Here is a 57,671-nt window from a genome sequence, read left to right on the forward strand (position 1 = left end):
ATTTCGCGTATCTGCGCTTCCTGCTGCAATTTCGTCTCGGGCGTGATCGGCAGGTAGTGATAGGGCAAATCGTGCCATGCTGCCAACGGCTCCAGATCAGGATGGTTGGAAATCACCGCTTTGATATCCAGCGGAAGCTGGCCCGTCCGATAACGGTAGAGCAGATCATTCAAGCAGTGATCGGCCTTGGAGACCATAATCACGGCGCCTGTGCGTTTGCCCGGCGCCGTCAGCTCAAACTGCATATCGAATTCGCCTGCCCGCGCTGTAAAATCGGCGTGGAAGCGCTCTTCATGGAAGTCGTCTCGCTCTGGACGAAACTCGGCACGAATGAAAAAGCGTCCGCCAAGCCGGTCATCGAAAGAGTTGAGTTCAGTGATATAGCACTGCTGCTCTTTTAAAAAGCGCGTGACAACGTCCACCGTTCCCAAACGGCTTGGGCATTGGGCGGCAAGTATCCAGGTATCACTCATTCGGCTCATAATGCATGTATCTCTGTTAGCGGCAGAAGATAGCGGCCGAAACAGCGTTTCGGCCTGCCTGCTTATTGTTCTACGTTCACGCCATACTCTGCTGCTGCATCCAGTAGCCAGCGGTAGCAGTAGTCGGCAAAACTGCGCCGCACGACTAACTCCCAACGCTCCTCACTGGGCCGACGAAGGATGGTCGTGGCCTTGGCGAAAACGGTAGTAACGCCTTTGCCCACGGGAAAATGGCGGGGATGAACGTCGTAGATCACCGCTTTCATCAACAGCTCGCGGGCCGCCTCTCCGGTAATCTCTAACACCGTCTGCCCACCGCTGACATCGCTGATGGCGTAATGGGAATCCCCCAAACGCTCCCGCAACTGCGTCTCTAGCGGGAACTCCTCACCGCCAGGCACAATCACCAGCCACTCGTCAGGAGAAAGCCACTGAATGGACCGCTCGCCGCTGGCATCCTGCACTAGCGCCTGGGGCTTGCCAGGCAGACTAATCCCCAGCACATCGCGCACCGCCTCATCGAGAACGATGGCACCGCCTCGTAAGATCAGATGCCCAAGCATTGCCCGCTCGCGTAGCTGAACCCGACTTGAACTACCAGTACGAGGAGCACCGCTATGACGATAGCTAAAGGCTAACGGAGACTCTACCGGGATAGCGGTATCAGTACGGGTATCGAAAGTGGCCGCATTAGACATTTTGGCGCTCTCCCTTGGGATCATAAAAAATGGTGCTGACAATTTCGGCTTCGTGAACTTGGCCGTCTGCCATGGGCAGATAGACGGTTTCGCCCATTTTCTTGAGGCCGCCCTTAACCACCGCTAAGGCAAATCCAGAGTCCAGAATTGGGCTGTAGTAGCTTGAGGTCACATGCCCTGCCATGGGCATTGGGATCGCATGCTTGGGATCAAACACAATCTGGGCGCCCTCTTCCAGCACCACCGTAGGGTCCTTCGGTTTGAGACCCACCAGCTGCTTGCGGTTTTCGCGCTTGGTATCCGTTCGCGTCAGGGCTCGCTTACCAATCCATGAGAAAGGCTTGTCGTAACCTACGCACCACTGCATGCCCAGGTCTTCCGGCGTTACCGAGCCGTCGGTTTCCTGGCCGACGATAATAAAGCCTTTTTCAGCACGCAGGACGTGCATGGTCTCTGTGCCATAAGGCGTCAAGCCATACTTCTCGCCATGCTTGAACAGGGTCTGCCACACGTGCATGGCGTAGTTGGCTTGGACGTTAATCTCAAAGGTCAACTCACCGGTAAAGGAGATCCGATAAACACGCGCAGGCACCCCGGCCACTTTTCCAGCACGCCACTCCATAAACTTAAAGCTATCGCGGTCGAGATCGATATCCGTCATCTCAGCCAGCAGCTTGCGTGCTTCGGGGCCAGTGATCGTCATGGTGGCCCAGTGGTCAGTCACTGAAGAGAAGTAGACATCCAGTTCTGGCCACTCGGTCTGATGCCATAACTCCAACCATTCCAATATCGCTGCTGCACCACCGGTGGTGGTGGTCATCAAAAAGTGATTTTCAGCAAGACAGCTGGTTACACCGTCATCAGTGACCATGCCATCATCTTTGCACATCAAGCCATAACGGCACTTACCAACTGCCAACTTCTCCCACTTGTTGGTATAGACACGCGCCAGGAATTCACGCGCATCCGGCCCTTGAATGTCGATCTTGCCAAGCGTCGAAGCATCGAGAATACCCACTTTCTCGCGCACCGCTAAACACTCCCGGGCGACCGCTTCGTGCATGGTCTCGGTCTTGCCATTCACCTTCTGTGGGTAGTACCAGGGACGCTTCCACTGACCGACATCCTCAAACTCGGCGCCGCGCTCAACGTGCCACTGATGAAGAGCGGTATAGCGCTCGGGATCGAACAGATCACGGCAGTGGCGACCCACAATGGCGCCAAAGGTCACCGGCGTATAATTTGGCCGAAATACCGTGGTGCCCACCTCGGGGATGGAGCGATTCAGGCAGCGAGCTGCAATGGCCATACCGTTAATATTGCCCAACTTGCCTTGGTCGGTACCGAACCCCATCGCGGTATAGCGCTTAATATGCTCGATAGACTCAAAGCCTTCCCGGGTAGCCAGTTCGATGCCCGCCGCAGTGACGTCGTTCTGCAGGTCAACGAATTGCTTCGGCCCGCGCAGCGTGGGTTTCTCATGGGGAACCTGGAAAAGTGCCACCGCAGGCCCCTGCTGGAGACGTTCAACGCTAGGCAGGTTAACCGGCTGAGCCGCGTGGCCTGTGGCTGCCGCTGCTTTAATACCAGCCTCAACCCCCTCAGCAAGTACGTCTCCCAACGCATAGGTGCCATTAGCGCCACCGCAGGCATGAACGCCTTTCACTAGCCCTGGCACAAAGCCGAGAATATCGTCACGCCAAGTAGGCCGCGCGCCGGTATGGGAAGCCAAGTGGATAACCGGACTATAGCCACCTGAGCTAGCAATAGTGTCGCAGGCCAATTCCTGGACTGGGCCACTGACTCGGTAAGCGCCAATATCGATCTTGGCCACCCGAGCGGCAGTGACTCGGTTGCTGCCTTTCGCCTCGATAACGGCACTGCCGGTGATGATCTTGATACCTTGGGCGCGGGCGGCATCGACCCAATCCCCTGCAGGCGCTTCGCGGGCGTCAACAACCGCCACCACCTCGCAGCCTGCTTCCTTCCAGTCTAAGGCGGCGCGATAGCCATCATCGTTGCTGGTAGAGAGCACCAGTTGGCGACCTGGCACGACACCATAGCGTCGAATGTAGGTAGAAACAGCGCTTGCCAGTAGGTTGCCTGGAACGTCATTTCCCGCATACACCAATGGCCGCTCGTGAGCGCCTGTGGCTAAGATCACCTGACCAGCGCGAACTCGATGCATGCGGGAACGTACCGGGCGGCGGCCATTGACGACAGGCGCCGTTTCGCCCAGATGCTCAGTACGCCGCTCGTGCAGTGTCACAAAATTGTGATCGTGATAACCGTTAGCCGTGGTGCGTGGCAGCAGTGTGACGTTCTCACATCCGGCTAGCTCTTCAAGCACTCGAGCAACCCACTGGTCTGCCGACTTGCCATCCAGAGTTTCGCGGCTACCCAACAGTGAGCCGCCCATCTCTTCTTGCTCATCGGCAACGATCACCCGCGCACCGCCACGGGCAGCAGCCAATGCTGCAGACAAGCCGGCAGCGCCAGCGCCAACGACCAGCACATCGCAGTGTTGATGAAGGTGGTCATAGCTGTCTGGATCGGCTTCCATAGGGCTGCGGCCCAGGCCTGCCGCCTTACGAATATACTTTTCGTAGGTCAGCCACATCGACGCCGGTGCCATAAACGTCTTGTAGTAGAAGCCCGGCGGCATAAATTGCCCACCTAACTTGCCTATCAAGCCCATCAAGTCGCGCTGTACATTAGGCCAACCGTTGGTGCTACAGGCGGCTAATCCATCAAACAGTGCTTGCTGGGTAGCGCGAACATTGGGCACCTGTGCCGCTTCGGTACTGCCTAATTGAACAATGCCATTGGGTTCTTCAGCGCCTGCGGCGACGATGCCTCTGGGGCGCGAGTACTTAAAGCTGCGGTTAACGATATCCACACCGTTAGCCAGCAGCGCCGAAGCCAGGGTGTCTCCAGGATGCCCTTGGTAACGCTGACCGTTAAAGGTAAAGCTCAACGTGCGAGAGCGATCGATTCGGCCGCCTGCCTTTAGGCGGAACACTTGTTGCTTAGACTGACTCATGCCCGCACTCCTTCCTGATGGCTTACCGCTGCCGCCTCGCGAGGCTGCTTTTGGCTGTCGGCAGTTATCGTCGGCTGCTCGCCCATTTTGTAGGTCTCGAGAATCTCGTAGCTCACCGTATGACGCGTCACGTTGAAGAACTTGCGGCAACCTACCGCATGCACCCACATTTCGTGATGCACCCCTCTGGGGTTGTTGCGGAAGAAAAGGTAGTTCCCCCACTCTTCATCGCTACACGCCTCGGGCTCTTTGGGTCGCTCAATATGCGCCTGGCCTTTGGGGTGAAACTCCTCTTCCTCACGGTGTTCGCCGCAGTAGGGGCAATAGATATAAAACATGACGAATACTCCTCTCGTATGAACCCTAGTGGGCCACGCCGGCGGCGCCGTGCTCATCAATCAGCGCACCGCTATGGAAGCGGAACATGGAGAACGGCTCAGCAATGGGGTGCATCTCACCCTTAGCCAAGCTGGCAGCGAACACGTGACCCGATCCTGGAGTAGCTTTGAAGCCACCCGTGCCCCAACCACAGTTGAAGAACAACCCCTTCACCGGTGTTTTAGAGATAATCGGACAGGCATCCGGACAGGTATCGACAATACCGCCCCACTGACGATTCATACGCACCCTAGAGAAGATCGGGAACATCTCGACGATCGCCTGAAGGGTGTGTTCCACGGTAGGATAGCTACCGCGCTGACCATAGCCGTTATAGCCGTCAATGCCAGCGCCGATGACTAGGTCGCCTTTATCAGACTGACTGATATAGCCATGTACGTGATTAGACATCACCACGGTATCGAGAATCGGTTTGATCGGCTCGGAGACCAGGGCTTGTAGCGGGTGAGATTCCAAAGGCAACTGAAAGCCGCCCATATTGGCCAACACACCAGAATTACCGGCGGTCACACAGCCCACTGTCTTGGCTTCGATATCGCCACGGTTGGTGTGCACACCGTAGATCCTACCGTCACGGATTTTGAAGCCGGTAACTTCGGTCTGCTGGAGGATGTCCACCCCGTGAGCATCAGCACCGCGCGCATAGCCCCAGGCCACAGCATCATGCCGCGCTACCCCAGCACGCGGCTGCCAGGAAGCGCCCATCACTGGATAGCGAGCATTCTTGGAACAATCCATGATTGGCACCAGCGCCTGCACACCCTTGGTGTCCAGCACTTCGCCATCAATGCCGTTTAGGCGATTCGCGTTAACCCGGCGCTGGATATCGCGCATATCTTGCAGGGTATGCCCCAGGTTGAGCACCCCTCGCTGGGAGAACATGACGTTGTAGTTAAGGTCTTGGGAAAGCCCTTCCCACAGCTTCATGGCATGTTCGTAAAGGGCAGCCGATTCGTCCCATAAGTAGTTCGAACGCACGATGGTCGTATTACGGGCGGTATTACCACCGCCCAACCAGCCTTTCTCGATCACCGCGACATTCTTGACACCGAACTCTTTGGCCAAGTAATAAGCCGTGGCCAAACCGTGGCCACCACCACCGACGATGATCACATCGTACTGCTTCTTAGGCGTGGGATTGCGCCATTGGCGCTCCCAGTTTTCATGGTGGCTCAGCGCGTGCTTGACCAGGCCGAAGCCGGAATAGCGTTGCATAGTGGTCTCCTTAGTTCAGCCGCGCCGGGCCTTGCCGGCAAGCCGATTCAAGCAATAGATTCGACGGCTTCAGCGACAGCTTCAGCATAGACAGGGTGCCGGGCACACACGTCACTCACTTTAGCCAGCACCTCGGCCTCGATGGCAGCGGTATCACTCCCAGCAGCTAATACGTCTAGGATGTCGCAAATCCAGCCAGCTAGTTCGCCACACTCTTGGGCATTGAAGCCACGCGTGGTAACCGCGGGGGTACCAATACGTAGACCCGATGTCACGAAGGGGCTCTGCGGGTCGTTGGGCACCGTGTTCTTATTAACGGTGATATGCGCGCGGCCCAATGCGGCATCCGCATCCTTACCCGTGACGCCCTGCTGGATAAGCGAGACTAAGAAAAGATGATCTTCGGTACCACCCGACACGACATCATAGCCGCGCTCCATGAATACGTTGGCCATGGCTTGGGCGTTGTCAATCACCTGCTGCTGGTAACGCACAAACTCCTGGCTCATGGCTTCCTTGAACGCCACCGCTTTCGCCGCGATAACATGCATCAATGGGCCACCTTGCTGGCCTGGGAAGACCGCACCATTAAGCTTTTTGTAGAGCGCCTCGTCGCCATCCGCAGACAGAATCAGGCCACCACGGGGGCCACGCAGCGTTTTGTGGGTAGTAGTAGTGACGACGTGGGCATGAGGCAGCGGGCTCGGATAAAGGTTAGCTGCCACTAAACCTGCAACGTGGGCCATGTCGACCATTAAGTAAGCACCCACTTCATCAGCGATAGTGCGGAAACGACGCCAATCCACCACGCGAGAGTAGGCAGAGAAACCGGCAATGATCATTTTCGGCTGATGCTCACGGGCCAAACGCTCAACTTCTTCGTAATCGATCTCACCGGTTTCCGGCTTGAGGCCATACTGAACAGCGTTGTAGTGTTTGCCCGAGAAGTTAGGGGCGGCGCCGTGGGTTAAATGGCCGCCGTGGGCAAGGCTCATACCTAGAATAGTATCGCCAGGTTTGACCAGCGCCATAAACACAGCGGCATTGGCCTGAGCGCCGGAATGCGGCTGCACATTGGCATAATTGGCACTAAATAAGTTGCAGGCACGTTCAATGGCTAAGGCCTCAACCTTGTCGACGAATTCACAACCACCGTAGTAGCGACGGCCTGGATAGCCTTCCGCATACTTGTTAGTCAGTTGGGTACCCTGCGCTTCCATGACAAGTTGACTGGTGTAATTTTCGGAGGCGATCAGCTCAATATGCGCTTCTTGGCGTACCGTTTCTTCAGCAATTGCTTCTGCAAGCAAACTGTCGTAACTGGCCAAACGTGCTTTGGGGGAAAAATTACTTTGAAGCATTATCGCCTCCTGATGAGTGACTTTTTTATTAAGTGCTGGACGTTCTCTTTAACGCTGACAAGCCCAGGTTTCTATCAACCAGAGTTTCTATCAACCAAGGTTCCTATCAACGTTTTCTTACCGCGATACTATCGTTGGTTTCCTAGCCCAAGATACTTGTTGACGTCACCACTCGATGCATTTGCGACATCGACATCAATTAGCCAGGCTGTGCAGATAGATCGTCATTGATTACCCATAAAAAAGCGCCCTAAACGGCAAAAGCCATAAAGGGCGCTTTACTGAAGTATTAAAAAATGACTGCGTTAAAAATCGACGACGAGGTCCCCTTTAGGACGACTGCAGCAAGATAGAATGTATCCTTCTGCGACATCCTCATCCGTAATGCCCCCGTTATGCTCCATATCTACCTCCCCCGATTTGAGCTCTACGCGGCAAGTACCGCATATCCCCATACCACATGCTTTGGGGATATGCAGACCCAACTTCGCCGCTGCTGCATGCACTGTTTCGCCAGGCTGAATACGCACACTTTTGCCGGTCGATGCGAACTCAATGCTGTGCAAGTCATTGCTATCAACATTTTCAGCATCGACTTCTGCTTGCTCGGCCAGCTCACGCACATCATCACGAACGTCGATAGGCGTGGCGCCAAACGACTCTTCGTGATAATGGCTCATATCAAAGTTATGGTGCTGCAAAATACGCTTGATGGCGTTCATATAGGGAGTTGGGCCGCAACAAAAGATCTCCCTCTCCATAAAGTCCGGCACCATTAATTCGAATAACGGCTCGGTGAGATAACCCCGGTAGCCAGCCCACGCCTCTCCAATATCCTCTTTACTCTCACAGATAATATGCAGTTTGAATTCGGGGATACGCGAAAACATATGCACCAATTCACGATGATAAATGACATCGCGGGGAGCTCGAGCACTATGTATAAATTCAACATCCACAGCGGCATTAGTATCAAAAAGCCAACGTGTCATGGACATTAAAGGGGTAATGCCAACACCACCAGAGAGGAACAACACTTTCTCGGCGGGAAAATCGATCGAGTTAAAGTTACCGACCGGCCCATGCACCACCAGCTCGTCGCCTATTTTTAAATTGGCATGCAGCCAATTGGAAACCTTGCCTCCCGGCACCTGCTTAACAGTGATCGAAAAGCTGTAAGGAATAGAGGGTGAGCTTGAGATTGTATAGGAGCGCATGATCGGCTGATTATCGATCTCAAGCTCAAGGGTCACAAACTGGCCAGGCTTGAAGAAGAACAGTACGGGTTGCTCCGCCATAAAACAGAACGTGCGTACATCTTGGGTTTCTTGGATCACCTTAACGCAACGTACCTGGTGGCGGCCGTTAGTCCAGGTTTGGGTCGTGACCGGGTTAAAGAAATTAGTTGTCATTATCGCCTCTGCCTGACCAGCCTTCATCGCTATGCATTACCGAACCATATTCGCTATAGCCCAGCACCGTTGATGTGCATTTTGGGGACGCTCCTCTTAGCCGACTTACCTGACAACGACGCGTACTTACCTCGTGCCACTCTTTATTGCTTAGAAAGCTCTTCTTTAGTCGCCGTTACGCCACCTGATGTCGCGGGCAGATAACTGGTAGGGGTTAGCCTGCAACACAATCAGACACTGACATCAGGCCCCATTCGAATAAAACGCCAGGTTACGCAACAGAACAACAAGATAAACAATCTTGACTAACGGCCGCCACGCAGCCCTTGAGGGGAAAGCGGAGGTTTACGAGGATACTGGTATGGAAAAAAGTGTTTCTAATATGATGGACGACCCACTCGCTGCGGCTCGTGAGTCAACGGCCCATATGCTGCAGGAAAGGGCGCGTACCTTTTCTCTTCCGCAACCGTTTTATAACGATGCCCGACTGTTTGCTCTTGATATGCAAGAGATTTTCGAAAAAGAGTGGTTGTTCGCAGGCATGACATGCGAGATCCCCACCAAGGGTAACTTCATCACCTTGGATATTGGCGACAACCCCATCGTTATTGTGCGCGGTAGTGAAGGCGTTATTCATGCGTTTCACAATGTGTGCCGCCATCGCGGTTCGCGTCTGTGCGTAAAAGATAAGGGCAAGGTAGCAAAACTCGTCTGCCCGTATCATCAGTGGACATACGAGCTTGATGGCCGATTGCTGTTTGCCGGTAGCGACATGGGCACTGCCTTCGACCTCAACCAGTTTGGCCTCAAGCCGGTCAACGTCCAAACAGCTGGCGGCTTCATCTTTATCAACCTAAGCGATGAGCCACCTGCCATTGACGATTTTCTGACAACGCTTGAGCATTATCTCGAGCCGTACCAGATGGACAACGTCAAGGTTGCCACCGAATCCAGCATCGTCGAGCAAGCCAACTGGAAACTCGTGATCGAAAACAACCGCGAGTGCTACCACTGTAACGGCGCCCACCCTGAACTGCTTAATTCGTTGCAGGAGTTTGATGATACCGACGACCCCCGCGCAACACCCGCTTATAAAGCGCTGGTGGCACGTAAACAAGCAGATTGGGATGCCGAACAGGTGCCCTACCAGTTGAAGCGGTTTGGTAAACGCAACCGCCTGACGCGTACGCCACTGCTGGATGGCATTGTCTCCATGACAATGGATGGTAAGCCCGGCAGCAAGAAACTGATGGGACGTTTATCAAGCCCCGATATGGGCTCACTGCGCATCCTTCATCTGCCCAACTCATGGAACCATTTCATGGGCGATCACGCAGTGGTATTTCGCGTGTTGCCAATCGGTCCGCAGCAAACCGTGGTAACTACCAAATGGCTTGTACACAAGGATGCCGTGGAAGGTGTCGACTACGACCCCGAACAGCTTCGCCGAGTATGGGATGCCACCAACGACCAGGATCGCCAGCTCGCCGAAGAGAACCAGCGCGGCATCAACTCAAAGGCTTATCAGCCTGGGCCTTATTCTGAAACCTATGAGTTCGGTGTTATCGACTTTGTCAATTGGTACGCCGCCCGTATGCTTGAGAATCTAGGCCACGAGGCTCCCGCGTTACAGTTAGCGCAAGGCTGACGTTTGCAGAGTGATTTCCCCATCCATCTGGCCCGCTTATGCGGGCCAGACTTGTTTAGCGGCGCGCATAGAGACATTGATCGTCACCTTCACCAGAACTCAGCCGAGAGCGCTAACCACGTGTACACATAAAAGACACATGTGTACACTGTATCGCAACACTCCTAAAGGTTAGCCCCATGCCCTCCCCCAATACGTCCGCCACCAAGGGCTCCCAAGACGTCTGGCTTGATGCGGCGTTTGAGACGCTACTGGAATCAGGCATCGATAGCGTCCGCATTCTGCCCCTGGCCAAGCGCCTAAAGCTTTCTCGGACCAGCTTCTACTGGTTCTTTAAGGACCGTGAGTCGCTGCTGGAAGCACTGATCGCACGCTGGCGTGAAAAGAACACCCAGGGACTGGTGCATCAGACCGAAGCTTATGCCGAGAATATCGTCGAGGCGATGCTTAATGTCTTCGACTGCTGGTTAGATCCTAACTTATTCGACTCCCCGCTAGAATTCGCCATGCGCAGTTGGGCACTGCAGTCGGCGCCGGTGGTGAGTGAAATCGAGACTGCCGATGCCACACGCATTGAAGCCCTGACACGCATGTTCCAGCGCTACGGTTATGATTCATTGGCGGCCAACGTTCGTGCCCGCACGATCTACCTAACCCAGATCGGCTATATCTCGATGAAGACGCAGGAGCCGATCAAAGTACGTATGCAGCGCATCCCCGCCTATGTCGCAATATTCACCGGCCAGTCTCCTGACTCAAGGGAGCTGCAACGCTTCCATGCCCGCCATGGGTACATAGAAGAGTAGTCGGCCGATACGATAAGCGACGGGTTTATGTCAGTTACCGCCCCGCCAACGTACACCAATGAACATTAAATTGACAGATATGAACATCGGCACCTAACTTTGTTAAATACACAACAAAATAGAGTGCTACCCATGGCTAACGATCCGCTGTTGCAGCCCTTCCAACTCAAACACCTGACCCTAAAAAACAGGCTTATGATGACAGCTCATGAGCCCGCTTATCCTGAGGATGGGATGCCCAAAGCACTCTACCGTGCCTACCACGTCGAACGGGCCAAGGCAGGTCTTGGCCTGACCATGACGGCAGGATCCGCGGCGGTAGCAAAAGACAGCCCGCCGGTGTTCAACAATATTCTCGCCTATAAGGATGAAGTCGTACCTTGGATGCGTGAGCTGACCGATGCCTGCCACGAGCACGGTACCGCGGTAATGATCCAACTGACTCACTTGGGCCGACGTACCCGTTGGGACAAAGGTGACTGGTTGCCAGCGGTGTCGCCTTCTCATCGCCGCGAGGCGTCCCACCGCGCCTTTCCCAAACAGGTCGAGGACTGGGATATCGAACGTTTGATCCGTGACTACGCCGATGCTGCCGAACGCATGCACGCTGCCGGTCTCGATGGCATCGAGCTGCAGGCCTACGGCCACTTGATGGATCAGTTTTGGTCGCCACTGACCAATAGCTTAGAGGAACCTTATGGTGGGGATCTCGATAACCGACTGCGTTTCACCTTTGACGTGCTGCGCGCCATTCGCCAGCGAGTTGGCGAGGCGTTCATCGTCGGCGTTCGCTATACCGGCGACGAAATGCTATCGGGTGGACTGACATCCAGTGATGGGCTGGAGATCTCACGACGCTTAAAGAGTAGCGGCCTGATAGACTTCCTCAACGTGGTTCGCGGCCACATCGACACCGACGCGGGGCTCACCGACGTGATTCCCATCCAAGGCATGCCCAGCGCCCCGCACCTGGATTTTGCCGGAGAAATACGCCGTGAGACCGATTTCCCCACCTTTCATGGAGCCAAGATTCAGGATGTCGCCACTGCCCGTTACGCCATTGCCTCCGGCAAGGTCGACATCATCGGCATGACCCGTGCCCACATGGCCGACCCGCACATCGTGCGCAAAATCGTAGAGGGGCGAGAGGAAGAGATCCGCCCCTGCGTTGGCGCCAACTACTGCCTTGACCGCATCTATCAAGGCGGTGCCGCCTACTGCATCCATAACGCGGCCACCGGGCGTGAAACCAGCATGCCCCACACCATTCCCAAGGCGGTACAGCAACGGCGAGTCGTCATTATCGGCGCAGGTCCAGCGGGATTAGAAGCTGCTCGTGTTGCCGGCGAGCGTGGCCATTCGGTGGTGATATTAGAAGCTGCCAGCGATGCTGGAGGGCAGATACGGCTCACGGCGCAGAGTGAGCGACGTCGCGAGATGCTGGGCATCATCGATTGGCGTCTGTCGCGCTGCGAGGCACTCGGTGTCGAGATCCGCTACAACGTCTGGGCCGAAGCCGAGGACGTGCTCGCCGAAAAACCTGATGTGGTGATCGTGGCCACCGGCGGCTACCCCATGGAAGACCAACCCACCGTCGGCCACGACTTAGTGATCAACACCTGGGACATTCTTTCCGGGCACGTGCCGCCGGGCAAGCGGGTATTACTGTTCGACGATGCAGGCGACCATGCCGCCTTGCAGGCGGCAGAGATCATTGCCGCCACGGGAGCAGAGCTTGAGATTATGACGCCGGACCGCACCTTCTCCGCAGAGATCATGGCCATGAACCTGGTGCCCTACATGCGTTCCCTACAGCGCGCCAACGTCATATTCACACCGACTTACCGGTTGAAGTCTGTGCAGCGCGACGGCAACCAACTGCTCGCCGAAATCACCAGCGATTATGTTGTTCACGGCCAGCAGGATAGGGAGCATGCACGGCGCATCGACCAAGTGGTGGTCAACTACGGCATTACACCGATGGCCGAACTCTATTTTGAGCTAAAACCGCACTCCAGCAACCGCGGCGAGGTGAATTACGATGACCTAATCGTGGGCGCCCCCCAGAGCATAACGCGCAATCCGGATGGCAGCTTCCAACTGTTCCGTATCGGTGATGCCGTCGAGTCCCGTAATACTCACGCGGCCATCTACGACGCGCTTAGGTTGGTCAAAGACCTTTAGTTTTCGCATCAAACCGGTGCGGTAAAAACGCTGTTTGGGCTTAGTCTGGAGAGAGCCCCCGCAGACGCTCACTGCGACGGCGTAGCAGCTCAAGCGTAGTGAGTAGCAGCATCGAGAGCAGCACCAGCAGGGTTGCCACAGCGAGGATCGTTGGGCTGATCTGCTCGCGAATGCCCGACCACATTTGAATCGGCATGGTACGTTGCTCGGGCCCGGCGATGAACAGCACCACCACCACCTCGTCGAAGGACGTAATGAAAGCAAACAACGCCCCCGACACCACCCCCGGCGTGACCAGTGGCAGCACCACCTTAAAGAAGGTCCGTGTCGGGTTAGCCCCAAGGCTATGCGCCGCGCGGATCAGCGTGGTGTCGAAGCTCGATAGCGTCGCCGTCACAGTGATGACCACGAAGGGAATGCCGAGCGCCGTGTGGGCCAGGATTACGCCTACGTAGGTCTGGGCGAGATTGACCTTGGAAAAGAAGAAGAACATCGCCGCCGCAGAGATGATCAACGGCACGATCATCGGCGAGATCAACAGCGCCATAATCGCGCCACGCGCAGGCATATGCCGACTCGACAACCCTAACGCCGCCACCGTCCCTAGCACTGTGGCTAGCAGCGTGGACGCAATACCGATGATAAAGCTGTTCTTGATGGCATTGAGCCACTCGCTCGATGTAAAGAAGTCCTGATACCAGCGCAACGAATAACCGGCTGGGTCGAAAGTCAGCATTTCCTTACTGAAGGTGAAGTAGGGCTGCGCGTTGAATGACAGCGGTATGATCACCAATAGCGGCCCGATCAGGAATAGGAACACTAGGCCACAGATAGCCAGAAAGATGTAATGCCAAATGCGCTCGCCACGGGTGGCGTAGGAAGGAATAGCCATCGTTTACCCCAGCTTGACCTTGTCGACGCCGATCAGACGATTGAACACCAGGTAACAGATAATCACCACGAACAGCAGGATGGAGGCAATCGCAGCCGCCAGCCCCCAGTTGAGCGATGTCTGCATATGGTAGGCGATGTAATTAGTGATGAAGCGACCCGACTGCCCACCCACCAACGCCGGTGTGATGTAGTAGCCAATCGATAGTATGAATACCAAGATGCCACCAGCGGCAATGCCTGGGATCGTCAGCGGAAAATAGACCCGACGGAAACTGAGAAACGGCTTGCCGCCCAACGAGCGGGCGGCGCGCATGTAGCTGGGTGGAATGGTCTTCATCACCGAGTAAAGCGGTAGAATCATAAAAGGCAGCAGAATATGCGTCATGGCGATGATCGTGCCCATCTTGTTGTGGATCATCTGCCACCGCGCCTCATCGGCGATCACGCCGAGGGCTACCATCACGTCATTGAGCACCCCCTGTGACTGCAGGATGGCAATCCAGGTGGTGGTGCGCACCAGCAGCGAGGTCCAGAACGGTAGCAGTACCAGGATCATCAGCAGATTGGAGTGACGCGTCGGCAGGTTCGCCAGCAGAAAGGCCACCGGAAAACCGAGCGCTAGCGTCAGGCCCGTGATGACAGCGCTCATCCATAGCGTTCGCCAAAACAGGGTGGCGTGGATCTGCATATGTTCCGGCACTTTGGCGATCTCGCCGTCCGCGTTCAACTGACGGTCGACCGCTGCCAGATAATACGAAATGGTGTAGGGCGACGCCTCACGCTGGATCAGCTTCCAGGTATCGAGTTCTCCCCAGGTATCGTTGACCTCGATCAGAGACTCGCGATACGGCGGTTCCAGCCTACCAACACGTCGCGCCGTGCGGCTAATGGTCGAACGCATACCCGACTTTTCATAATTCAGTCGGCTGGACAACAGCCCCAGGTTGCGTTCCTGCTGACCGACGCGAAGGTCCTCAGCCAAGGCGGCAAAGGCGGCTTCATCGGGTAATGACTCCCCATTCCAGCCTTCCAGCGCTGAAACGGTTCGTGATAGATGGGTGGACACTTCAGGGTTATCGACACTGCGCCACAGCATTTCGAACAAGGGCATCAGAAAGGCGATAAACAAGAATGCCAGTAGCGGCGCAACCAGCAGCAGCGCCTTGATTTTCGAGCGTCGCACAGTGCGACGCAGGCTAACCTTGAGCGGCACGCCATCGGCCGTTGTCAGAGGAGCTGCAAGCGGTTCGGACACGTAGATCTCTCCGTCAGGCAAGAAAAGCGATCAGCAACGATCGGCTATCGGTATGCCGCCGCCCGATTGTCGACGGACGGCGGCAGCGCCTTACTGGGATAGCCAGGCGTTAAAGCGCTGGGTCAGCTCATCGTTGTAGTCAGCCCAAAACAGGTCATCTTTTTGCAGTGCCGTTGCGAAGTTCGGTTCGTGGGTTGGCATGTGCGGCGTCATATCGATACCGGTTTTGGCATGGGTGGACACCAGCTCAGAGGAAGAAAGACGTGCCGGGCCATAGGAAATGTACTGAGCCTGATCGGCGAGTCGCTGGGTATCGGTGGCGAAATGGAGATAATCCTTCACCTTGTCGAGCTTGCCGGTGGGCACAACCCAGCCATCCAGCTCGAACACCTGCGCATCCCAAATGATCTCGAAGGGTTGGTCTTCAGTGACCATGGCATTGAAGATCCGACCATTGTAGGCGGAGGCAAAGGCGACTTCCTGATCGGCCAACAGCTGAGGCGGCTGGGCGCCCTCTTCCCACCAGATGACTTCATCCTTGATGGTATCCAGCTTGTCGAAGGCACGCTGCACGCCTTCTTCGGTCTCAAGCATGGCGTAGACCTCATCACGCTCGACACCATCGGCGATCAAGGCCCATTCCATATTGTTAATCGGCTTGCGCAGCAGAGCCCGCTTGCCGGGGTAATTTTCCAGGTCGAAGACATCCTCGATGGTGCTGGGCTGAGCGTCCTCTGGGAACATCTCGCTATTGAAGGCGACAATATTGGAATAGACGATGGACGCCACAAAGCAGTCCCCCAAGCCCCCCTCGACGAAGTCCTCACTTGGCGGCGTGCCATCCGGGGCGTCGGCCAGCAGCTCATCGTGGTCGAGAGGCTCGATAAGCCCTTCATCACAAGCGATCATGGCATCGGCGGGGAGCATGTCGACTAAATCCCAGGTCACGTTGCCAGCCTGAGATTGAGCACGCAGACCGGCCAAAGCGTTACCACTGCGGTCGATATTGACAATCTCGTCACCCGTCTTCTCTATCCACGGCTTATCGTAAGCCTCGTGCTGGCTCATGCTGTAAGCACCGCCCCAAGAAACAATATTCAGCGTCTGCTGAGCATGGGCACTAACCGCTACGGCAAGTGCCGACATCCCCACGGCAGCGATACTTGTCTTAACAACGCGATTGCTGATTTTCATAGAGATTCTCCGTTTGCTGTTGTCATCGCCGCCGGCACCATCAGGTACCGAGAAACGGCGCACTTGACTGCCGTCCGGCTCATGCATCCAACGCGCGGCAATCGGCACTCGACCAACCAACCTGAATTTGCTGGCCGGGGCGCATCACCCCACACCCTTGGGCATTGGGCGTTTTCAAAATAAAGTCCTCGTTACCGCACACCGACACCCGCGTGCGTAGATGGTCGCCAAGGTAGATAACCTCCTGCACCGTGGCAGTGAACTGGTTGTCGAACTGCGCGCCGTCGGTATCATCCGGCAGGATGCTGACCCGCTCGGGTCTCAGTGATAGCGTCGTACGCGAGCCTACGTCGCCCGATGCCACCGCTTTGGCAATCACCATGTCGCCGCTATCCAGGCGCACCTTGCAGTCACTACCGAGGTGCTCGATAACGTCACCCACCAAGCGGTTGTTCTCGCCGATGAAATACGCCACAAAGGCATTTTCCGGCCGTTCGTAGAGTTCGTCCGGAGAGGCTAACTGCTGCACAATGCCATCGTTGAAGACCGCAATGCGGTCAGACATGGTCAGTGCTTCGGTCTGGTCGTGGGTGACGTAAATCATGGTTACCCCAAGACGGGCGTGAATGCGCTTGATCTCGTACTGCATCTCTTCGCGAAGATTCTTGTCCAGCGCGCCCAGCGGTTCGTCCATCAGCACCAGATCAGGCTCAAAGACCAGCGCACGAGCCAATGCCACCCGTTGCTGCTGGCCGCCAGAGAGCTGCGCCGGGCGGCGATCACCAAACTCTTCCAGGCGTACCATGGCCAGTGCTTTAGCCACTTTCTCCTTGATCTCCGCTTTGCTGAGATGGCGCACCTCAAGCGGGAAAGCAAGATTCTCGGCCACCGTCATGTGCGGGAATAACGCATAGTTCTGGAAGACCATGCCAATGCCACGCTTGTGCGGCGGCAAGCCACTAATTGGCTCGTCGTTCAGCAGAATCTCACCATGGGTGGGGGTTTCGAAGCCTGCCATCATCATCAGACAGGTGGTTTTTCCAGAGCCCGAAGGGCCCAGCAGGGTGACGAATTCGCCCTTGCGGATATCAAGATTGAAGTCCTTGACGACCAGTTCAACACCGTCATAACTCTTTTGGACATTGACGAAGCGAGCAAAACTAGACGGCGCTTCTGCCGTTGCCTTCGTCGTGCCCCCAGCGTCTGCAAGGGTCTCATTCATGCACATTCCCCGGTAAAAGTCCCGTTGCGCCAAGGTAAGTGCTCGATTCAACACATACCTCCACACATCCCCGGGCCCCTATTGGTTTATATTTTTTTCCTAATACTTATTAATGACCATAAGGTGAGTTTGTAGCGCATTACAATTTCCGGGGAGGACAATTAGCGTTGAATATCAACCTAACATAGGCATAGCAAAGTCAACTATGGGAGATATCTTTTGGCATCGAGACACAGCAATGCCCATGGAGGATTCCCCCATGGACAGGAGCGGCGCTATCGGTTAGTTCATATTCAAGCGGCAAGAGGCAAGCGGCATACTTAAACGTACAATGGCATCGTTGCGTTCATCTTCGCACCATTCTTCGCACTATGTATTGCTCTTCGCACTATGTATTGCTTGCCTGTCAGTTTCTGTCCATCTGCAGCTCTTTTACGACAATATCACCATCAATCACGATGGGTTCATCATCAAGAAACAATGAGCAATTACGCATCGGGATATCCAAGTGGCAGGCGGTATCATTTGTGCCACCTAGCTCGCTGTTCGGGCCGGTGGAGAACATCACGTTGCCATAAAAGCTGCGCGGCTCCATCCCCATGCCACCCGGGAACTCCCCCGGCACCATGCGGTGCCATTTGGCGTTCGGGTTCATGCCCCAGCCTACGTGGCTCATGCCCATGCCGCGCGGATCGTTAAAGCTATCCATATAGGATTTCACTAGCTCCGCATCGAGCCCACCACGTATGTCGGTAATCCAGCCCTTTTCAATGGTGTAGGTAATGGGCTCTCTGACATATATGTTCTGAGGTAGCAGAATATCGCCCGGCGCCACCACAATGGTGCCATCAACGCCATCGTCATCCCCTCCGGTAAACACAAAGCCAGAGGGCCAGTGATCCCAACGCCCCGGTTCGTCGGTACAGGCATATTCAGCAACCGTCTCATAAGTATTCAGTTGGTAGGTGACATCAGTGCCATGGCGCGAGGTGATGCGCATCACTTTGGCTTTTTCCAGCAGCGCGGCGGCCAGTTCAACCTTTTCCCTTAGTTCCTTGGTGGGCAACATTCTGGCCAGTAATTCTGGCGGTTCAACCGCCGTCAATATACGCGTACCCGCGGCTTGGATCGCCATTTGCTCGGGAGAGAACAGCAGGAAAATACAATCGATCAACATGTCGCAGTTTTTCAGCGCTTCCACCGCATCGGGCATGCTAGCAAGCCCCGTTGTTCCCACGGCCCAGCCACCGGTAGGTAACGGCGCGGGTAACCGCATGTGGTACATATTGGCGCCTAAACGCTGTCCCGCCGCCATAAAGGCATCCGCATAATCAAGGCGTTCGCTACCCTGGGTCAGTACGACGAGTTTTTCGCCTTCATGTACGCCGGACATTTTTAGCTGATGGAGGCAAATTTCGGCAAAGCTTGCGTGATCCATACATACTCCTAACTCCCCAGGCGAAAGCACAGCTATAGCATACCGGGGAGTGTTAGCTGAGAGCGCTCGTGCTCACCTTTGGGCACACCAAGCGCTCTGTGGTGTTATCGGTTCAAAGCTGAACGTCAATTAGGCAGCCGCTTCTTTCGTCGCTTGATCGGTGGTAGTACGGCGCTTTTTACTCAGCTCTTCCGCGATGGCGGTAAAGAAGGCGTCCGAAGAGGCTTGATGAGGTTTGGTCATAAGGCTAACGCCAACAAACAGCACACTAGCGACCACAATGCCCCAAACGCCAGCGGGTAGGCCCAACAGCGAATTGCCAGTGGCATACATCAACAGCACAAAGGCGCTGGTGCCCACTACGCTTACCAGTGCACCGACACCAGTACCGCGCTTCCAATAGAAGGCACCGATAAGTGCTGGCACCATCGCTACCAGACCCGAGGAAGCGGCCACCGACAGCACTGCAATAAGGTCAAGCTGCAGCTCGGCAAAGGCCAGCGCCATCAGTGCGATCACTGGCACCACGAACTTGCCCACCAGCAGTTGGCGCTTTTCACTGACGTTCGGTTTGACGTTGGCATAGACGTCGCGGGAAACCATAGAGGCCAAGGTCAGCATGATCGAATCAATGGTGGAGACGGCAGCAGCCATGATGCCGATCATCACAATCACCCCTAATACTGGCGGTACAAACTCCGAGGCCAGCAGCGTAGGCGTGGCTAAATCTGCACTTGCAAGACTTGGGAATGCGGCTAAAGCAGAGAAGCCCCAAAGCACAGAGACCATGGTGTAGATAAAACCAAATACCAGGAAGCCAATCAGCATGTGGCGCATGGAGCGCAGCGAGGAAGGCATAAACAGGCGTTGACTGACCTGCGGGTTGGAAATGCTAAAGAAGAACCAGGGAATAGTAAGCCCCAGGAAAGTGACAAAGCTGAACAAGCCAGGGCCGGGCACCGTCAGCGACTGTGGATGTTCCGTTGCCAGCGTATCGAATAGTGCGCCGAAACCACCCAAGCCCTGGATTACCAGGAAGGCCACTAGGGTTGAAGCGACAATCATCATGATGGCCTGGAGCGAGTCGGTCCACATCACCGAACGAATGCCCGCGATATAGGAGAAGAAGATGGCGATGACAGTGGCCAGCACCACCCCAGTCGTAAAGGTAATCGCGCCATCAGTAATACCCTGCAATAGGTAACCGACACCCGCGAGCTGAACGGCCGAGTAGGGAATCAGGAAGATACAACTGGCAATCGAGACAGCCATGGCCACATGTTTGCTGTTGTAGCGGTGGCCCAACATTTCGCTGGGGGTGACAAAGCCAAACTTCTTGCCCACCGCCCAGAATTTTGGCCCGAAGATAGCCACAAGCGATACACCGGCAAAATAGATGATTTCAAAACCGAGCGCTCCCACGCCGCCGGCATAGGTAAGACCTGCCAAGCCCACCATCATAAAAGCACTGTAGGTAGTGGCACTGTAACTCAGCGCCGAGACAAAGCCGTTCATTTGTCGGTTACCCAGGAAGTATCCCGACATACTTTCGGAAGGGCCTTGGCGAGACATGATCGCAATGCCAATAGCGATCAATAAATAGATGGCAATCGACCACCAGATGAGTGACTCAGTCATTGCTGTGCTCCTCAAAATCTTTAGTGATAAACACATTCAGCGCAATGATGATCAGCCCTGCCAACATCCAAAACAGGAAGCTGCCGTACCAGAACGCGACCCCGCTTAGGAGGGTGTAAGGCACTAGGTAGCTCAGCAGGACAACTGCCCATACTAGCCATATCCATTTACTGCGTTTCATAATCCACCTCGTTTTATTACGTCAGGGAGTAGAGTGAGTGTTGTTGTAGTGAGGCTGGCGTAACTCTGTGATACGTTGTTTTACTTGTTGCCAAGGTGCTTTCTCTGGAGCAAAGCGCGCTCGGAGATAGGTCGTCAAATCAGCGACCTGGGTATTACTAAAGCTGTCGGCAAAGCCTGGCATGCTGCCGATACCGGGGACGTGTTCGGCATGAACACCGCCCAAAATTGACTGAATAACGTTATCGGGATGGTCGCTGTGCAAATTGGTATTCAGCGCCAGATTAGTGCTCGCCCTCGAAAAGGTAGGAACGCCAGAATCGACATGGCACGCCGCACAGGCGCCCTCGAAGAGCCGCTCCCCTGCCTCCCGCCCTGTTGAGCTAACGGCTGTACTGGTTACGCGCTGCGTAGCGTCCGCCACAGTCGCATCGCTATTCCCGGTTGGTGCCTGCATTTGGGCGGCCACATAGTGAGCAATCGCCCGCACATCGTATTCAGGTAGCTCCGCCAACCCCGCTACCACCGGGGCCATAGGGCCAGAGGCAACGCCGTGAAGCTCAGACTCACCGTGGCGCAGATAGTCGTAAAGCGATGTTTCACTCCACGGAATGGGTGCACGCGACAGCGTATTAAGCGGTGGTGCTTCCCAACCATCTACAAAGGCACCGGCAAAATACGCCTCGCCGTTTTTCTCAGCCCCCATGGCATTGCGGGGACTATGGCAGGCGCTGCAGTGGCCCAACCCTTCGGCGAGATAGGCTCCCCGGTTATACAGTTCGCTTTGCATGGGGTCAGGCTGGAAAGGGGTTGCATCGTGATAAAGCGTATTCCAGCCTGCCATTAAGCTACGCACGCTGAAGGGGAACGTGAGCGCATTGGCGTTTTTTTCAGTCGCGACAGGAGGTTGAGCCATTAAGTAGGCGTAAAGCGCCTGTAAATCGGCATCACTGGTCTTGGCAAACGCCGTATAGGGAAACGCGGGATAAAGGTGGCTGCCATCACGGCTAATGCCGTGGCGCATAGCGCGTTCAAAGGCTGCGTAAGACCACTGACCAATCCCCGTCGCCTCATCCGGAGTAATGTTAGTGCTGTAGAGCGTCCCGAAAGGGGTTTCAAATTCACGCCCACCGGCATTGGTCACGCCACCCTCTGTGGTATGACACGCCGCGCAGTCGCCTGCAGCCGCAACGAGTCGCCCGCGTTCAATGGTCTCGGCGGAATAAAGGTTGGCGGCTGGCCGTGAGACAGGCGCAATGGCCCCTTTCCACGGCCACGCCACGGCCGCAGTGCCCGCAATGGTGGTAAACGCTGCAGCGGCTAACCAGCGACGTTTCACTGACCGCGGCGGTTTCAATATAGATGGGCGCCCTGCCTCCTCGATGGACGAAGCTTCGAGTGCTTGGCGCACACGTTTGGCGGTAAACGGTGGTTGGCGAAAACGCAGGCCGGTGGCATCAAAAAGCGCATTGGCGATTACCGCAACACCCGGCGATAGCTCCGCACCGCTTAATACATCTTTACTGACGCCGTGATTAACACCTTCCTCAGCAGGGCTTGACGAAGAAGCGCTGGTTGGTAAGCCCGCTGAATAGTCACTTTTCGTTAGCGTACGACTGCCGTCACCCCACTCGTCGAAACTGGGCGCTTGCCCCAAAAGGGGGCGCGCTTCGCCCAATACCCGGGCCTGTAGCGTTTGCTGAAGGCGATCAGTATCCACATCAGGGCCAGCGTCCTGCCCCACCACCAAACGGGTAAGCTGAACATCACCGGTAACACGATTGACCTCAACATCGGCAATCCAGGCAGAGCGCACTCCCGATTCCACGCGCTGATTCCGATCGGGCAACTGCGAGTAGGCAAAGCCCCGCCCGCGCAGTAGATCCTGGGGTAAAGCGTCCGCTGATGGATTGGATGCCCTTGGCCATTCGGCCCGTTTAGCCACGGACTCTATCAACTCTATGCCACGTGCATCGTCAAGATGGCGAAGCCGCAGCGCGACAGGGTCTTGGTCGCTCTCGCGGGCAACCTCATCTAAAAAAGACTCCCGCGCAAACGTCTGCTGTATCCCCATCAAGGTGGCATTAGTGGAGAGTGACGCTGGCTGGGAGCGTGCGGCAAGGTATTGGTCGCGAAATACATAGGGCGAGAATGGCGTGGTGTCTTGCCCGCCAACGCGGGCCTCAGCGCTAGGCGTTGCTATCGTGGCCCTGCCACTTAACAACAACCCTATGGCAGCCACCTCACCCGTGAGATTGGCCTGCTGATAATGATAACGGGCTATCTCACCACTACTGGCAATGTCCGCATTTAGGCTAATTCGCTGCGCTTGGCCTAATGCCTGAGCATCCTTGGCGTAGTGGGCATCGAGCCAAACGGCTACCGGGCCGCCCACCGTCCGCGACATCAGCGCCGCATCCACGGCGGCATCGTCACCGCTGTGGCGACCCAGCCCTGAGGCCTGATTTGATGCGTGCTTACCGTCGGCGCTGTAAAGCTCAATCTGGCTAATATCCAGCGCGGTTAACCGGCTTAAATCCTGTTTCAGCGCCGCTGGTGTGACGGTTTGCCCCCACACGCTCAATTGTTGGTCGCGACAATCGGCAATTACCCAACTGGGGTGATTGCCCCAGCGCATGCGACTCGGCCAGCCATACGCATGGTTCGAATGCATGGACGACTGGTTAGGCTTTATAAGAGGCGACTCAGAGGGCGCTTGATCGCCTTCAGGCACTTTTTCGGATGCTTGGTGAACGGCCTGCCACTCAATCTTCAACTGTTTAGCGGCGTCGGTCGCCAAGGCCAAACTATCGGCAACCACCGCCACAAAATTCCCGTCCACCACGACTTCAATAGAGCCAGAGAGTGAGGCAATGCTACTGCGATCGACGCCAACCAAGCGATCACTCTCAAAACGCTCGCCATTCCACCGGTAGTAAGGTGGACGCACCACGACACCAAAACGTGCCTTCGCTAGCAGCGCGGGGATGTCGGCCTGTTTTTGCTGGCCATGGAGCACCGCCCCTTCACTCATGAGAAGCCTCCTGCAACGCGGCCGCGTTAAGGACCACGGCCCGCTCCGCTGCCTGGAGGATTTCAACATGGGTGCCACATCGACAGAGGTTATGCTCTAAAGCGGTGCGAATCTGATGCGCAGAGGGTTGGGCATTATGATTTAGCAACGCACGAATAGTGATGATCATGCCGTTCAAACAGTAGCCACACTGGGCTGCCTGAGCATCGACAAAGGCTTGCTGTACAGGATCAAGCTCACCGCCATGGGAAAGACCATCAAGGGTGGTTACCTCATGGCCAACAGCAGCAGACACGGGCAGCACGCAGGTGCGTGCGGCCATGCCATCAATCAATACACTGCATGCCCCACACTCACCCAAACCACAGCCATACTTAGGCCCATTGAGCGCTAGGTCGTTACGCAACACATTGAGCAATGGTGTCTGTGGCGGCACGGCCAACTCGTGTTCGTGCCCATTGATAGTTAGCTTTAGCGTCATAGGGGATCATCATCGTTATTGTTAAGCCCGCCCTCTTGCTCTGAATAGGGCTTGGATATGACTTAGATATTACTAATAAGTACTGCCTGCCAAACACGCTTCGTAGCACCTTCATCCAGCCTATTTTCATCTCCCTTTCACATACAGCCAATCGACTTGCACCAGCTAAGTGCAGAGCTAACACTCATCGAGCATTAAAGGTGCGTACGCTATAAAAACAAGCCTAATAAACGTATAGCACTCAATGGATGCGTTTTTCAAGTTTTTGAATAAAACCAAAAAAACAGATATAAATCCATTAAATTCATATATTTAAATAAAAACACCGCTTTATTTTCGTCTAAAAATAATTTCAAAACTAATTCTTGACCAAAAAATAAATGGTGTATACGTTGTATTATAGCATTCGCGAACGCATGCAGAAACGAGTGATAGGCGAATAAAACAGCGAGGAAACCAGAATATGAACAATAAACCCACCATAGCCGTTATTGGCGCGGGCCTTGGCGGCGCCGCTGCAGGCGCGCTACTGCAGAAAGCGGGTTACCCCACCAAGGTGTACGAACAGGCACCCGCGTTTGCGCGCCTTGGGGCAGGCATTCACCTTGGCCCCAACGTGATGAAAGTAATGCGCCGCATTGGCATTGAAGAGAAGCTCAATACCATGGGCTCACACCCCGATTACTGGTTCAGCCGCAATGGCATGACCGGCGAGTACCAGTCTCGTATCCCGCTAGGCGAGTTTGCTCGCGAAAACTATGGCGCAGCCTATATCACCGTACACCGTGGCGATCTGCACGAATTAATGGTCAGCACGCTCGACCAGGACAATCTTTATTTCGATAAGCGCCTGGTCGATGTCGACGACAGCGGCGACAAGGTCGTCATGACCTTCGCTGACGGTACGACAGAAGAGGCCGACCTGGTGATCGGCGCCGATGGGGTCAATTCGCGACTGCGCGAGAAGCTGCTGGGTCCGGAGGCGCCAATCTATAGCGGCTGGGTTGCTCACCGAGCCATTATCTCTGCCGAAAAACTCAAGGCATACGACCTGGATTTCGAAGCCTGCGTGAAGTGGTGGTCGGAAGACCGCCACATGATGGTCTACTTCGTGACCGGCGACGAGAAGGAGTATTACTACGTGACTGGCGTGCCTGAACCCGATTGGAACCACGGCACTTCCTTCGTCGACAGCTCCCGGGAAGAGATGCGCAAAGCATTCGAGGGTTACCATCCCACCGTACAAGCACTGATTGACTGCACTGAAACCGTTACCAAATGGCCCTTGCTGGAGCGCAACCCGCTGCCACTGTGGCATGAAAATCGACTGGTGTTGCTGGGCGATGCCTGCCATCCGATGAAGCCTCATATGGCCCAGGGCGCGGCCATGGCCATTGAGGACGCCGCCATGCTGGTACGCTGCCTGGAAGAAGTGGGCGCCGAAAACTACCAACAGGCTTTCGAACTTTACCGCACCAACCGTTTTGAACGCGCTTCGCGGGTTCAGCAGGTTTCCCACGACAATACTTGGTTACGGGAAGACGAAGACCCAGCATGGGTATTCGCCTATGACCCCTTTGAAGTACCGCTGAAGCAACCCACCAGTCAAGGGAGCCCGGCATGAGCAGCACCTATCTCTATGGCGCCAACGTACACGCCAATGGCATTCGTCAGCACTACCTGCGCTTTGGTGACAGCGCCGAGACAGCGCGCCAGCCGCTGGTGCTAATACCCGGCATCACCAGCCCGGCGATCACCTGGGGCTTTGTGGCCGAGCGCCTGGGCCAGCACTTCGACACTTATGTACTGGATGTCCGTGGGCGTGGCTTGTCGTCCACCGGGCCTGAACTTGCTTATGACACCGACACCTGTGCCAACGATGTGATCGCCTTTATCGATGCGCTCGGCTTAAGCAACGTCATTCTGGCGGGCCACTCCATGGGGGCGCGCTTTGCTCTGCGCGCCATGAATCGCGGCGCCAAGGGCATCGACAAACTGGTACTTATCGACCCACCGGTTTCAGGGCCAGGGCGCCGTGAGTACCCCAGCAAGCTGCCCTGGTATGTAGACTCGATTCGCGACTGCACCCGGGGCGCAGACATCGAAACCATGCGCCACTACTGCCCCACCTGGAGCGACGAGCAGCTGCGGTTACGCGCCGAGTGGTTACACACTTGCTTTGAGCCCGCCATTGTTCAGGCGTTTGAAGAGTTCCACAGCGTCGATATCCACCAGGACTTCCCAGCTATAAAAGTGCCCACGCTGCTGATGTGTGCAGGCAAGGGCGGGGTTATCCAGGATGAAGACCGCACCGAAATACGCGCCCTGCTACCGACGATTCGCGTTTCTACCGCGCAACAAGCGGGTCACATGATTCCCTGGGATGACTTCGACGGTTTTTTTGCCGCCTTTGAAGACTTCCTGGGCACACAACTCTAACCAAGGCCAATAATCATGACTCAGAGCACCAAGACCTACCGTATCGGCCAGATCGTCCCCAGCTCCAATATCACCATGGAGACGGAGATACCTGCCATGCTCGCTGCACGCCAGTTGATTCGTCCAGAACGCTTCACTTTTCACTCCAGCCGCATGCGCATGAAAACCGTTAGTAAGGACGAGCTGGCCGCGATGGATGCGGAGTCTGACCGCTGTGCCTTGGAACTCTCCGATGCAGCAGTGGATGTGATGGGGTATGCCTGCCTGGTTGCCATTATGGCGATGGGGCCCGGCTACCACCGAGCGTCGCAAAAGCGTTTGCGCAGCCGCACCGAAGAGAATGGCTGCGACACGCCGGTGGTCACCAGCGCCGGTGCGCTGGTTGATGCCCTGGGTGTGATGAAAGCCAAACGTGTGGTGGTAGTGGCGCCTTACATGAAGCCGCTGACCGAAATGGTGGTCGACTACATCCGTCAGGAAGGCATTGAGGTGCTCGACTATCGGGCGCTTGAGATACCCAACAACCTGGATGTCGCTCGCCACGACCCCGCCAATCTCCCCGAAATCGTCGCCAGCCTCGATTTAAGTAACGTGGATGCGATCGTCTTGTCGGCCTGTGTACAAATGCCATCGCTACCGGCCGTCGCCAAGGTTGAAGCCCTGACCGGTAAGCCAGTGGTGACCGCAGCTATCGCGACCACCTACGCCATGCTCAAGGCACTCGACCTGGAACCCATCGTACCGGGCGCGGGTGCTCTCTTGTCAGGGGCTTACTAACGAGATCAGGTGCTGATTAACGATCTAGAGTGCTGATTAAGGAGACGACCATGTCGCAGCACAATACTGATAATACGGCCTCGGACAACTACAAGGGCGTGTGGGATGGACGCATTGGCTTTGGCAAAAGGCCCGCACTGCTGGTGGTTGATTTTATGCAAGGCTACACCACGCCAGGCTCGCCGCTATTTGCCCAGGGCGTGGTGGATGCGGTGGCCAATATGCCACCGCTACTCAATACCGCACGGCGCACTGGCACGCCAATCATCCACACCAACATCCTTTATCACGCCCCGGATCAAATCGATGGTGGCACTTGGGTCAAGAAGTCGCCGGTAATGCGGGCGATGGTGGCGGGCAACCCTTACGCCGAGTTCTGCCCCGAGGTGGCCCCCCATCAAGATGAGCTGATAATGACCAAGCAGTACGCCAGCGCCTTCTTTGGTACTTCGCTTGCCTCCACGCTGGTCGCCATGGGTATCGATACGCTGATCATTACCGGCTGCTCCACCAGCGGCTGCATTCGCGCCACCGCCGTTGACGGCGTACAGCACGGCTTTCGGGTGATGGTGGTACGTGATTGCGTGGGCGATCGCCACCCCGCGCCCCATGAAGCCAACCTGTTTGATATCGATAGCAAATATGGGGATGTAATTAGACTGGATGAAACACTGGGTTACTTAATGAAGCGTTAGGAGTGCCCGAAAACGCAAGTGAAGCGGGCACCTCTGTTGTGTCATCCGTCCGCGTTCATTTTTTCCAGCAGATGCATTAAGGCAACCCGCTCTGCCGGGTTGAGATTTTTCATGGTCTGATCGCTAATTTGCTTGGCACTGGGCACCATGCCCTCGACTAATGTCTCCCCAGGCTCGGTGATCACTACCATGACTTTGCGTTGATCATTGGGGTCGGTGGTGAGCGAGATCCACTCACGTGCTTTAAGGCGTTTAATGACGCCACGGATGGTGGCTGGATCAATCGCCGTGGCGTTAACGATGTCGGTTAACGAGCTGGGGCCTCGCTCCATCACCGTACACAGCGTGACAAACTGAATGGCCGTAAGCTGTTTATCACTGCTGTAGCGCTGAAAAATAGCCGTATGCCGCTGGTAGGCTTTACGCAGTAGATGGCCTACTTGCTCAGAAAAATCATACCCCTGCTCTGAAGGCGTGGGGTGCTCGCCGGAAGACGAGTGTTTGAGCGCACTATCCGTTGTCATTCCATCTCCTTAATCTATTAGCGACGACGTGTATCGAGTATGGCACTGGTTAACAAAATGATGCATCAACGTATTAAATACGGCTTGCGCTGGATCAATTCACCATGCTTTTATGGCGTACACGCTACAATTTTACCTTAGTTATTGCTCGTTGATCACCTCAAATTCATCTGCACTGATTACTTAAAACGCTAGCGTGGGAGGCAAGCATGGCCGATAAATCAGACTATACAAGAGAGTCACTGCTGTATGGATCTGATGTTCTGGTGATCTATCGCGACCCGGTTACACCCCCTAAGCCCGCGCCCGGACAGCCAGGTACACACTCAAACTTCACTCCCCATGAGCCTGAGATATTTATTGCCGTGCTGAGCGATAGCCACATCGTGGCTTTCAACGGCCACGTAGACTTGGGCACCGGTATACGCACGGCGCTCGCTCAAATTGTTGCGGAAGAGCTTAGCGTCGCGTTCGACAGCGTTACCGTGGTGCTGGGCAACTCTGTTGAAGCCCCCAACCAAGGCCCCACCATTGCTAGTGCGTCGATTCAAATCACTGCCGAACCTCTACGCCGCGCGGCGGCTCAAGCGCGGGAGTACCTATTGACACTGGCAGCAAAGCACTTTGACACTGAGCGCTCACTACTTAGCTGCCAAAACGGCGCTATTATGCCCAGTGATGATAACCACTCATCCGTGAGCTTTGGAGAGTTGCTGCGGGGGACCCGTCATGCATTAAAGCTTGCCGATGAGGTGCCGCTTAAGCCGGCCAGCCACTATACCCTGGTCGGCCAATCGACCTCCCGCGTGGATATACCCGCCAAGGCCACCGGGCAATTGACCTTTATCCACGACCTGCGCCTGCCCGATATGCTGCATGGGCGAGTGATTCGCCCGCCTTATGTAGGCCATGATAACGGCGACTTTATTGGCAACAGTTTAATCGCGGTTGATGAAAGCTCTGTGGCACATTTGCCAGGCGTGGTAAGCGTCGTGGTGGTCGGTGACTTTGTTGGTGTGGTGGCCGAACGTGAAGAACAGGCTGCTGCCGCAGCCAAACAGCTAAAGATCCAGTGGCGACCCACCGAAGGCTTGCCTCAGTTGGACAACATAGAGCAAGCACTGCTCGACTTACCCAGCAAGCAGCGCATACTCCTCGATGAGGGTGATCTCGACAACGCGCTGGCCTCCGCACAGCATTCGCTCAATCGTCACTATGTGTGGCCTTTCCAGCTGCACGGCTCCATTGGCCCTTCGTGCTCCGTCGCCGATGCCAATGAAGATGGCCTGCACGTATGGTCGGGCACCCAAAATCCACACAGCCTGCGCGCCGATCTCGCCCGCCTTACCGGTTTAGACGAAGGCGTTATCACCATTACCCGCATGGAAACCTCGGGCTGCTATGGCCGCAATTGCGCCGACGATGTTGGCGCGGATGCTGTACTACTCTCTCAGGCGGTTGGCCGCCCCGTCCGTGTGCAACTCACCCGTGAGCAGGAACACACCTGGGAGCCTAAAGGAGCTGCTCAGTATATGGCGATCCAGGGCGGTTTAAATGCAGATGGCAGCCCGGCAGGCTATCGCTTTAATACGCGCTACCCCTCTAACAGTGCGCCCACCCTGGCACTACTGCTAACCGGTGCTGCCTCGCCTATTGATATCCCCTTTGAGATGGGAGATAGAACGTCGGTGCCACCCTACCGCTACCCTCATCGCCAAATAGTCTGCGACGACGTCCCGACTCTGGTGCGCGCCTCCTGGCTACGTGGCGTCTCAGCATTGCCCAGCACCTTCGCCCACGAAAGCTATATTGATGAGCTTGCCTATTTAGCAAATGAAGATCCAGTCACCTACCGGTTGCGCTATTTAGCCGATAATCGCGCTTGCGAACTTGTCGAAGCGTTAGCCGAACGTGCGAACTGGAAGCCCTGCGTCGCTAACATCAACCCAAGAAGCGAGGGTGAGTGGCGCTACGGCCGAGGCTTCGCTTACGCCCAGTACGTGCATAGCAAATTCCCCGGCTTTGGCGCCGCGCTCGCCGCCTGGGTAATTGAGCTTAAAGTCAATGTGAAGAGTGGACGGATTGTCGTCGAGAATTTATATGTAGGTCAGGATGCGGGCTTAATGGTGAACCCCGCAGGCGTTCGCCATCAGGTGCATGGCAATGTGATCCAAATGCTCAGCCGCACGTTAAAGGAGCGGGTGACCTTTGAGGATGGTTTACCGACCAGCAAAGAGTGGGGCGGCTACCCTATTCTGCGTTTCTCGGAGCTCCCCCCCATCAACGTCATGCTGCTTGATCGTCCAGAACTGCCGCCACTCGGCGTAGGCGAGTCCGCCTCACTGCCCGGCGCTCCTGCGATTGCCAACGCGCTTTTTGATGCCACGGGGGTGCGCTTTACCCATCCTCCTTTTACCCCTGACACCATTCGCGACTCACTGAAGGCCTCTCTTCAACTCCCCATGGAGGCGGCTAGTTAATGCAACACCTTGATCTACAGGTTATCGAACGCGCATTGAAATGGGCCAACCAGGGGCTGACTATTTGGTTGTGTACGGTGCTAAAAACCTTTGGCTCGGCACCCCGGGAGCCGGGTGCCATGCTAGTAGCATGTTCGACAGGCGACTATCTGGGGTCACTGTCGGGCGGCTGTGTCGAAGAGGACTTTATCACCAGGCTTCAAACGGGAGAGTTCAACGAACCGGTTCAGTCGGTGCGCTATGGCGGTGACGCTGGTTCAGCGAATATTCGTTTACCCTGCGGTGGTAGCCTTGAAGTGCTGGTTGAACGGCTAGCCCCCAACACCGAAAACCTCACTCACCTAGAAGTGGTGCATGCCACGCTACTGGGTCGCCAACCGCTAACCCGCTGTATCAAATTGGATGGCAGCGGCAAGCGCTTTAACCCCTCGAAGAACACCGAGCCCACCGTTATTTTTGATACCGCTAGCGTCAATATTCGCATAGGCCCTGCGCTACGGCTGATTATCGCGGGGATCTCCTCCGTCTCTGCGCCCTGTGCGCTGTTTGCCCAAACGCTTGGTTTTGAAGTGATTGTCTGTGAACCCAGGGACGAAGTCCGAAAAAATTTCGATGTACCCGGCATAGAAGTGCAGGCCGTTCTACCTTCGGTGTTTATTTCATCAGGTGGCTGCCATGCCAATACCGCCATTGTTGCCTTGACCCATGACCCGCGTATTGATGATTTAGCCATGATCGAAGCCGTCCGTACGAATGCATTTTACATTGGGGTCATGGGTTCTCATCAGACCTCACAACAACGTGCAGAGCGGCTGCTGCGCTCTGGCGGCCTAACAAGTGCCCAAGTAGCACGAATTAACATGCCCATTGGGCTTAATCTAGGCAGCAAAACACCGGCTGAAATTGCGTTAGCCGTCATGGCCGATATTCACCGTATTTATCGTGGAAAAACACGTCATGAGTTGTAGTGATATCATCGTGATTGTCATGGCGGCTGGCCAGTCTCGTCGCTTTGGTAGCGATAAAAGAATTGCTAAATTAAGCAATGGAGAGACACTACTGACCTCCACGTTGTTAACTATTCAGAAGCACTTTCCAAACATTATCGTTGTGCTTAAAGAAGATGATAAGGCTCAATCACTCGGCCTTTCTCCAATCACCCCAACGCTGGTTAGCCCGCGCAGTCATTTAGGACTCGGATACAGCATTAGCGATGCTTTCAAATATCTATGTTCAGACGAAAAATTTAATAATTACCGATCCGCGGCGATTTGGCTTGCCGATCTCCCTTGGGTGACTCAAAAAACGTGTAAGTTATTAGCAGACATGTCTAGCGCAGAAAATATCGTTCAACCAACACACCTACAGATCCCAGGCCACCCGGTTATTTTTGGTAGAAAATTTTGGAAACATATCGCTGATTTAAGCAATCCCAGCGGCGCTTCCGCTATTCTCCAGCGGTATAGTGATCATATTGTAAAAATCTCACTCAATGATCCTGGCGTATGCTATGACATTGATACTCCAGACAATTTATTTCCACCCTTCTGACATGCTAACTATGACGATATTATAAAAAGAGACCGTCAACTAAGATTGCCTCCCTTTCCACCATTGAAGCCGATCTAGCCGTCATATCAATGGGTTTTCACACACCATATTTAAGCTCCCGTAGGCCTTTACTGGCTCTACAATTTCGAGGCAGACAACGCTACAACCTGACCCAACCGATCATTCCGAGTGGCTGGTTGATAGGCGCCCTTTATTAAGCGCCTGATCAACTACTACTGTCTTCAGTAAATGCTGACTAACTAACTCGCTTTATATGGGTTTCCGGGCGGCTCAACCGGCAAGCGGCGTACTTGAACTCTGGAATCTTTCCATACGGATCCAGCGCCGGGTTAGTGAGTAGATTCGCCGCCGCCTCCTCGTAGCAGAAAGGCACGAAAACCATCCCCTCAGGCATGCCCGGATCCGTCCTGACCTTGAGGGTGATGGCCCCTCGCCGGGTGGTGATCGTTAGGTCATCGCCTGGTGCCAACCCCAGCCGGATAAGCTCAGCGGGCGCCAAGCTCGCCACGGCTTCCGGCTCCAGGTCATCGAGCACTTTGGCGCGGCGGGTCATGGATCCGGTATGCCAGTGTTCTAACTGACGGCCAGTGGTCAGCACCGTCGGATAGTCGTTATCTACCGGCTCATCCGGTGGCAGCGGACGCGTAGGCGCGAACTTCGCCCGGCCACTGGCCGTAGGGAAGACCTCGCTGAAGACTACGTCTTGCCCCGGTGCGTCCTCCGCTGGGCAAGGGTAGGTCACCGACTGCTCGCGCTCCAAACGCTCCCAGGAAATATGGTCGAGAGAGGCCATACCTTGCTTCATCTCGGCGAAAACGTCCTGCGGATGCTGGTAATTCCAGTTGAGGCCGAAGCGTTTGGCCATTTCCTGGATAATCCACCAGTCCGGCTTGGCCTGGCCCGGCAGTGGCAAGGCCGCACGCCCCATCTGCACTTGCCGATTGGTGTTGGTGACGGTGCCGTCCTTCTCGGGCCAGGCGGAGGCCGGCAGAATGACATCGGCGAATTGAGCGGTTTCAGTGACAAAAAGATCCTGTACCACCAGGTGCTCTAGTTTGGCCAACGCGGCCCGGGCATGGGCCAGATCCGGGTCGGACATCGCTGGGTTTTCACCCTGGATATACATGCCGCGAATGGTGCCCGCAGTGATAGCATCCATAATTTCCACCACGGTGAGACCCGGTGTGGGATCCAGTTTGGTATTCCACAGCTCTTCGAAAGCACTGCGTACCTGCGCATCGCTAACCGGCTGGTAGTCCGGCATCACCATGGGAATCAGGCCGGCATCAGATGCCCCTTGAACATTGTTCTGCCCCCGCAGAGGGTGCAGGCCGGTGCCAGGGCGACCGGTCTGGCCGCAAGCCAGCGCCAGCGAGATCAAACAACGGGCGTTGTCGGTCCCATGGGTATGCTGAGAAATGCCCATGCCCCAGAAAATCATTGCCCGCTCGGCGTTGGCATAAAGCCTAGCCACTTCGCGAATGGTCTCTGGCTCAACACCGCACAAACCGCTCATCGCTTCGGGGGTCATGTCCACCGTATGCGTTTTGAGCGCCTCAAAGCCTTCGGTATGCTCGGCGATATAGGCCGTGTCATAAAGTTCTTCGCTGATGATCACATTGAGCATGGCATTAAACAGCGCCACATCCGTACCCAGTGAAAAGCGAACACTGCGATGGGCGTAGGCATCCAACGCCTGACCACGGGGATCGAGTATCACTATCTTGGTACCGCGTTTGGCGGCCTGTTTAAAGAAGGTGGCCGCCACCGGATGGTTTACCGCGGGATTACAGCCGGTAAGAATCACTACATCGGCCTGACTGGCCTGCATAAAGGAAGCGGTTACCGAACCGGAGCCGATACACTCCATGAGCGCTGCTACCGAACTGGCGTGGCACAAGCGGGTACAGTGATCCACATGGTTGGAGCCAAAACCGGTACGCACCAGCTTCTGGAACAGCCACGCCTCTTCGTTGGAGCACTTGGCACTGCCGAATCCCGCTAAGGCATCAGGGCCATGATTCACTTTAAGGTTCACAAGCCCGCTGGCGGCCACCTCAAGGGCTTCGCCCCAGCTCGCCTCGCGGAAATGCGTCAAGGGCTTGGCAGGGTCGAAGTCTGGATCGATCCCCTTTGCGACACCCTCGCGACGAATCAGCGGGGTAACAAGCCGAGATGGATGGCGCGGATAGTCATAGCCGAAGCGACCTTTAACACAGAGTCGGTTCTCGTTTGAAGGACCGTCGCGGCCCTCCACATAAAGGATCTTATCGTCTTTGATATGGTAGGTAAGCTGACAGCCAACCCCGCAGTAGGGACACACTGAGTCAACCTTACGGTCAGCCACAGCAGAGTCTCCGTGCCCTTGCTCATCCACCAGGGTGGCAGGCATTAAAGCTCCAGTGGGGCAAGCTTGAACACACTCACCGCAAGCAACACAGGTACTGTCCCCCATGGGGTCGTCGAAATCAAATACGATCTTAGACGCCGCCCCACGGTGAGCCAGTCCGATAACATCGTTAACCTGTACTTCGCGACAGGCACGCACACACAGATTGCACTCAATACAGGCATCAAGGTTAACGCGCATGGCAGAGTGGCTGCTGTCTTGCTCCAGGCTACCCACCCTAGTCGCCACATGGTGCACGGTAGCTGTCTCACGCTCTTCGCGCTTGGGCAGCTTGCGGCGCACTGCCGTGGCATCAATGGCCAACTGGTCAGCCATGGCCCAGAAATGGCTTGAGCTGTCGGGGCTCTCTTCCCGCTCAGGCTGGTCGACCAGCAGCATTTCCATGACCATCTTGCGGGCCGTGTGCGCGCGTTCAGAGCTGGCACTATTAACCACCATACCGGGCGCCGCTTCGCGCAGACAGCTTGCGGCCAAGGTGCGCTCGCCCTCGATTTCCACCATACAAGCACGGCAGTTGCCGTCGGCGCGATAGCCGCTGGCATCCTTGAAACACAGATGCGGAATGGTCTCGCCGGCACGCTTGGCGACTTGCCAGAGGGTTTCACCGGGGTAAGCGCTGACGTCAACGCCATCCAGGGTCAGGGTAAAGCTTTGGTTTAAGCTCTGTTCACTCATGCTGATCTCCCTTATCCCTTGACGATAACGTTCTGGGCAGCCAGTTCACTGCGAAAATTCTTGAGCAAGCCCAATACTGGGTTAGGTGCCGCCTGTCCCAGCCCGCAAATAGAGGCATCTATCATCACTTGGGAAAGCTGCGTCATAAGCCCAGCATCCCATTCATTACGCTCAAGCAGGGTGAGCATTTTTTCGGTTCCCACCCGACACGGCGTGCATTGGCCACAGGACTCATCGGCAAAGAAAGCCAGCAAGTTGGTCGCCACACTGCGTAAGTTATCCTGATCAGAAAGCACGATCACCGCAGCGGAACCGATAAAACAGCCGTGCTCCTGGAGGGTATCGAAGTCGAGAGGAATATTGGCTTTAGTGGCGGGCAGAATGCCGCCAGAGGCGCCTCCAGGTAGATAAGCCGCCAAGCGGTGACCTTCCGCCATGCCGCCACAATACTCGTCAATTAACTCGCTTAGCGTGATGCCAGCAGGCGCCAGATAAACGCCAGGCTGCTTAACTCGCCCCGAAACCGAGAAACTGCGCAGCCCCACGCGGCCATGGCGGCCCTGACTGGAGAAAGACTCAGCACCGCGCTGCCAGATCATCGGAATCCAGTAGACGGTCTCGACGTTATTGACCAGCGTTGGGCGATCAAAGAGCCCTTTCTGAGCCACAAACGGAGGACGATGGCGGGGCTTGCCCGGCTTGCCTTCCAGGGACTCAATCATCGCCGACTCTTCGCCGCAGATGTAAGCACCCGCTCCGCGGCGCAGCACGATATATCCCGGTGCCACTAGGCCAGCGTCCTCAAGCTCGCCAATTGCCTCGCGCAGCACGACATGTAACGCTGGATACTCGTCGCGTAGGTAGATATACAGCGCCTCGGCGTCTACCGCCCAAGCACTGACCAAGGCACCTTCAAGAAACTGGTGCGGCGAACGCTCCAGATAATAACGATCCTTAAAGGTACCGGGTTCGCCTTCGTCAGCATTAATGGCACAGTAGCGAGGGCCAGCCTCCTGACGCACAAAGTGCCATTTCTTAAAAGTAGGAAAACCCGCGCCCCCTAAACCGCGAAGGTTGGCCTGCTGCATCGCTTCCATCAGTGCTTCGACCGTTACTTCCCCGTTGCGGCAGGCCTGAAACAATGCAAAACCACCCTCGCTGCGATAGCTATCAAGTCGTTGCCAATCGATAGGTTCGGGGTGAGTGTCGTCGCCATCGATAGCTGCCTGAACTTGAGCCGCGTCGGCTCGACCCAAGTGGCGATGGCCAACCTCCACGACGGGCGCAGTGTCGCAGCGCCCCATGCATGGGGCGCGCAACACCCGTACCTGCTCGATATCGACATTTGCTTCCAACTGCGCTTTAAGCGCCTCAGCGCCAGCTAACTGGCAAGCCAGAGAGTCGCAAACGCGGATGGTCAACGCCGGGGGCACTTCCTGGTCGTCATGGATGACATCGAAGTGAGCGTAAAAGGTAGCTGTCTCATAGATCGCTGCCATCGGCAGGTTCATATAAGTTGCCAGGGCACGCAGGTCTGCCAACAACAAATGCCCTCGGGCATCCTGAAGAGTATGCAGGTGTTCAATCAATAAATCGCGGCGGCGCAATGCGGCATCGTTGCGTTCATCGCCCAGCAGTTCACGCAATCCCTCAAGACGAATGGGATCGAGTTCACGGCCGCGGGGCTTGCCGCGAAAGCGGCGCTTGGGGGTCACGGTCTGGACGGTCATGGGTCACTCATTATTATTTTGATCGGCGTGATGCCGAATGAACGAAGACGGCACCCCGCGGGGTGCCGTCTAGGGTCTTACTATCAATCTTGAACTATCTATACCGAACTATCTACCTCGAACTATCTATCTCGTCTCCTCTACGGACGGGCAGTTACTTCCGGCTTATGCAGGCACGCTGCCGTGGGGATCGATGACAAATTTCTTGGCGGCTCCGCCACCGAAATCGGCATATCCTTGGGGCGCCTGATCCAGAGTGATCATCTGTACATTTACCGCATCGGCGATCTTAACTTTACCGAATAGAATAGCCTGCATCAGCGGGCGGTGGTACTTCATTACCGGGCACTGTCCGGTATGAAAACTGTGGGATTTGGCCCAGCCGAGGCCAAAGCGCATGCTCAAAGCACCCTGCTTAGCGGCATCATCAGCGGCACCTGGGTCTTCGGTCACATACAGGCCAGGAATACCGATTTGGCCGCCCGCGCGAGTTAGCGACATCGCCGAGTTCAGCACGGTCGCAGGTGCTTCTTTACCATGGTTGCAGCCGCAGGCGTGGGCCTCGAAACCAACACAATCGACAAAGGCATCGACTTCACGCTCGCCGAGAATCACCTCAATCTTGTCGGCCATGTCGCCGTCCTGGGTCAGGTCAATGGTCTCGCAGCCAAAGCTTCGCGCTTGAGCTAAACGGTCTTCGACCATATCGCCGACAATCACACAAGCCGCGCCAAGCAACTGCGCAGAAACTGCCGCCGCCAGACCCACAGGGCCAGCACCGGCAATGTAAACAGTGCTACCGGGGCCGACACCAGCAGTAACGCAACCGTGGAAGCCGGTGGGGAAGATATCGGACAGCAGGGTTAAATCTTTGATTTTCTCCATCGCTTGATCGGTGTCCGGGAACTTCAGCAGATTAAAGTCCGCGTAGGGAACCATGACATATTCGGTCTGGCCACCCACCCAGCCACCCATATCGACATAGCCGTAAGCAGCCCCTGGACGAGAGGGGTTCACATTTAGACAGATGCCGGTACGGCCTTCTTTACAGTTACGGCAGCGACCGCAGGCAATATTAAACGGCACCGAGACGAGATCGCCGGGCTGGATAAACTCGACGTCGCGACCACACTCGACCACCAAACCAGTGATTTCGTGACCCAGCACCAAGCCGGATGGCGCAGTGGTGCGGCCGCGCACCATATGCTGGTCGCTGCCACAGATATTGGTGGTGACGACTTTAAGAATGACGCCGTGCTCACACTTTCGATTACCGATGGCGAGCTCAGGATAGGCAATAGATTCGACGGCGACTTCACCCGGCCCTTTATAGACCACTCCGCGGTTGGCTGCATTCATGGCTAGCTCCTGTTGTTTATTGTTGTGCGCTTGATGGTGGATTGCGCTTTCCCACCCTATCCCCTCCGTGCCTAAGGACTTACCCCACAAAGGCACTCACATATCTATTCAAGACATCCTAGCCAAGACGAATAGCTAGAGGTCGCTTTCACGACACTCTTACCCTGAAACAGGCCCAACAATCCGTTGTGTCGGCGATGCGGGCGCATAGCCGATATCTAACAATAGCCACCAAGGACATCTAATGAAGAACAATGACGATCCTGTCCTGTCGCCCGGACAGGACAATACTCAGATAATGGGGTTAGATTTTCATAACCCCGTATTCCCACTCTCTGCTCTCGCCATTCTGCTATTCATTCTTTACGCACTGGTTTACCCGGATGCCGCTAACACGCACCTAGGGCTTGCCAAGAACTGGTCAATTGAACACTTTGACTGGCTGTTTATGATTGCAGGCAATACCTTTGTGGTGTTCTGCCTCGTACTGATCTGCTTGCCCCTCGGGCGAATTCGTTTGGGCGGCAGCGATGCCAAGCCGGAGTACTCGCGCACGTCCTGGTTCGCCATGCTTTTTGCGGCGGGTATGGGTATCGGCCTAATGTTCTGGAGCGTTGCTGAGCCAGTGGCCTATTACACCGACTGGTACGGTACGCCCCTCAACGCCCCCGCAGGCACGCCGGAAGGCGCTAGTGCTGCCATGGGCGCGACCATGTTTCATTGGGGGCTGCACCCGTGGGCAATCTACGCAGTCGTCGCACTCTCGCTGGCGTTCTTTGCCTATAATAAGGGCTTGCCACTCACGCTTCGCTCCGCCTTTTATCCACTTCTAGGTGAGCATACCCGCGGCTGGGCAGGTCATATCATCGATATTCTTGCCGTACTCGCCACCATTTTCGGCCTCGCCACCTCGCTTGGCTTTGGCGCTACCCAAGCGGCAGGTGGGCTCGCCTATCTGTTCGGCATCCCCAACACTATTGGCACTCAGCTGGCGATCATCCTAGTGGTCACGGTGATTGCACTATTCTCGGTATGGCGGGGTATCGACGGTGGCGTAAAGCTATTCTCAAACATTAATATGATCATCGCGGCGATACTGCTGCTATTCGTTGTGATAGCAGGCCCGACCCTGATGATATTGACAGGGATTGGCACCACAACGCTAGACTATGTAAGCCACCTTTTGCCGCTGTCGAACTGGATCGGACGCGAGGACGACACCTGGTACCACGGCTGGACCATCTTTTACTGGGCGTGGTGGATCTCCTGGTCTCCGTTTGTCGGCATGTTTATCGCTCGCGTCTCGCGTGGACGTACCGTTCGGGAGTTTCTAATTGCCGTACTGCTGGTACCAACGCTAGTCACGCTGGTTTGGATGAGCGCCTTCGGCGGTACAGCTCTTTTTCAGGCGACTAACGGCATAGGCGAACTGGCCAACGGCATTGGTGATGTCTCACTCGCCATGTTCCATATGCTGGAACAGTTGCCTCTCACCAGCATAACGTCAACACTAGCCATTATCCTGGTGCTGGTTTTCTTCATCACTTCATCAGACTCCGGCTCGTTGGTAATCGATAACATCACCGCCGGTGGCAAAACCGATGCACCTAAGGGCCAGCGTGTTTTCTGGGCCGCACTTGAAGGCGTCATTGCTGGAGTGCTGCTGTATGGCGGCGGTAGCACCGCGCTCAGTGCGCTTCAGGCAGGCGCGGTAGCCACGGGGCTGCCCTTCACACTGGTACTATTAATGATGTGCGTCAGCCTTTACATAGGCCTTAATAAGGAGTGGCAACAACTTAACGCAATACCCAAAACCGCCAAGTAATCTCCCCCGCAACCGCCCGCCCAACCAGCGGGCGGTTGCTCTCTTTTACCGACCAGGAACCAAGACAATGCAGTCAAATTCTTACCAGCGCGGTCTGGCCATGGTGATACTGGGCGTGGTGTTCCTCAGTTTCGACGGTCTGCTGATCCGCCTAGCCAATACCGATGGCTGGACTATCGTATTCTGGCGCGGTTTCTTGATGTTCTGCGTGCTGGGAGTCCTGTGCTGTGTGGGTAATCGATTAGGGGCACTGAGAAGCCATCCGTTTTCGTCACTTGCCTCAGCGCTGCTGCTGGGTCTAATGTCGAGCCTCTTCGTACTCGCAGTGATGAACGCCAATGTGGCCAACGTGGTAGTAATACTGAGCACAGCGCCACTGTTTGCCGCACTGTTTTCACGGGTTTTCCTACATGAAAAGGTGCCGCTAAGAACGTTGGTAGCCATTGCCGTCTGCATGCTGGGTATGGGTTTGGTGTTCTTGGGCGAAGGCGCCATGGGAATGCTGGCGGGTAACCTGTATGCCTTAACGGCTGCGGCGGCCATCGGCGGTAACCTGACCTTGCTACGCCGCTATCCCGCCATTGACCCCATGACGGTGATTGCTGGTGGCGGACTGCTCTCAGCAGCAATTGCTCTGCCCATGGCCTCGCCGCTGGCGCTTGATGCCGAGCGTTATGGCGTGCTGGCACTGATGGGGCTAGTGCAGATGCCTCTGGCCACGGTGCTGATCAATAGCGCCACCCGTTACCTGCCGTCTACCGAGGTGGCACTGTTTTACCTAGTGGAAACCGCATTGGGCACACTATGGGTGTGGTGGCTATTAGGCGAGACGCCAACGGCATCAACACTATTGGGCGGGGTCATCGTCATCACGGTGCTAGTACTACACGCCTGGATGGGGTTACATCTAGAAAGACAGCGCCTGCGGCTTTACCCTGGCTTTGCTGGCAAATAGGTCATAACAACATAGAAGAAGATAACGACAGAGAACGTAAAGACTTAAAACGTAAAGGCTTCGAAAATAAAGACTCAGAGATTAAATAATAGATAACAAGAAGCCCGCCAATAAAGGGCGGGCTTTAAGAGTGCTAACATGCCGTGATCAAAAGACTTCAGCGCAGCACGTCCTCTTCCTTGAGCAACTTGTAGATCGCCTCGGCGCCCTGCTCAGGGGTAACGTCGGTAAGCACTTGCCCGCCCTTGCCCTCGGCTTTGGAAGCCGCCGCCTTGAAGCGGTCTCTTGCAGAGGCGGCTTTGATGATTTTCAGACGCTTAGGCCGTTTACGTGCGGGGCTCAAGTGCCACTGGGCCAACTCACTGTCGGCTTCAGAGGTAGTGGGCGCCACCGAGAAGGTGGCTCGACGAGCCGGGCCGAAGGCGCTCTGACGCGCCGCTGGCGCTGCTTCATCCACGCTAATGATGGCGGGCAAGCGCACCTTGAGACGGCGACGCTGGCCCCGTGGCAACGCCTGAAGCAGCGTTACCACGCCATTTTCCACCGTCTCTATCGATGCCAAGCTATTCACTAACGGCCAACCGAGATGCTCCGCCAACGCATAGGGCAAAAGCCCAGAACCTTCTCCGCGCTCGGCCCGGGTACCGGTGATCACTAGCTGAGGTGAGGTAGCGGCTAAATGTTCCACCAGCGGCAGAATAGCATCGCTGCCTTCAGGCTGCTCCAGCAAAGTCATGGACTCAAGCCCCATACCAACGCCTGTGGCCATACCTAAGTAACTGCGCAGAGCTGCCTCGCTGTCGACATCCTGAGAACCAGCGTGCAGTACGTCAATCCGACTACCCGGCAGTTCTGCTTCCATGGCTAGGGCAAGCTCCAGACCCCGTGCATCCTGCTCGGCGCGCCTCGCACGACCGGTTGTGGGGTGACGGCCTATGGAGACCAGCACCGCTACGTCGATACCCGTTTTTTGTTGTTTTTGCTGTTGTTCAGGCCGCATCGCGCTGCCCTCCTCGCTGCTGTTCCACCATCGCCACTAACGCAGCAAGAATTTGCGTGCTGTCGCCTATCACCGCCAGGTCTGCGCGTTTGATCATGTCGCACCCCGGATCGAGATTGATGGCCACCACCTTGTCGCAGCGCTGAATGCCCTGTAGGTGCTGGATAGCGCCTGAAATACCCACCGCCATATAGACTCGGGCGGTTACCCAGGTGCCGGTTGCACCTACCTGCCGATCACGAGCCATAAAGCCGTCATCCACCGCGACACGCGAGGCCCCTTCGGTAGCACCGAGCACTTTCGCAGCATGGTGGAAGGCGTCCCACTGTTTAACACCATTGCCAGCAGAGAGGATGAACTCAGCCTCGGCCAGCGCCACACCAGCGGGATCCACTGCCACCTGCCCCAGGTCTTCAATGCGCGATAAAGTGGTGGGAATAGGCGCCGCCAAGGTCTGGCGCTCGGCCGCATGCCGCGTCTCATCCACCGGCTCAGCGCACTCTGCCAGTGCCAGGGCAACCCGCGGCAGAGGGCGCTGGATATCCAGGCTTCCAGCGGCGCCACGGGCAGTGCAGCGCCACCCCAAGGAAGCCTCATTATCAACTTCCACCTGCCACACCCCCGTGGCAGCGCGTTCACCCAGGCGTAAGGCAAGCCTCCGCCCCAGATCAGCCCCGCCTAGGGGCGAGTCCGGCAACAGCCAGAAGCGCGGCGTCATCTCACGTTCGACGGCACTTAACACCGCCAGCCGTGCCTCGGGAGCAAACCCAGCGTAAAGTTCATCATCAAGATGCACGACACGATCGATCCCGGCTTCACCAAGCGCTTCTTCCTTATGCTCGCCGAATAAGACCGCCACCACGGCACCAGGCTGTTCGGCGTCGGCATCCGCCACGCGTCTGGCTAGCCCCAACAGATCCTTATCATGGCTTGAAAGGCGGCCACCGGTCAGGTCGGGTACTACTGCTACCAGAAAGGCGGGCTGATCAATGGTCACCCCACGGCGACTATCGCGGGCCGCCGTGGTGGTCGCGGCGGCCTGTCCACCTTGCTGGAGGCCGCTACGATCAATCCGTTTGATGCCATTGGGGCCGATAAAACCAATGGCGCGAGGATTCTTACGCACCACACCGTTGGGCCCCAGCCACTCACTGGCTGCTCCGCCGCCCTCACTGTTTACACCAAGAGCGGCGAGCACACTGGCGTGGTCTGGATGAAGACGGTTCCGGGCGATCCACTCGCGACGCGGATCGCGGCGAATAATCTCACTCATAAGGTCACCTCTTCAGCAGTCGTCACTGCAGTGGTTCGGCGGGATACGCCAGACACATCGCCAGCAGGACGCTCAACCAGGGCATCAGCTACCAGTTCGGCGATATCGCGCACTTCAGCGCTGGCATCCACCACGCCCTCCAGCATGGCAGTGCACTGTGGACAGCCCACCGCCACCAGCTCGGCGCCGCTCTCTTTAACGTCATTCATGCGCATATCGGGAATTCGGCGCTCACCAGGAATATCCGTGATTGGCGCCCCACCGCCGCCGCCACAGCAGCGCGAACGGAACCCAGAGCGCTCCATCTCGGCCACCTGGATGCCCAGCGCTTTAAGCACTCGCCGCGGGGCTTCGTATTCACCGTTATAGCGTCCCAAATAACATGGGTCGTGATAAGTAACACTGCCACCTTTCCAGGGAGCAAAGGTCAGCCGTCCTGCATCATACAATTCAGCAATAAAGGTACTGTGGTGGCGCACCTCGTAGTTGGCACCACCCAACTCGCCATACTCATTGCCCAGCACATGAAAACTATGCGGATCACAGGTGACAATCTGCTGGAAGCGATACTTGGCCAGGGTGGCAATATTGCGCTTAGCCAGGGACTGGAACGTCGCTTCATCGCCCAATCGTCTTGCCACATCACCACTGTCGCGCTCTTCAGCACCTAACACGGCGAAGTCTACTTCGGCAGCACGCAGTACTTTAACCAGGGCACGTAGGGTTCGTTGGTTACGCATATCAAAGGCGCCATCCCCCAACCACAACAGCACATCAACCTGCTTTAGGTCAGCCATTAGCGGTAGGTTAAGATCCGCCGCCCAGTTGAGCCGTGAGCCTGGGTCGAAACCGCCGGGGTTGTCAGTGGCAATCAGGTTGTCGAGCACCTCAGCACCTTTATTGGGTGTCTTGCCCCGCTCCAAGGTCAGGTGGCGGCGCATATCGACAATCGCATCCACGTGCTCAATCATCATTGGGCACTCCTCGACACAAGCACGGCAGGTCGTGCACGACCAGAGAGTCTCGGCGTCAACCAACGCCTTTCCCTCTTTCATAACAACAGGCGCCACGATCGGCGCATGGGGAGCGCCTTGGTGCTCTCCCACTGGCTTACCAGGATAAGGAGAACCGGCATAGCCAGCATCGCTACCACCGGCAAAACCCACCACCATGTCTTGAATCAGCTTTTTGGGATTGAGCGGTTGGCCAGCAGCAAACGCAGGGCACACCGCCTCGCAGCGGCCGCACTGCACGCAGGCATCGAAGCCCAGCAGTTGGTTCCAGGTGAAGTCGGCAGGCTTTTCCACGCCCAGAGGCGCCGCTTCATCCTCCAGGTTCAGCGCTTTGAGCCCCGTTGACCGGCCACCACCAAAGCGCTCGGCACGGCGGTGAAAGGCGAGATGTAAGGCGCCAGCGAAGGCGTGCTTCATTGGGCCGCCCCAGGTCATGCCAAAGAACATTTCGCCCAGGCCCCAAACCACGACGCCCGCCAACACCAGCGCCAGAAGCCAGCTACCGCTGCCTTCTACTAACCCTTCAGGCAACAAACCTACTGTGGGCAGTGTGATCAGGAAAACGCCTATCGAAAACGCCATCAGGCTCTTTGGCAGCCGCATCCAGGGGCCTTTGGAGAGCCGTGCAGGAGGGTTAAGCCGCCGACGCGCTACGAAGAGGCTACCGACGAACATGGAGGTGCTAGCCAGTAACAGCAACCCGCCTAGCAATGGGTTAGCGATACCCAGACCATGCACCAGGATCATCAGCACGGCGGCAGCCACGAAGCCTCCGGCGGTGGCTACGTGGGTATTGGAGATCATTTTGTCGCGCCCCACGACATGGTGCAGATCCACCAAATAGCGGCGCGGCAGGGCCATCAACCCCTGGAGTAGGTTCACCCGCGAGGGGCGCCCCTGACGCCACAGGCGTATACGGCGTACAGCGCCGATTACTGCCAGGGCCAGAGCAGTAAAAATCAGTATCGGCAAGAGCGTATCGAGCATGGTACTCACCTCATCTTTCGCGGCGGGGCTGCTCCGGCGGCAGACCTCTGCGAGGGCGCTGTAAACCCATCCCTGGGCGCTACATTTGCCATCTGACCGCCATGGATGGCGGAAATGCCGTAAACGTATGGAACTGTTTTACGGCCATGGCAAATGACCCTCGCTACGGTCTACCACCGGCGCCCCGGCTCTCGCTCAGGTCAAAAGTCCTTGCAGATTCGCAGGGCGTCGTAGATGGCCGCATGGGTATTACGCGGTGCCGTGCAATCGCCCAGGCGGAAGAGTAAAAAGCCGTCCCCTTCTTCGCTCAGGCTGGGCTGAGGCTGGATGGCATAGAGCGCCTCCAGATCCACCTGCCCTTTGTTGCGAGACTGCTCTTTGAGGGCGTAATAAAGCGCCTCGTCAGGACGCACGCCGTTTTCGACGACCACCTGATCAACCACTCGCTCTTCCAAGGCACCGGTGTACTCATTTTCGAGCACTGCCACTAGGCCGTCGCCCTCGCGGTAGACCTTATGCAGCATCAAGTCAGAGGACATGATCACTTCTTTCTCGTACAGGCTTCGGTAGTAGGTGGGGAAGGTGGTACCGCCCACCGCCGCGCCGGGCTTGATATCGTCGGTGACGATTTCGACCTTGGCGCCCTTATCAGCTAGAAAATCTGCCGCTGAGACGCCGGAGAATTCGCAAATGGCGTCATAAATCAGCACGTTTTTTCCGGGTGCCACCTTGCCTGAGAGAATATCCCAGGTGCTGACCACCAGGCTCTCCTCAGCATTCTCCGAATAGCCCCACTCGGGGTGCTGGCTAAGGAAGGGTTGGCCACCGGTGGCGAGCACCACGATATCGGGGCGTAGATCCAGCAAGGTTGCCTCATCGGCACGAGCCCCTAATCGCAGGTCGACTTTCAGGCGTGCCAACTCCAGCTGGTACCAGCGAGTGATACCGGCGATTTGGTCGCGCTGCGGAGCTTGAGCAGCGATAGTGATCTGCCCACCCAGGGCGTCAGCCGCCTCAAACAGGGTGACATCATGACCGCGCTCAGCAGCAACGCGAGCTGCCTCCATACCGCCGGGGCCACCGCCAACCACCACAACTTTGCGCTTAACGCCCTCGGTCTTTTCAATGATATGCGGCAGACCCATGTATTCCCGCGAGGTGGCCGCGTTTTGAATACACAGTACATCCAGGCCCTGGTATTGGCGGTCGATGCAGTAGTTAGCCCCCACGCACTGCTTAATCTGGTCTATCTGCCCCATCTTGATCTTGGCAATCAGGTGAGGGTCAGCAATATGCGCCCGGGTCATGCCCACCAGATCCACGTAGCCCCCTTCGAGAATACGCTGGGCCTGATTGGGATCTTTAATATTCTGGGCGTGGATCACCGGCACATTCACCACTTCCTTGATCCCCGCCGCCAGATGTAGAAAAGGCTCCGGTGGATAAGACATATTGGGGATAACGTTGGCGAGCGTGTTGTGAGTGTCGCAGCCAGAGCCGATGACGCCGAAAAAGTCGACCATTTTAGTGGCATCGTAATAAGCGGCGATCTGCTTCATGTCTTCATGTGAGAGGCCATCTGGGTGGAATTCGTCACCACAAATGCGCATACCCACCACGAAGTCATCGCCCACTTCGGCGCGCACCGCTTTGAGCACTTCCATGCCGAAGCGCATGCGATTTTCAAAACTACCGCCCCACTGGTCCTCGCGCTTGTTGACCCGCGGGCTCCAGAACTGGTCGATCAGGTGCTGGTGAACGGCGGACAGCTCGACGCCGTCGAGGCCGCCTTCCTTGGCCCGGCGCGCGGCCTGGGCGAAGTCACCGATGATGCGCCAGATCTCCTCCTCTTCGATGGTCTTGCAGGTGGAGCGGTGGACCGGTTCGCGGATACCAGAGGGGGATACCAGAGTCGACCAATCGAAGCCGTCCCAGCGTGAGCGGCGTCCCATATGGGTAATCTGGATCATGATCTTGCCACCATGCTTGTGCACGGCGTCCGCCAGATTCTGAAAGTGTGGAATGATGCGGTCGGTAGAAAGGTTCACCGAACTCCACCAACCCTGGGGGCTATCAATAGACACCACTGATGAGCCACCGCAGATACACAGGCCACAGCCACCCTTAGATTTTTCTTCGTAATACCTGACGTAGCGCTCAGTCGTCATACCACCGTCAGTGGCATGCACCTCGGCATGGGCGGTACTGACCACACGGTTGCGGATGGTCAGCTTGCCGATCTCGATTGGCTCAAAGATTGCGTCAAATGCCATGGTTATCTCTCCTCGTACCCAGGGTTAGTGGGCAGCATCGGGCAGCGGTTTGACAGCGAAGACGCCGACATCACAGCCGGGTTCGGCAGCACTCTGCGTCTGCTCAGCAACGGTGCGCAGTGAACTACCCCGTGCAGCGAGAATTTGATTCATGGCCCCAGCAAACCAGCCAGTGAACATGTACTCGACCTTGCGCCCAACCTTACCCAGTTGGTAAACGAAGGCGCTATGTTCTAGCCGCACCTGAGCCGTGCCAGCGTCAAGATCAATCTGTTCGGTGATGAAGTGGCCCCAGCCACGCTGAGAGAGACGCAGCATGTAGTGCTCAAAAACGGCTTCACCTTCGAGGCCATGGCACTCGGCTTCTTTCTCACACCAGTGCCAGGCGCTCTTATAGCCAGCGTGATAGAGGATTTCAGCGTACTTTTCAGCACCTAGCGCCTCTTCGACAGCTACATGGTTGTTGATAAAAAAGTGCCGTGGTACATAGAGCATCGGCAGCGCATCAGTCGTCCAGACGCCGGTTTCACTATCGACTTCGATAGGCAGTGCGGGGGCCAGTTTGGTCACGGGTATCATCCTCTACATCATTATTCTTGGCTAAGGAGCAGGCTTATCCCATCGCTCCTAAATCTTATGGAGCAAGCGTTTAGGCGCCCCAGACATCCTTGAGGACGCGCACCCAGTTCTCACCCATGACCTTCCTTACCTGAGTTTCACTAAAGCCGCGCTTAAGGAGCGCCTCGGTGAGATTGGGGAACTCTCCGATGGTGCGAATGCCTTTGGGATTAATGATCTTGCCAAAGTCTGTCAAACGACGGGCGTAGCCCTTGTCGTGAGTCAGCCACTCGAAGAACTCTTGACCGTGCCCTTGGGTGAAATCAGTGCCAATGCCGATAGCATCTTCACCAACGATATTCATGACGTACTCGATCGCTTCGCAGTAGTCTTCGATGGTGGAGTCGATGCCCTTTTTGAGAAAAGGCGCGAACATGGTGACACCGACGAAACCGCCATGGTCAGCAATGAACTTAAGCTCTTGATCGGATTTGTTGCGCGGGTGCTCTTTGAGACCGGAGGGCAGGCAGTGGGAATAACAGACCGGCTTTTTGGATTCGAGAATCACCTCTTCAGAGGTCTTGGCACCGACATGAGAGAGATCGCACATAATGCCAACACGGTTCATCTCAGCGACAATCTCACGGCCAAAGCCAGACAGTCCGCCGTCACGCTCGTAGCAGCCGGTTCCCACTAGATTCTGGGTGTTGTAGCACATCTGCACGATGCCTACGCCCAGCTGCTTGAAGATCTCTACGTAGCCGATTTGATCCTCAAACGCATGCGCATTCTGGAAACCAAAGATGATCCCTGTCTTGCCCTCTTCTTTCGCACGCGTGATATCAGCGGTGGTGCGTACCGGGCGTACCAGGTCGCTACACTCGGCCATCAGTTGGTTCGACTTGACGATATTATCGACCGTGGCCTGAAACCCTTCCCACACCGAAACAGTGCAGTTAGCAGCTGTCAAACCACCGCGACGCATGTCCTCAAGCAGCTCACGATTCCATTTGGCGATAATCAAGCCATCGATGACGATAGCGTCATCGTGCAGTTCTGAGGGTGTCATAGCTAAGCTCCAACATTGATTTATGTAGCGAGCATAGCGCTGACGTTGGGTTGGGCTGCTCTTGGAAACGACGACGGAAATTCCAAAAACGTCATTGTGTCGTGAACACGACAGCTACTTGAGATCTTTTGATAGTTGCAGCAGCGTGGCATCGATATAAAAAAACGTGCTACCCGACGCTGGGTAGCACGTTCTCATCATTGGCTGCGCAGGAGATATCAGTCCAACAGCGTCACGCTGGCAAAGGTAGGCTCTCCCTGAGCACACGCCAGCGCCTGCTGAGCGCTTGAGAAAGGCTCATTGGTATTGGGTTCGCCTCCCCAGCGTTTGATCAGCGGTGGCGACTTGGCGTGATTATTGCCTTGCCGATCGTGCACCCCGAGACGCTCATTTCTTGGCGGTACGCCAAAGTATTCACGGTAACACTTAGAAAAATGGGGCGTAGAAACGAAGCCACAAACGGAAGCAATCTCGATGATCGATAAAGGCGTTTGCTTGAGCAGCTGTCTAGCGCGCACTAAGCGCAGCTTGAGATAATAACGCGATGGCGAGCAGAGCAGATAGCGTTGGAACAGACGCTCTAACTGACGACGCGAAACATTAACATAACGAGCGAGCTCATCGAGTTCGATCGGTTCCTCAAGGTTGGATTCCATCAATGCGACGATCTCCAACAGCTTAGGCTGTGTAGTACCCAGCACATGTTTAAGCGGCACGCGCTGCTGATCCTGCTCGTTACGCACACGCTCATAGATAAACATCTCGGAGATACCTGCCGACAGCTCACGTCCATGATCATGAGCAATCAGGTTCAGCATCATATCGAGCGGCGCTGTGCCGCCAGACGCCGTGAATCGATCCCGGTCAATCGAAAACAGAAAGGTCGTCAGAATGACATTAGGGAAAGCTTCCTGCATGGAAGCCAGGCACTCCCAATGGATGCTGGTCTCATAGTGATCAAGCAGCCCTGCCTGACCCAGCGCCCAACTCCCCGTACATACCGAGCCTAAACGTCTTAGTTGACGCGACTGCGACTGAAGCCAACGCACATGCTCACGAGTAACACTATGCTGAGGCCCCACTCCTCCGCACACAACGACCCACTCTAGCGACAAGGGGGTGTGCATAGAGGCGTCAGGCGTTACCTGCAACCCATCACTGGCACGTACCGGCAAGCCATCTTGGGTCAGGGTATACCAGCGGTATAGTTCACGGCCGGCCAATTGATTGGCCATCCGCAAAGGATCAATGGCTGAAGCCAGGGAAATTAGCGTGAAATTATCTAACAGGAGAAAACCAAGGGTTTGCGGCTCGCCCGCACGATGGAAATTTGCTGTCAGGTCTTTTGCTTTGTCTGATGTCATCGATTTACCCTCCGTCACCTTTAGATCATCAGTTTTTCTTTTTATTAGTATAGGTGGCGCTGGCGCTTCTTAGTTTCCCATTACTGCAGTGAACACTCACTCGTGCCGGGGTGGCATTACTCTTAAGTCGCATTTTGGCACGAATACGCCGAATAGCGACAAAACCATCTTGCAAACTAAGCGACACGTCGCAAACGCAACAGTCGAGGTCGTTATCGACACGCCTGACAAGTGACCCAGATTTCGATTCATGAGGAGCACTTTTTGTGATGGGTACTTTATTTACCACTGTTTCCTTGAATCCTTACCCGGTTGCCTGCATATCATGACGTAATCCATTTCAAGCGATGCAGAGCTTAGCCATGTCCATTATTGACCCCCGTACCGGCAATCCGTTGACCACGGAACCCGCTAGTATCGACAACGAAGAAGCGAGCACAGTTCGCCCTTCCGTAACAGCTGAAGAAGTTATTATTGAGCTTAATGCTGGCAATATTCAGCAAGTGCTCGAAGCATCGATGCAGGTGCCAGTGCTACTGGGCTGCTACTCACCTTCAAACGCCAGTGGCAATGCTCTGCTATCGGTGTTGGAAAAGTTAGTTGTCGAATACGCGGGTGCTTTCCTGCTTGGCAAGCTGGATATTGAAGCCAATCCGGAAATCGCTAGCCAGTTAGGCGTGCGCTCAGCCCCCGATGTTAAGCTCGTTAGCCAAGGCGGCTTGGTCGATAGCTTCCAAGGCGTATTACCTGAAAAGGAAGTGCGCGAGTGGCTAAACCGCTACTTCCCAGCCCCAGGTGATGCACCGCCTAGTCCAGAAGATCAAGCCGAAGAGGCATTAGCAGCGGGCGATGCAGCAGGCGCGCGCGAAATCTATCAAACCTTGATTAGCCAGTATCCAGAGCATTACGCCTACCAGATCGGCCTTGCAAGGGCACTCGTGGCTGAAAAGCGCGGAGATGATGCCCGCAGCGTGCTCGACAGCTTGCCCCCCGAAGAGCGTGATGCGGCACCTGCCCGCGGTGTGCGAGCCAGCATCGAATTTAGCGAGCAGGCCCTTTCTGTAGAAGAAGTCGCCGCGCTGGGTGATCGCAACGACAGTGAAGCGCGGTACCAGCGTGCACTGCGCCATGTTGCCGATGGCCAATACGAAACAGGCCTTGAGGGGTTGCTTGGTTTGATGAAGGATGACCGCGCCTATAACGACGACGCGGCCCGTAAAACCTTATTGCAAGTATTCGACGCTCTGGGTGCCGACCATCCGCTAACCGTTACCTATCGGCGCAAGCTATTTGCCCTGCTGTATTAATTAGTTACAAGCCAGCGCTGATCAGGCTTTCAGCAGCTTATCCATTCTTGCTAATGCCGCTTCCAGTTGCGAAGCGGTAGTACCAAAATTAAGCCGCACGAACCCAGGGCAGCCAAACGCAGCCCCATCAGAAAGTGCCACGCCCGCCCGTTCCAGTAATGCTTTGGCGGGCGAATCGCCTAGTCCCGCCTCGCGCATATCCAGCCACGCAAGGTAAGTAGATTCCGGCTCGCTCATGGCCACTCCCGGCCATAACGCTACCCGTGCCTGCAGCGTAGCGCGGTGATCACGCAGTACCGCTAACAGCGCTTGACGCCAGGGCTCACCTTCGCGATAAGCCGCTTCAGCAGCAACCAGCCCCAGTACATTGCCATCCGGCAAAAAGCCTTTTGTGGCCTCAGCAAAGCGCTTACGCAGCGTAGCATCAGGAATAACGGCACAGGCACTGGTCAGCCCCGCAAGGTTGAACGTTTTTGACGGCGCCCACAGCGTGATCGTTCGTTTAGCCAGTTCCGGGAACATGGCAGCCAGGGGGCGATGTTGGGCTCCCTCGTTTAGCAGCAAATCGCAGTGCAACTCATCAGAGACCACCCATAAATCATGCCGCTCAACGACCGCGGCCAACTTGGTAAGCTCTTGGTCACTCCATACACGCCCTGTTGGATTATGCGGGTGGCACCACAGCAGCAGACGGGTTTGCGGCGTTATCGCGGCTTCTAACGCGTCAATATCCAATTGCCAAGGCTCGCCAGGGGACGCCGGCTCAGCTAACATCGCTTGCTGGGCCAGCCGTCCTGTGCGCTCTGCAACGGCCAGAAAAGGTGGATAAATCGGGGCAATCGTGAGAACCCCTTCACCGGGCTTGGTGAGCGCCATCGCCGCAAAGTGCAACGCGGGCACAACCCCAGGCAACCACTGTTGCCAATCGGGCTGAATAGGCCAATCGTAATGGTGGGCGCTCCACTGGCAGAGGGTTTCGGTTAACGTATCGGGCACTTCACCATAGCCATAAACACCGTGCTCCACCCGAGCACGTAGCGCCTCAATCACGGCGGGCGGTGAGCAAAAATCCATATCTGCCACCCACAACGGCAGTACGTTTGCAGCATAGCGATGCCATTTTTGCGAGGCATAATCCCCTTTTGGAGAGCGTCGCTCGACGGGCGTGGCAAAATCAAACGCCATAATTAATCTCACTTATGTTCTTGGGAGTAACTATTGAGCATGCCGCAAGATGACTTTTATACCAAGATGCGCGCGGGACTATCGGCGTTGTTGCGGCAATGGCGTTCACTTGGCCAAGCCGATACTGACCAACTGGCACTCATTTTGGCTGAAACGGCACGGGTCGCCAAACTAGGCACCCCCGACGAGACGCCAAGCGGTGCCACACTTGAGCAGTGGAGCCGCGAAGAGCATGGCGAGATACCGCTCTGGGCACCTCGCACCGCGGTATTTTTGCTCAACCAAATGCCTGCCCGCCCCACCCCACAAAGTGATGCGGAGGCCTGCGCCTGGGCTTACTGCTGGCTGCGCAACCGATCATTTGATTCGCTGCACGCTGCCCATGATGCATTGCCCTCCCACTTAAAAGTGCCGCTCGAAAATGCCTTAGAGGCTGCTTGGCGCGACCAACAAGGCCTACGTCTGGTGTAGCTAGCGAAAATTTCCACTGACGATGTGTGTCACTAACCGCGCTTGCGCACCCGCGACTTTGTGATTTGATAACAGCAAGGAAAACACCGCATGATAGAGGTTCCTCTCACTTGGCAACTGGCAAAACTAGGCCTCTCGATTAGCATGGTGCTCGGGCTTGGTGCCATCGCGGTGCGTGCCAGTCCTCGTATAGCAGGGCTACTGGCGGGTTACCCATTAGGAACCGCGTTAGCGCTGTTTTTTATTGGTTTAGAAATTTCCCCGCTGTTTGCAACTCAAAGCGCGGTACATACACTGGCAGGTTTCACTGCAACAATGGCGTTAGTCGCAGGCTATTTAGTGGCAGGTCGCCAACCAGGATTCAAAGGCATTGCTGGCGGCTTAGCAGGCGGTTTTATTGCGTGGCTCGCGGTTAGCACCGTGCTTGCCCAGTTCAATTTTACGCGGCTTAGCGGCACGCTACTAACACTCTGTGCTATCGCTGTGTTTAGCCTGTTATTCCGCAGTATTCCTGATGTAAAAAGTCCCGCCAGTCGCGCCTTTTCGCTTCCCGCACTTGCCGCGCGAGCATGCTTGGCCACCGCCATCGTTTTTGTGATTACCTGGCTCGCGCATTGGCTGCCACCCGCTTGGGCGGGCACACTAGCGGCGTTTCCAGTCACCATGCTGCCTTTTCTGCTCATTCTGCATCTAAACTATGGGTTCGCGCCAGCGGCAACCGTGATCAAACACTACCCTATGGGGCTTGGCTCGTTGCTGAGTTATACGCTATGCGTTTCTTTGACTTACAGCACGTTAGGTCTTTTCTGGGGAACATTAGCGGGGTTCGCAACTGCCACACTGTGGCTACTTGGCTGGATGCAGTTCTCTGCCTGGTATCAACGTCGCGCCACTTGACCAAGCGCTCGCTAGGGGTAATTCTGGTTAACCTGAATTGCTAATAAACAATAAGGATGACCTGATGTTCACCCGTATGATTGAGCCAGCTTTTTACGACACCGATGCGCTAGGCCATATTAACAATACCCGCCTGCCAGCTTGGTTTGAGTTGGCACGTAACGACTTATTCAAACTATTTACGCCAGACCTCAACCCTAAACAGTGGCGTTTGATTATGGCGCGGATGGAAGTCGATTACCGTGCTGAACTGTTCTACGGCCACGACATCGAATTACGTACCTATTTGACACGTTTAGGTACCAGCTCGTTTACAGTGACTCAGGAGGCGCGCCAACATGGCACGCTGACTAATGTGGGGCATACCATACTGGTGCAATACGACCATCAAGAAAAGCGTGCGGTACCTATTGAAGGTGATTTGCGTGATGCGCTATCCGCACACTTACACAGCGCGCCAACGCCGGCTTAATTCACTCCCCTCCGTTCGGCGGGGCGCTGGGAGATCCCCATGGCAATCCGTTATAATCTTTGGATCGATCCGGATAATACGGCGCAGCACCGCGCCGTTGAAGCCGACCTTGAGCGCTATTTTATGGAGCGCTTTGCAGACTACCCGCATATCCGCTTGTTCGGCGCAGATCCTTACGATTATGATGCCCCGTTCAATCGGCTTTACGATGTGTTAATGGCGCGGGCCGCAGAGTACTGCGAGCGGACATGGTGCTATGTGGCGTCTCCCGAGCAGTTGAACCGCTGCTTCTTCCGTGCTGTTGGCCGCTCAAATAAGTTTATTCAAGATGACCGACAGTGAGATACCAACGTAATGGTAATTCGTACCGACCAAGTTCCCAATGAGCGCCAGCTAGCTATTATCACTCAACAGCTCGGGCGTGCTCCCCGCGGTATTGAAGCCGTTGCGGCTACCGATGCCCACGGCACTCCGCTGGTGCTGCGTATGGCGCCGATTGTCGATGGCAAACCGTTTCCCACCCTTTACTGGCTATGCTCCGATCTGCTCAAAATTGAGATCTCACGGATTGAAGCCGTGGGTGTCATTAAGTCGCTGGAACAACGCCTTCAGGAAGAACCTGAATTTCTAGATGCTTACCAACAAAGTCATCACGATTACGTTAAAGCACGCTGGGCGTATATGAGTGATGCCCAACGCGATGAAGTCGCTAAGCTTGGCTATAGCGATGTTCTCACCGAACGCGGCGTGGGCGGCATTAGCAACTGGCAACAGGTACGCTGCCTGCACACTCAGTATGCCCACCATTTATGTGGTAATAACGTGATCGGGCAATGGATGGATGAACACTATAACGTTCAGAGCTGCCTAAGCTAACGGCACATTCATGGCTTGATAACTCACCGCTCATTTATAAGCAGCTGATCTGTCATAAGGACGCTTACCATGGCACGAATTTGTGTATATCTCGGCTCGCGTGAAGGGAACACACCCGCTTTTCGCCAAGCCGCCAACACGCTTGGCACCGCCATTGCCGACCGCGGGCACACGCTTGTTTATGGCGGTGCACGTATTGGTTTAATGGGGGCACTCGCCAATGCGACGCTGGATGCAGGCGGCAAAGTGATTGGCGTGATGCCAGATCACCTTGTTGAGCGCGAGCAGGCACACTTTGGCTTGACTGAGCTTATACGCGTGCCAAATATGCACGAACGCAAAGCCACCATGGCCGCCAATGCTGACGCCTTTATTGCCCTGCCTGGCGGCATAGGCACCTTTGAAGAGCTGTTTGAAATCTGGACCTGGGGCTATTTAGGGCTTCACGAAAAACCCATGGGTCTACTCGACACCGATGGCTTTTATGCTCCACTGCTTACCTTTTTGGATAGTACCGTCAGCCACGGTTTTTTGGCCCAAACAACACGCGATATGTTGATGGATGCGCCCACGCCCAACCAACTACTGGCTGCATTAGAAACACAGCTTGATTCAGCGTAAACCGGCTGTATTAAAGAGATATAGTAAAGGCAAGCACTTAAGGGCAGCGTTTAAATCCCGTACTTAAGACCCGTCTAAGAACGCTACCTGCATCAGCGCTTATTGCCTTCAGTTAGCATAAAGGTACGCTGATAAGTGAGCTGTAACAGACGAGCATCTTCGCCCGCGCGATGACGGTGTATACCACGTTCAGCGATGACAGCTTCCTTTGTGTTACTCCACAATGCTTGCTGCTCTTCGCTGAGCAAAATCCGTAATGCTTCTAAACGAAAGCGCGGCA

Annotated in this window: 48 protein-coding genes (2 of these 48 cut by a window edge); 19 read left to right on the forward strand and 29 right to left on the reverse strand. The window is 55.7% G+C overall.

The features are described 5' to 3' along the window. The 7 genes from purU to CEK60_RS12600 form a co-directional block, all read right to left on the reverse strand. Window positions 1–482, reverse strand: partial view of a formyltetrahydrofolate deformylase gene (purU, locus tag CEK60_RS12570; RefSeq protein ID WP_089039309.1) — the 5' portion only. Its footprint begins 385 nt before the window's first position; 482 of the gene's 867 nt are visible here — the first part of the coding sequence; it begins with the start codon at window positions 480–482; its stop codon lies off the left edge, out of view. Between the two features lie 62 nt (window positions 483–544). Beyond that, window positions 545–1,180, reverse strand: coding sequence for a sarcosine oxidase subunit gamma (locus CEK60_RS12575; protein WP_089039310.1), 636 nt, complete (start codon window positions 1,178–1,180; stop codon window positions 545–547). Continuing rightward, a complete protein-coding gene (locus CEK60_RS12580; RefSeq protein WP_089039311.1) occupies window positions 1,173–4,223 on the reverse strand; it encodes a sarcosine oxidase subunit alpha family protein in 3,051 nt (1,016 codons plus the stop codon). The genes CEK60_RS12575 and CEK60_RS12580 overlap by 8 nt, the downstream gene beginning before the upstream one ends. Next, window positions 4,220–4,561 (reverse strand): sarcosine oxidase subunit delta, encoded by a 342-nt coding sequence (locus tag CEK60_RS12585; protein ID WP_038480866.1) that lies wholly within the window; start codon window positions 4,559–4,561, stop codon window positions 4,220–4,222. The genes CEK60_RS12580 and CEK60_RS12585 overlap by 4 nt, the downstream gene beginning before the upstream one ends. 25 nt (window positions 4,562–4,586) lie before the next feature. Then, window positions 4,587–5,837 carry a sarcosine oxidase subunit beta family protein gene (locus CEK60_RS12590; RefSeq protein ID WP_083000851.1) on the reverse strand — a complete coding sequence of 417 codons (1,251 nt, stop codon included), beginning with the start codon at window positions 5,835–5,837 and terminating at the stop codon, window positions 4,587–4,589. Window positions 5,838–5,884: 47 nt separating this feature from the next. After that, window positions 5,885–7,198, reverse strand: coding sequence for a serine hydroxymethyltransferase (gene glyA / locus CEK60_RS12595; protein ID WP_089039312.1), 1,314 nt, complete (start codon window positions 7,196–7,198; stop codon window positions 5,885–5,887). 305 nt (window positions 7,199–7,503) lie between these two features. Next, window positions 7,504–8,610, reverse strand: a complete 1,107-nt coding sequence (locus CEK60_RS12600; RefSeq protein WP_089040919.1) for a hybrid-cluster NAD(P)-dependent oxidoreductase — start codon at window positions 8,608–8,610, stop codon at window positions 7,504–7,506. Between the two features lie 361 nt (window positions 8,611–8,971). On the opposite strand from CEK60_RS12600, the gene CEK60_RS12605 reads away from it, so the two are divergent. From CEK60_RS12605 to CEK60_RS12615, 3 genes are all read left to right on the forward strand, one after another. Beyond that, window positions 8,972–10,258 carry an aromatic ring-hydroxylating oxygenase subunit alpha gene (locus tag CEK60_RS12605; RefSeq protein ID WP_089039313.1) on the forward strand — a complete coding sequence of 429 codons (1,287 nt, stop codon included), beginning with the start codon at window positions 8,972–8,974 and terminating at the stop codon, window positions 10,256–10,258. A 179-nt stretch (window positions 10,259–10,437) separates the two neighbouring features. After that, window positions 10,438–11,064 (forward strand): TetR/AcrR family transcriptional regulator, encoded by a 627-nt coding sequence (locus tag CEK60_RS12610; RefSeq protein ID WP_089039314.1) that lies wholly within the window; start codon window positions 10,438–10,440, stop codon window positions 11,062–11,064. 132 nt (window positions 11,065–11,196) lie between these two features. Continuing rightward, window positions 11,197–13,248 (forward strand): NADH:flavin oxidoreductase, encoded by a 2,052-nt coding sequence (locus CEK60_RS12615; protein ID WP_089039315.1) that lies wholly within the window; start codon window positions 11,197–11,199, stop codon window positions 13,246–13,248. Between the two features lie 40 nt (window positions 13,249–13,288). Here the strand turns inward: CEK60_RS12615 and CEK60_RS12620 are convergent, their stop codons facing one another. The 9 genes from CEK60_RS12620 to CEK60_RS12660 form a co-directional block, all read right to left on the reverse strand. Continuing rightward, window positions 13,289–14,140, reverse strand: coding sequence for an ABC transporter permease (locus tag CEK60_RS12620; protein ID WP_089039316.1), 852 nt, complete (start codon window positions 14,138–14,140; stop codon window positions 13,289–13,291). Between the two features lie 3 nt (window positions 14,141–14,143). Next, window positions 14,144–15,397, reverse strand: coding sequence for an ABC transporter permease (locus tag CEK60_RS12625; protein ID WP_232471383.1), 1,254 nt, complete (start codon window positions 15,395–15,397; stop codon window positions 14,144–14,146). 90 nt (window positions 15,398–15,487) lie between these two features. Beyond that, on the reverse strand, window positions 15,488–16,591 hold the full coding sequence (locus CEK60_RS12630) for an extracellular solute-binding protein (RefSeq protein ID WP_089039317.1): 1,104 nt from the start codon (window positions 16,589–16,591) through the stop codon (window positions 15,488–15,490). A 79-nt stretch (window positions 16,592–16,670) separates the two neighbouring features. Continuing rightward, a complete protein-coding gene (locus CEK60_RS12635; protein ID WP_089039318.1) occupies window positions 16,671–17,813 on the reverse strand; it encodes an ABC transporter ATP-binding protein in 1,143 nt (380 codons plus the stop codon). 406 nt (window positions 17,814–18,219) lie between these two features. Further along, a complete protein-coding gene (locus CEK60_RS12640; protein ID WP_089039319.1) occupies window positions 18,220–19,251 on the reverse strand; it encodes a leucyl aminopeptidase in 1,032 nt (343 codons plus the stop codon). 129 nt (window positions 19,252–19,380) lie between these two features. Continuing rightward, the gene (locus CEK60_RS12645) at window positions 19,381–20,889 is read right to left on the reverse strand and encodes a sodium:solute symporter family protein (RefSeq protein WP_089039320.1); all 1,509 of its coding nucleotides are present in this window, start codon (window positions 20,887–20,889) and stop codon (window positions 19,381–19,383) included. Beyond that, window positions 20,882–21,070: a hypothetical protein gene (locus tag CEK60_RS12650; RefSeq protein ID WP_089039321.1), complete on the reverse strand. Its 189-nt coding sequence runs from the start codon at window positions 21,068–21,070 to the stop codon at window positions 20,882–20,884. Before CEK60_RS12650 ends, CEK60_RS12645 begins: the two co-directional genes overlap by 8 nt. A 21-nt stretch (window positions 21,071–21,091) precedes the next feature. Then, window positions 21,092–24,103: a c-type cytochrome gene (locus CEK60_RS12655; RefSeq protein WP_232471384.1), complete on the reverse strand. Its 3,012-nt coding sequence runs from the start codon at window positions 24,101–24,103 to the stop codon at window positions 21,092–21,094. After that, window positions 24,096–24,584 (reverse strand): (2Fe-2S)-binding protein, encoded by a 489-nt coding sequence (locus tag CEK60_RS12660; RefSeq protein ID WP_089039323.1) that lies wholly within the window; start codon window positions 24,582–24,584, stop codon window positions 24,096–24,098. The genes CEK60_RS12655 and CEK60_RS12660 overlap by 8 nt, the downstream gene beginning before the upstream one ends. A 463-nt stretch (window positions 24,585–25,047) precedes the next feature. On the opposite strand from CEK60_RS12660, the gene CEK60_RS12665 reads away from it, so the two are divergent. The 4 genes from CEK60_RS12665 to CEK60_RS12680 are packed head-to-tail and all read left to right on the forward strand — an operon-like array spanning window position 25,048 to window position 28,495. Further along, entirely contained in the window at window positions 25,048–26,208 is a 1,161-nt protein-coding gene (locus CEK60_RS12665; protein WP_089039324.1) for an FAD-dependent monooxygenase, read from the forward strand. Next, window positions 26,205–27,023: an alpha/beta fold hydrolase gene (locus CEK60_RS12670; RefSeq protein WP_089039325.1), complete on the forward strand. Its 819-nt coding sequence runs from the start codon at window positions 26,205–26,207 to the stop codon at window positions 27,021–27,023. Before CEK60_RS12665 ends, CEK60_RS12670 begins: the two co-directional genes overlap by 4 nt. A 15-nt stretch (window positions 27,024–27,038) precedes the next feature. After that, window positions 27,039–27,800: a maleate cis-trans isomerase family protein gene (locus tag CEK60_RS12675; protein WP_089039326.1), complete on the forward strand. Its 762-nt coding sequence runs from the start codon at window positions 27,039–27,041 to the stop codon at window positions 27,798–27,800. A 50-nt stretch (window positions 27,801–27,850) separates the two neighbouring features. After that, complete coding sequence (locus tag CEK60_RS12680) at window positions 27,851–28,495, forward strand: N-carbamoylsarcosine amidohydrolase (protein WP_089039327.1); 645 nt, start codon at window positions 27,851–27,853, stop codon at window positions 28,493–28,495. Window positions 28,496–28,536: 41 nt separating this feature from the next. Here the strand turns inward: CEK60_RS12680 and CEK60_RS12685 are convergent, their stop codons facing one another. Beyond that, window positions 28,537–29,019: a MarR family winged helix-turn-helix transcriptional regulator gene (locus CEK60_RS12685; RefSeq protein ID WP_089039328.1), complete on the reverse strand. Its 483-nt coding sequence runs from the start codon at window positions 29,017–29,019 to the stop codon at window positions 28,537–28,539. A 209-nt stretch (window positions 29,020–29,228) separates the two neighbouring features. Between CEK60_RS12685 and CEK60_RS12690 the strand changes: the two genes are divergently transcribed. Genes CEK60_RS12690 through CEK60_RS12700 form a run of 3 tightly spaced genes read left to right on the forward strand, consistent with a single transcriptional unit; the run spans window position 29,229 to window position 33,050 of the window. Continuing rightward, window positions 29,229–31,499, forward strand: a complete 2,271-nt coding sequence (locus tag CEK60_RS12690; protein ID WP_089039329.1) for a xanthine dehydrogenase family protein molybdopterin-binding subunit — start codon at window positions 29,229–29,231, stop codon at window positions 31,497–31,499. Beyond that, on the forward strand, window positions 31,499–32,467 hold the full coding sequence (locus CEK60_RS12695) for an XdhC family protein (protein WP_089039330.1): 969 nt from the start codon (window positions 31,499–31,501) through the stop codon (window positions 32,465–32,467). Before CEK60_RS12690 ends, CEK60_RS12695 begins: the two co-directional genes overlap by 1 nt. Continuing rightward, a complete protein-coding gene (locus tag CEK60_RS12700) occupies window positions 32,457–33,050 on the forward strand; it encodes a nucleotidyltransferase family protein (RefSeq protein WP_089039331.1) in 594 nt (197 codons plus the stop codon). The genes CEK60_RS12695 and CEK60_RS12700 overlap by 11 nt, the downstream gene beginning before the upstream one ends. A 256-nt stretch (window positions 33,051–33,306) precedes the next feature. Here the strand turns inward: CEK60_RS12700 and fdhF are convergent, their stop codons facing one another. The 3 genes from fdhF to fdhA all read right to left on the reverse strand — a co-directional run bounded on the left by fdhF (window position 33,307) and on the right by fdhA (window position 39,245). Continuing rightward, window positions 33,307–36,156, reverse strand: coding sequence for a formate dehydrogenase subunit alpha (fdhF, locus tag CEK60_RS12705; RefSeq protein ID WP_089039332.1), 2,850 nt, complete (start codon window positions 36,154–36,156; stop codon window positions 33,307–33,309). 11 nt (window positions 36,157–36,167) lie between these two features. Next, a complete protein-coding gene (locus tag CEK60_RS12710; protein WP_089039333.1) occupies window positions 36,168–37,886 on the reverse strand; it encodes an NADH-ubiquinone oxidoreductase-F iron-sulfur binding region domain-containing protein in 1,719 nt (572 codons plus the stop codon). A gap of 165 nt (window positions 37,887–38,051) precedes the next feature. Next, window positions 38,052–39,245 (reverse strand): formaldehyde dehydrogenase, glutathione-independent, encoded by a 1,194-nt coding sequence (gene fdhA / locus CEK60_RS12715; protein ID WP_089039334.1) that lies wholly within the window; start codon window positions 39,243–39,245, stop codon window positions 38,052–38,054. Between the two features lie 244 nt (window positions 39,246–39,489). On the opposite strand from fdhA, the gene CEK60_RS12720 reads away from it, so the two are divergent. Further along, window positions 39,490–41,070 carry a BCCT family transporter gene (locus CEK60_RS12720; protein ID WP_089039335.1) on the forward strand — a complete coding sequence of 527 codons (1,581 nt, stop codon included), beginning with the start codon at window positions 39,490–39,492 and terminating at the stop codon, window positions 41,068–41,070. A gap of 67 nt (window positions 41,071–41,137) precedes the next feature. Next, window positions 41,138–42,025: a DMT family transporter gene (locus CEK60_RS12725; protein ID WP_089039336.1), complete on the forward strand. Its 888-nt coding sequence runs from the start codon at window positions 41,138–41,140 to the stop codon at window positions 42,023–42,025. A 157-nt stretch (window positions 42,026–42,182) separates the two neighbouring features. On the opposite strand, the gene etfB is transcribed toward CEK60_RS12725, so the two are convergent. The 7 genes from etfB to gbdR all read right to left on the reverse strand — a co-directional run bounded on the left by etfB (window position 42,183) and on the right by gbdR (window position 51,562). Then, entirely contained in the window at window positions 42,183–43,025 is an 843-nt protein-coding gene (gene etfB, locus CEK60_RS12730) for an electron transfer flavoprotein subunit beta (RefSeq protein WP_089039337.1), read from the reverse strand. After that, the gene (etfA, locus tag CEK60_RS12735; RefSeq protein WP_089039338.1) at window positions 43,015–44,298 is read right to left on the reverse strand and encodes an electron transfer flavoprotein subunit alpha; all 1,284 of its coding nucleotides are present in this window, start codon (window positions 44,296–44,298) and stop codon (window positions 43,015–43,017) included. The genes etfB and etfA overlap by 11 nt, the downstream gene beginning before the upstream one ends. Beyond that, on the reverse strand, window positions 44,295–46,298 hold the full coding sequence (locus CEK60_RS12740) for a (Fe-S)-binding protein (protein ID WP_089039339.1): 2,004 nt from the start codon (window positions 46,296–46,298) through the stop codon (window positions 44,295–44,297). The genes etfA and CEK60_RS12740 overlap by 4 nt, the downstream gene beginning before the upstream one ends. 200 nt (window positions 46,299–46,498) lie before the next feature. Beyond that, window positions 46,499–48,571, reverse strand: a complete 2,073-nt coding sequence (gene dgcA, locus CEK60_RS12745; protein WP_089039340.1) for a dimethylglycine demethylation protein DgcA — start codon at window positions 48,569–48,571, stop codon at window positions 46,499–46,501. Between the two features lie 24 nt (window positions 48,572–48,595). Then, a complete protein-coding gene (locus CEK60_RS12750) occupies window positions 48,596–49,141 on the reverse strand; it encodes a 4-vinyl reductase (protein ID WP_089040921.1) in 546 nt (181 codons plus the stop codon). Between the two features lie 79 nt (window positions 49,142–49,220). After that, window positions 49,221–50,198 carry a dipeptidase gene (locus CEK60_RS12755; protein WP_089039341.1) on the reverse strand — a complete coding sequence of 326 codons (978 nt, stop codon included), beginning with the start codon at window positions 50,196–50,198 and terminating at the stop codon, window positions 49,221–49,223. 218 nt (window positions 50,199–50,416) lie between these two features. Continuing rightward, window positions 50,417–51,562 carry a choline metabolism transcriptional regulator GbdR gene (gene gbdR, locus CEK60_RS12760; RefSeq protein WP_089039342.1) on the reverse strand — a complete coding sequence of 382 codons (1,146 nt, stop codon included), beginning with the start codon at window positions 51,560–51,562 and terminating at the stop codon, window positions 50,417–50,419. Between the two features lie 362 nt (window positions 51,563–51,924). Here gbdR and CEK60_RS12765 point away from each other — a divergent pair, with 362 nt between their 5' ends. Beyond that, window positions 51,925–52,869, forward strand: coding sequence for a co-chaperone YbbN (locus tag CEK60_RS12765; RefSeq protein ID WP_089039343.1), 945 nt, complete (start codon window positions 51,925–51,927; stop codon window positions 52,867–52,869). Between the two features lie 21 nt (window positions 52,870–52,890). On the opposite strand, the gene CEK60_RS12770 is transcribed toward CEK60_RS12765, so the two are convergent. Continuing rightward, a complete protein-coding gene (locus CEK60_RS12770; RefSeq protein WP_089039344.1) occupies window positions 52,891–54,054 on the reverse strand; it encodes a MalY/PatB family protein in 1,164 nt (387 codons plus the stop codon). A 39-nt stretch (window positions 54,055–54,093) separates the two neighbouring features. Here CEK60_RS12770 and CEK60_RS12775 point away from each other — a divergent pair, with 39 nt between their 5' ends. The 6 genes from CEK60_RS12775 to CEK60_RS12800 all read left to right on the forward strand — a co-directional run bounded on the left by CEK60_RS12775 (window position 54,094) and on the right by CEK60_RS12800 (window position 57,391). Beyond that, window positions 54,094–54,525 (forward strand): hypothetical protein, encoded by a 432-nt coding sequence (locus CEK60_RS12775; RefSeq protein WP_089039345.1) that lies wholly within the window; start codon window positions 54,094–54,096, stop codon window positions 54,523–54,525. A gap of 90 nt (window positions 54,526–54,615) precedes the next feature. Beyond that, window positions 54,616–55,422, forward strand: a complete 807-nt coding sequence (locus tag CEK60_RS12780) for a hypothetical protein (RefSeq protein WP_089039346.1) — start codon at window positions 54,616–54,618, stop codon at window positions 55,420–55,422. Window positions 55,423–55,486: 64 nt separating this feature from the next. Then, window positions 55,487–55,894, forward strand: coding sequence for an acyl-CoA thioesterase (locus CEK60_RS12785; protein WP_038480812.1), 408 nt, complete (start codon window positions 55,487–55,489; stop codon window positions 55,892–55,894). Between the two features lie 39 nt (window positions 55,895–55,933). Next, window positions 55,934–56,236, forward strand: coding sequence for a hypothetical protein (locus tag CEK60_RS12790; protein WP_089039347.1), 303 nt, complete (start codon window positions 55,934–55,936; stop codon window positions 56,234–56,236). Window positions 56,237–56,248: 12 nt separating this feature from the next. Next, window positions 56,249–56,770, forward strand: a complete 522-nt coding sequence (locus tag CEK60_RS12795; RefSeq protein ID WP_089039348.1) for a DUF501 domain-containing protein — start codon at window positions 56,249–56,251, stop codon at window positions 56,768–56,770. A gap of 69 nt (window positions 56,771–56,839) precedes the next feature. Further along, entirely contained in the window at window positions 56,840–57,391 is a 552-nt protein-coding gene (locus CEK60_RS12800; protein WP_038480803.1) for an LOG family protein, read from the forward strand. Window positions 57,392–57,483: 92 nt separating this feature from the next. Here the strand turns inward: CEK60_RS12800 and CEK60_RS12805 are convergent, their stop codons facing one another. Beyond that, window positions 57,484–57,671, reverse strand: the 3' end of a protein-coding gene (locus CEK60_RS12805) for a hypothetical protein (RefSeq protein WP_089039349.1). The gene runs 325 nt beyond the window's last position; only the last 188 of its 513 coding nucleotides appear in the window; its start codon lies off the right edge, out of view; the stop codon is at window positions 57,484–57,486.

Source organism: Halomonas sp. N3-2A (genome assembly GCF_002216165.1).
GTDB lineage: Bacteria > Pseudomonadota > Gammaproteobacteria > Pseudomonadales > Halomonadaceae > Vreelandella.

Bases quoted from the DNA above. Each gene is read 5' to 3' on its own strand.
- CEK60_RS12575 (WP_089039310.1), bottom strand. From the start codon at position 1,180: ATGTCTAATGCGGCCACTTTCGATACCCGTACTGATACCGCTATCCCG.
- CEK60_RS12580 (WP_089039311.1), bottom strand. From the start codon at position 4,223: ATGAGTCAGTCTAAGCAACAAGTGTTCCGCCTAAAGGCAGGCGGCCGA.
- CEK60_RS12585 (WP_038480866.1), bottom strand. From the start codon at position 4,561: ATGTTTTATATCTATTGCCCCTACTGCGGCGAACACCGTGAGGAAGAG.
- CEK60_RS12590 (WP_083000851.1), bottom strand. From the start codon at position 5,837: ATGCAACGCTATTCCGGCTTCGGCCTGGTCAAGCACGCGCTGAGCCAC.
- glyA (WP_089039312.1), bottom strand. From the start codon at position 7,198: ATGCTTCAAAGTAATTTTTCCCCCAAAGCACGTTTGGCCAGTTACGAC.
- CEK60_RS12600 (WP_089040919.1), bottom strand. From the start codon at position 8,610: ATGACAACTAATTTCTTTAACCCGGTCACGACCCAAACCTGGACTAAC.
- CEK60_RS12605 (WP_089039313.1), top strand. From the start codon at position 8,972: ATGGAAAAAAGTGTTTCTAATATGATGGACGACCCACTCGCTGCGGCT.
- CEK60_RS12610 (WP_089039314.1), top strand. From the start codon at position 10,438: ATGCCCTCCCCCAATACGTCCGCCACCAAGGGCTCCCAAGACGTCTGG.
- CEK60_RS12615 (WP_089039315.1), top strand. From the start codon at position 11,197: ATGGCTAACGATCCGCTGTTGCAGCCCTTCCAACTCAAACACCTGACC.
- CEK60_RS12620 (WP_089039316.1), bottom strand. From the start codon at position 14,140: ATGGCTATTCCTTCCTACGCCACCCGTGGCGAGCGCATTTGGCATTAC.
- CEK60_RS12630 (WP_089039317.1), bottom strand. From the start codon at position 16,591: ATGAAAATCAGCAATCGCGTTGTTAAGACAAGTATCGCTGCCGTGGGG.
- CEK60_RS12635 (WP_089039318.1), bottom strand. From the start codon at position 17,813: ATGAATGAGACCCTTGCAGACGCTGGGGGCACGACGAAGGCAACGGCA.
- CEK60_RS12640 (WP_089039319.1), bottom strand. From the start codon at position 19,251: ATGGATCACGCAAGCTTTGCCGAAATTTGCCTCCATCAGCTAAAAATG.
- CEK60_RS12645 (WP_089039320.1), bottom strand. From the start codon at position 20,889: ATGACTGAGTCACTCATCTGGTGGTCGATTGCCATCTATTTATTGATC.
- CEK60_RS12650 (WP_089039321.1), bottom strand. From the start codon at position 21,070: ATGAAACGCAGTAAATGGATATGGCTAGTATGGGCAGTTGTCCTGCTG.
- CEK60_RS12655 (WP_232471384.1), bottom strand. From the start codon at position 24,103: ATGAGTGAAGGGGCGGTGCTCCATGGCCAGCAAAAACAGGCCGACATC.
- CEK60_RS12660 (WP_089039323.1), bottom strand. From the start codon at position 24,584: ATGACGCTAAAGCTAACTATCAATGGGCACGAACACGAGTTGGCCGTG.
- CEK60_RS12665 (WP_089039324.1), top strand. From the start codon at position 25,048: ATGAACAATAAACCCACCATAGCCGTTATTGGCGCGGGCCTTGGCGGC.
- CEK60_RS12670 (WP_089039325.1), top strand. From the start codon at position 26,205: ATGAGCAGCACCTATCTCTATGGCGCCAACGTACACGCCAATGGCATT.
- CEK60_RS12675 (WP_089039326.1), top strand. From the start codon at position 27,039: ATGACTCAGAGCACCAAGACCTACCGTATCGGCCAGATCGTCCCCAGC.
- CEK60_RS12680 (WP_089039327.1), top strand. From the start codon at position 27,851: ATGTCGCAGCACAATACTGATAATACGGCCTCGGACAACTACAAGGGC.
- CEK60_RS12685 (WP_089039328.1), bottom strand. From the start codon at position 29,019: ATGACAACGGATAGTGCGCTCAAACACTCGTCTTCCGGCGAGCACCCC.
- CEK60_RS12690 (WP_089039329.1), top strand. From the start codon at position 29,229: ATGGCCGATAAATCAGACTATACAAGAGAGTCACTGCTGTATGGATCT.
- CEK60_RS12695 (WP_089039330.1), top strand. From the start codon at position 31,499: ATGCAACACCTTGATCTACAGGTTATCGAACGCGCATTGAAATGGGCC.
- CEK60_RS12700 (WP_089039331.1), top strand. From the start codon at position 32,457: ATGAGTTGTAGTGATATCATCGTGATTGTCATGGCGGCTGGCCAGTCT.
- fdhF (WP_089039332.1), bottom strand. From the start codon at position 36,156: ATGAGTGAACAGAGCTTAAACCAAAGCTTTACCCTGACCCTGGATGGC.
- CEK60_RS12710 (WP_089039333.1), bottom strand. From the start codon at position 37,886: ATGACCGTCCAGACCGTGACCCCCAAGCGCCGCTTTCGCGGCAAGCCC.
- fdhA (WP_089039334.1), bottom strand. From the start codon at position 39,245: ATGAATGCAGCCAACCGCGGAGTGGTCTATAAAGGGCCGGGTGAAGTC.
- CEK60_RS12720 (WP_089039335.1), top strand. From the start codon at position 39,490: ATGAAGAACAATGACGATCCTGTCCTGTCGCCCGGACAGGACAATACT.
- CEK60_RS12725 (WP_089039336.1), top strand. From the start codon at position 41,138: ATGCAGTCAAATTCTTACCAGCGCGGTCTGGCCATGGTGATACTGGGC.
- etfB (WP_089039337.1), bottom strand. From the start codon at position 43,025: ATGCGGCCTGAACAACAGCAAAAACAACAAAAAACGGGTATCGACGTA.
- etfA (WP_089039338.1), bottom strand. From the start codon at position 44,298: ATGAGTGAGATTATTCGCCGCGATCCGCGTCGCGAGTGGATCGCCCGG.
- CEK60_RS12740 (WP_089039339.1), bottom strand. From the start codon at position 46,298: ATGCTCGATACGCTCTTGCCGATACTGATTTTTACTGCTCTGGCCCTG.
- dgcA (WP_089039340.1), bottom strand. From the start codon at position 48,571: ATGGCATTTGACGCAATCTTTGAGCCAATCGAGATCGGCAAGCTGACC.
- CEK60_RS12755 (WP_089039341.1), bottom strand. From the start codon at position 50,198: ATGACACCCTCAGAACTGCACGATGACGCTATCGTCATCGATGGCTTG.
- gbdR (WP_089039342.1), bottom strand. From the start codon at position 51,562: ATGACATCAGACAAAGCAAAAGACCTGACAGCAAATTTCCATCGTGCG.
- CEK60_RS12765 (WP_089039343.1), top strand. From the start codon at position 51,925: ATGTCCATTATTGACCCCCGTACCGGCAATCCGTTGACCACGGAACCC.
- CEK60_RS12770 (WP_089039344.1), bottom strand. From the start codon at position 54,054: ATGGCGTTTGATTTTGCCACGCCCGTCGAGCGACGCTCTCCAAAAGGG.
- CEK60_RS12775 (WP_089039345.1), top strand. From the start codon at position 54,094: ATGCCGCAAGATGACTTTTATACCAAGATGCGCGCGGGACTATCGGCG.
- CEK60_RS12780 (WP_089039346.1), top strand. From the start codon at position 54,616: ATGATAGAGGTTCCTCTCACTTGGCAACTGGCAAAACTAGGCCTCTCG.
- CEK60_RS12785 (WP_038480812.1), top strand. From the start codon at position 55,487: ATGTTCACCCGTATGATTGAGCCAGCTTTTTACGACACCGATGCGCTA.
- CEK60_RS12790 (WP_089039347.1), top strand. From the start codon at position 55,934: ATGGCAATCCGTTATAATCTTTGGATCGATCCGGATAATACGGCGCAG.
- CEK60_RS12795 (WP_089039348.1), top strand. From the start codon at position 56,249: ATGGTAATTCGTACCGACCAAGTTCCCAATGAGCGCCAGCTAGCTATT.
- CEK60_RS12800 (WP_038480803.1), top strand. From the start codon at position 56,840: ATGGCACGAATTTGTGTATATCTCGGCTCGCGTGAAGGGAACACACCC.